This is a genomic window from Hymenobacter glacialis, from assembly GCF_001816165.1.
Taxonomy (GTDB): Bacteria; Bacteroidota; Bacteroidia; order Cytophagales; family Hymenobacteraceae; genus Hymenobacter; species Hymenobacter glacialis.
On sequence record NZ_MDZC01000044.1, the window covers coordinates 1 to 57,671 of the forward strand.

Consider the following 57,671-nt stretch of genomic DNA (forward strand, 5'->3'; position numbering starts at 1 on the left):
CCCCCACCCCCTCCCCCCAAGCTCACCACCATCAAGTTTACCCCCCCGGTGGTAAAAAAGGATGAAGAGGTGAAAAAGGAAGAGGTGCCGGACCAGGAGGAGCTTAAGGAAAAAACCGTAGCGACCGTGACCGTACAAGGCAACACGAACGCTCCGGACCTGAGCGAACTCGCCAGCGGCGACGGTGACAAGGTGGTGGAAGAAGTGGTAGAGAACAAAGTCTACACTTACGTGGAGCAGATGCCGCAGCTACCCGGTGGTGGCGGCAACGGTGCCATCGTTGCAGCCATTCAGAAAGCAGTTAAGTATCCACCCCTGGCGCTCCGCAACCAAGTGGAAGGCCGCATCTTTGTCAGCTTCACGGTGAACGCCGAAGGCGCGGTTTCGGATGTGAAGGTGGTGAAAGGCCTGGGCTCCGGCTTGGATGAGGAAACGATGCGGGCGGTAAAAACCCTGCCTAAGTTTATCCCCGGCAAGCAGAACGGCCGCGCAGTTAGCGTATCGTTCACGGTTCCGATTACCTTTAAGATTCAGTAAAGCCTAGCACCGGCGCAAACCGGTACTGCTCCTTAAAACCCCGAATCAGGCTTCACAGCTTGGTTCGGGGTTTTTCGTTGATACCAGTTGCATCCAAGCGAGGACGATAATAGGCCAGCAGGGGCCAGTCAAGGGCTCATCTGAGTAGTTGCATGCATTGCCTACCCGTATCCGCTAAACGGCCAACGCGCTCTATTATGCATCGCAGAAGGATGCTGCATGAGCCTGACTGTCACGGTAAGGAAAATCTTCGAGCCAGACACTCATCGCGCCGATGGTCACCGGGGCGAGTAGAACGGTTGAAAATACCAGAGCGGTGCTCTTGCCGTTGTGTCCGAAACGTGTCCAGCCAATTTCCTTTTCAGCATGAGTTGCCACAGGTGAAAGCCGGTATTGTGAGTGTGCACAACTACTTTCACCGATATGAAACTTGACCGAAACTATGAAAAGCGGCTAATTTTCGGCTGTTTTGTAGGCTGCTTGTGTTACAGGCTCTGCTAGGTCAGAAACCTTTAATAGCTATTTCGCAGTTTACAACATCTCCATTCTTGCATTTTCAGCTTTATGCTTAACATTCCCACTACCGAGGAACGCCTCGGCAAGTCGCCCCAGCGGCTGGTGCGTTACTTTGTGCTCACCATGGCCCTGGTATACCTGGGGCTGGGGGTGTGGCTTTGGGTAGCGGCCGACCGTCCCACAGTACCGGGCCTCATCGAGCTGGGACCCACGGCCCGCCGCGTGCTGGGTGCCGTATTCATGCTCTACGGCTTGATTCGATTTATTCGCGGCTATCACACCTACTTCCGCAAGAAGGCAACCTTACACGACAATGAATAAGCGCACACACCACATTGCCACCAGTATCCTTGCGGTACTGGCAGGCGCCATTGCTGTGGCTTCCTGTAATGGCCCCGGCACGCCGGGTGCGCAGGATACGCCCACTACCGGCAACGTTGCGATAAGCGTGGACGAAACGTTTGCCCCTATTCTGCAGGCACAGATTGATACTTTTTCGAAGCTGTACCCGAGTGCGCACGTGCAGGCTAGTTTTCAGCCCGAAGAAAAGGTAATGCTGGACCTTATCAACGATAAGGTGAAACTGGTGGTGGTAACTCGTGAGCTTAATGCGGAGGAGAAAAGCGCTTTTAAAAAGCAAACCATTGTCCCGCGCATCACCCACATTGGCATCGATGGGCTGGCAATTGTGCTGCACAAGTCCAATCCCGACTCGCTGCTTACGGTGGCCCAGCTAGCTGACATATTTACCGGTAAGGTGGGCACCTGGAAACAGGTCAGCGGCAAGAAAGGACTCGACGCCATCAACGTGGTATTTGATGCCAACCGAAGCAGCACCGCTCGTTTTGTGCGCGATTCCGTGACGCGGGGCGCGGCCCTGACTCAGCGGGTATTTGCGGCCACATCGAACCCGGCCCTGCTCGATTATGTTGCAACTCACCCGAATGCCATTGGCGTGGTGGGAGTTAACTGGATTTCGGACCGGGACGACCCGGCAGCCGTCAAGTTTTTTAATAAGGTGCGGGTGGCCAGCATTACGGCCCGGCCCAACCCTAAACCCAACGATTACATCCAACCTTACCAGGTTTACCTGGCTGAAAAGACGCCGGCACAGCTGGCAGAATACCCGGACTTGCAAAATTATCCGCTCCGGCGCAACCTTTATATCATCAGTCGGGAAGCGCGCGTAGGGTTAGGCACGGGGTTTGCATCCTTCGTAGCAGGCAAGAATGGACAGCTGATTTTTCAGAAGTCGGGATTGATGCCTGCTCAAATGCAAGCTCGCATTGTAACTACCCCTAAACTGTAAGCGCCATTTGCGCGTACCCATTTTCACTCATGCTTTTTCATCCTTTTTCTTTAACTATGAGTTTCAAGCCCTGGAAACAGCCGCTGCTCGCTGCCATTGCGATGGTAGCCGGCACTACGGCGGCCACCGCCCAAAACGTACAAAGCGCTCAACGCGCCATCGAGTTGGGCCGTTATAACGAAGCCCGTGCCACGCTGCGCCCCGGTTCCACACCCGAAGCGGCGTTTGAGCTGGGTCGTTTGTATCAAATGCGCGAAATGCCGGATTCGGCTGCTTTCTACTTTAACCGTGCCTCGGGTTCTACGCCTTTCGGCCAGGTAGCTGCTGGCCGGGCATTGCTCGTGAAAGGCCAAATTGGCCCTGCCGAAACGCAGTTCGACGCGGCGGTTAAAGCCACTAAGAGCAAGGACGCTGGCGTTCTCACCATGATTGCCCAGGCTTATGGCGAAAGTCCGTCTAAGAACGTGGGCAAGGCCCAGACGTACGTGACGGCTGCCCAGACGGCCAGCAAAGGCAAGGTCGACCCCGCGTTGATGGTAGCCCGTGGTGATATTTTCCTGCACTCTGACCAAGGGGGCGGCGAAGCCATGAGCAGCTATGACCAGGCTACGACTATGAACCCCAGCTACGCGCAGGCCTATTACAAAAAAGGTGTGTTGAACGTGCGTTCGCGCAACTTCAACGCTGCCCGCGAGAGCCTGAGCAAAGCCGTTGAGCTTGACCCAAGCTACGCTCCTGCTTACCGTGAGCTGGCCGACATGTACTACCTCGCCGGTCAATACGACCTTGCGCTGAGCACCTTCCAGAAGTATACAGGCCTGGCCGAGAAATCGTCCACCACCGATGCTCAGTACGCTTCGTTCCTTTACCTGACCAAGAAGTATCCTGAAGCGCTAGTTGAAGTGAATAAAGTACTTCAGGCTGACCCTACCAACCTGACCATGAACCGTCTGCGTCCTTACCTCATGTATGAGACCGGTGATTTTGCAGGGGCAGCCACTGCCATGGAGACGTACATGAAGCTTGTTCCGGCCGACAAGATTATCCCGGAAGACTACTCGTACCAGGGCCGCATCCTGGCCCGTGCTGGCAAGCCCGAGGAAGGCATTGCCGTGCTTAAAAAGGCAATTGCTGCCCAGCCTGACCCTGAGAAGCAGGCCGAACTGCAAGACGCACTGGCTACGGCTTACATTGCTAAGAAGGACTATAAAGGTGCCATCTCGGTATACAAGAAGAAGCTGGCTGGCAGTGGCGACCTGACCGACCAGTTCCGACTGGCCACGGCTTTTAGCAGCGACAAGCAGTATATAGCAGCGGACAGCGTGTATGGCATCATTAACGTGGCCAAGCCCGAATACGCGCCGGCCTACCTTTACCGTGCCAACGTAAATGCCCAGCGCGATTCGGAGGGCAAGCAGGGCTTGGCTCGTCCGCACTACGAAAAGTACATTGAGCTTTCGAAAGCCGAAGGCGCTGAGCCTGCCAAGTTCCGTCAGGGCTTGGTAGAAGCCTACGGTTACCTTGGGGTGTATAACTTCCAGAAAGGTGACAAAGCTGCCGCACTGAGCAACTTTGAGCAAGTTCTGGTACTGGACCCCACCAATAAAGGTGCTCAGAACAATATTGATATTCTGAAAGCCAAGCCACGTACTCCGGCAAGGTCTACTACTGCCAAAAAGAAGTAGTCCTGCTCACATGCAAAAAGCCCCGCCGTATTCACGGCGGGGCTTTTTTGTGTATTGCTTTTTCAGCTATTGCCAGGCATTAATTATTCACTGCCCAGGCGCGCCACTTCTCCAGTACAGCCGCAAAGTCCTTGGGCAGGTCCGCCTCAAAGAACACGTTCTCACCTGAGGTAGGGTGCACAAATCCTAGGGAGCGGGCATGTAGCGCCTGCCGGGGCATCAGGGCAAAGGCATTTTCCACAAACGCGCGGTAGGTACCATTGCTTTGCCCCACGCGGATTCGGTCGCCGCCGTAGGGGGCATCAGAAAAGAGTGGATGGCCGAGGTACTGCATGTGCACCCGAATCTGGTGGGTTCGGCCAGTTTCCAGCACGCAACGCACCAGCGTCACGGGGCCGAAATTCTCCAGCACCTCGTAGTGCGTCACAGCGGGCTTGCCCTGCTCGCCATCGGGGTACACGGACTGCACCCGGCGGTCGCGCACACTACGGCCAACATGCCCCCGAATAGTACCGGTAGGGCCAGGCGGCGTGCCCCAAACCAGCGCCAAGTAGCTGCGCTGAATGGTGTGATGAAAGAACTGATTGGATAAGTGGGTCATCGCAAAATCCGTTTTGCCGATGACCAACAAGCCCGAGGTGTCTTTATCAATCCGATGCACGAGGCCGGGGCGGATGTTGCTGTTGCGGCCAGTGGGTAGGTTGGACAGGTGATGGGCCAACCCGTTCACAAGCGTACCCTGCCAATGGCCGTAGGCAGGGTGTACCACCAGCCCCGCCGGCTTGTTCACAATGAGTAATTCCGCGTCCTCGTAGCGAATATCAAGGTCCATCTCCTCCGGCACCACCCGGTCTTCGCGCGGCGGCTCGGGTAGCGTGATGGTAATGGTGTCCTGCGGCTTGACACGGTAGTTGGGCTTCACGGGCGCGCCGTTTACCTCCACGGCCATGGCCCGGATGGCCTCCTGCACTTTATTACGGGAGGTGTTTCGGAGCCGGCTCAGCACGTACTTATCAATACGTAGCAGCTCCTGTCCTCGGTCTACTACGATGCGGTGGTGTTCGTAGAGCTCGTCGCCCTCTGCCGCGTCCAGTTCGTCACCGGTCAATTCGTCGTCTTCTATCTTGTCGTTGGGTATCATACTAGGGCAGTTCTACATGAAAAAAGCCGGAGCGACTGCTCCGGCTTTTTCACAGTAAAGCAGTGGGGGCTGCTTATTTCTTGGTTTTGGTTTTGGTCTTGCTTGGAGCAGGCGCAGCGGCCGCTGGTGCAGGGGCCGGACCCGACTTGATGGGTGCCGCAGCGCCGGGCGTAATGCCCATTTTCTTCAGCACGAGGTCCGAGATGTCGCCATCTTTGGGAGCATGCAGCAACAGGGGGCTACCGCCACCGTCGGAATTGAAGATGTACGTGTAGCCGCTCTCTTCGGCTACTTCGTCGATGTTCTTCTGCAGTTTGTCGAGGGCAGGCTTCAGCAAGGTTTGCTGCTTTTGCTGCAACGACTGCTCCGCGTTGCGCTGGAACTCTTGGATGGACTGCTGCATGTTCTGCAGCTCTTTCTCCTTGTCGGCCTTCACTACCTCAGTCATAGTGGGGCCACCCTGTTGGTAGGCCTTCACTTTGGTCTCAAACTCGGAGCTTTTGCTTTTCAGCTGAGCAGCCAGTTGGTCGTTGTAAGTCTTGAGCTCCGATTCGATTTGCTTGCTCTCGGGCATCCGGGACAACACATACTGAACGTCGGTGTAACCAATTTTAAGGGGGGCCTGGGCCTGCGCAGAAGTGGCAGCCAGGGTTCCGGCGGTCAGCAGAGCGGCGGCGAGCGTCAGACGAAAGATTTTCACGGGATTCATCAAAAGAAAAAGGGTCAGAAAATTATTGGAACAAAGGTAATTACTTCGAGCGCTTCTTAATCGGACGGCTGGGCTTAACAGCCGGCTTGTCCGCTTTGGGCTTGACGATGGAGTCCGAAGCGCCCGAATCGGATTCAAAGTTGGGGTCAACGGGAGTTTTGGGCGGAGCTACGGTTTTTACCACTCCTTTGGGGCCGGGTTGGTTGCGGTCTTCGGCGCCAAGCCCCAGTTCCTCCAACACAAACTCGGTGTAATCGTGCGCTGGATTGGTGTAAAGCATGGTTACATCGCCCGATTTATCAAATAGCACCGCCAATTGCTTCTTCTTGGCTACTTTCTCAACGGCCTCAAACACCTTGTCCTGAACGGGCTTGTTCAATTCCTGGCGTTTCTTGAAAATCTGGCCTTCATAACCAAATTGCTTGTTTTGGTACGCCTTGATGTCTTGCTCTTTTTTCAGAATTTCATCCTGACGCTTCTTCTTCATGGGTTCGGTAAGCACCACTTCCTCGGCCTGATAATTATGGTAGAGCTTGTCGAGGTCCTTTTTTTGCGCCTCGATTTCCTTCTGCCAGTTATCCGACAACGCATTGAGCTCGGCCTGAGCTTTGGCAAACTCCGGCAGCTTGGCCATGATGTACTCCGAATCTACCCACCCAAATTTCTGGGCGTGAACGTTAGATGATGCGGCAGTCAGCAAGAATGAGGCCAATAGCAGGCCAAGGATTTTCTTCATACCAAAGGAAACGTGAAACCTCGCCGGCTAGTGCCCGGCTAGCGAATTTGCTGGCCGATGATGAAGTGGAAGTGGTTGGGGTCTTGCTTGCCCGCGTTACCAGCGGTGGGAATAACGGCGTCAAATCCGTGGCCGAAGTCAAATCCTAGCAAACCGAATGCCGACATGAAAATGCGAGCTCCCACACCCGCCGAGCGGTACAACTTGTACGGGTTATAGCTGGAGTACGACCCGTAGGAGTTGCCAGCTTCCGCAAACGCCAGCACGTAAACCGTAGCGGCGGGATTGAGGCTGACAGGGTAGCGCATCTCCATCACGTACTTGTTGAAGGCAATGCCGCCTTCCTGGTTCTGCTGGGCCGTGGGGATAGCGAAGGTGCTGTTGGGGTCGTCGTAGCCCCGCAGGCCCACGTAGTCGGTACCCACCAGAAAGTTGCCGCCACCGTTGTTGCCCAGTCCAGCACCACCCATCTTAAAGCGCTCAAATGGACCCAACTGGCGTGCAGAGTTGTAATTGCCGATGAAGCCGAAGTGGGCCCGTGTGTTCAGCACCAGTTTGCCCACGATGGGCGTAAACCACGAGGCGTCAAACATCCACTTATGGAATTCAATAAGCTGTTTGGAATTCGGGTGGTCGGGATTCAGGAGCGAATAAGGCGGCGTGAGGTTCAGGCTCAGGCTCAACGAAGAGCCCCGGCGAGTGTAGGTGGGGTTGTCGATGCTGTTCCGCGACAAGGTGGTGTTCAAGGTAATGTTGGTAGCAAAACCCGACGTGAAACCCGGCAACAGGTTGTAATTCTGCGTTTGATACTGGCTCAACGACAGCGAGTTGCTTAGCGTAAAGTAGTCGTCTGGCACGCGCAACTGGCGGCCCAGGCCCACCGTAGCACTTTTTACCTTGATGAACTGGTCAGACGCAGCGTCCAGGGCCCGGCCGGTACGCTGAACGCTGTAGTTCAGGCTGGCCGAGAACGAGTTGGGACGCCGGCCACCCAACCATGGCTCGGTGAAGGAAAAGGAATATGCTTGGTACTGCACGCCGTTGGCCTGCACGTTGAGCGCCAGCCGCTGGCCATCGCCCGAAGGCACGGGCGTCCAGTTGCGCAAGGTACCGGCTTTGCGCAGCGAGAAGTTGTTGAACACCAGGCCCACCGTTCCAATAAAGCCCGCGAAACCACCCCAGCCGCCCGACAGGGTTACTTGGTCCGAAGGCTTTTCTACCACGGTGTAGTTAATGTCCACCGTGCCATCAACTGGGTTCGGAATGGGGTTGATACCGATTTTTTCGGGGTCGAAGTAGCCCAGCGTGGCAATCTCCCGCTGCGAGCGGATGAGCAACTCCCGGTTAAACTTATCGCCGGGCAGCGTGCGCAGGGTGCGGCGCAGCACGTGGTCGCTCGTCTTGGTATTGCCCGCAATGTTGATGTCCTTGATGTGCGCTTGCACTCCTTCGCTCAGGCGCATCTCAATGTCAATGGAATCGCCTTCAATTTTTGTTTCAACGGGGTCGATGGTAAAAAACAGGTAGCCATCGTTTAGGTACAGCGACGAAATATCCTGGCCCGTGGGGTTGTAATTCAGGCGCTTGTCCAGAATTTCCTTGCTGTAAGGGCTGCCGGGCTTAATGCCGAGCACGCTGGCAAGCGTCTTGTCGTCGTAGAGGTAGTTGCCGTTCCAGGTAATGTGCCGGAAGTAGTACTTGGGCCCTTCGTCCATCACAATGCGCAGAGCCAAGCCCTCTTCATCGCGCACCAGCGTGTCGCTTACAATCGCCGCATCGCGGTAACCTTCGGCATTATAGAACTCCAACAGCTTCTTCTTATCCTCTTCGTATTCAGCCCGCTGAAACTTACCGGCGGTGAGAATTTTATACGGCTTACGCTCCTTGGTTTTCTTCAGCTTGCTCTTCAGCTTATAGTCCGAAAAGGCCTCGTTGCCTTCAAAGGCAATGTCGTGAATCCGGACTTTGGCGCCCTTGTCCACATCAATGCGCAACGCTACACTGTTCGACAGCGACGAATCCGCCACCTGCATGACATTCACCTTGGCATCCAAGTAACCTTTGTTCACAAAGAATTTGCGTACCTGAGTTCGTGTGTTATTAATCAGGGCGTCGGTCACCACCTTACCCCGAATCAGTGTAATCTTCTTCGTCAGGTCTTCGGTTTGGCTTTTGCGAATGCCAGTGAACGTAAACTTCGACAAACGAGGACGCTCCTTTAGGTTATAATCGAGGAAGATTTTATTCCCTTCGATGCGAGCAACGCTCACACTCACATCACCTAGAATGCCCTGGGCCCAGAGCTTGCGAATGGACTTGCCAATTTCCTCACCTGGCACCTGAATAACGTCTCCCACCCGCAGGCCGGTCAGGCCAATGAGGGTATTGGGGTCCAGGTACCGTGCGCCACTTACCGTGATACCGCCCAACTCATACCGCTTGGGTTCCTCCATCTGCTGCGCCATCACCGGACGAGCCAGCAGGCCGCCTAGCACCGCAAGGGTCAGTACACACTTTACAAAAAGATTACGCACAATAATCATTACAAGAAGTTAAGATACAGTGATTTGCTCACTGGTTTTTCCAAAACGCCGCTCCCGGCGCTGATAGGCTCGAATAGCCTCCTGAAAATGCTGCTTCCGGAAATCCGGCCACAACAAATCAGTGATGTATAATTCAGTATAGGCCAACTGCCACAGCAAAAAGTTGCTGATGCGTTGCTCGCCGCTTGTGCGAATGAGCAATTCCGGGTCGGGCATGTTGGCGGTTACCAAGTAGCTGGCCACGGTGTTCTCGGTCACGTCGGCTGGTTTCAGCTTCCCTTCAGCCACGTCAGCCGTCATGCGTCTGGCGGCCTGGGTCAGGTCCCAACGGCCACTATAGCTCAGGGCCAGCACCAACGTCATTCGTGTCCCGGTCTTGGTAAGTTCCTTGGCTTCAGCCAACTCGCGCTGGCAGTTTTTAGGCAGCGTGGCAATGTCGCCAATGGATTCAAGACGAATGCTATTTTTGAGCAGCGTAGACGTTTCCTGCCGAATGGTGTGCACCAGCAGTTGCATCAGGGCCATTACCTCCAGCGCGGGCCTATTCCAGTTTTCGGTGGAAAAAGCATACAGCGTGAGGTACTGCACGCCGAGTTCGGCCGCCTCCTCCACTGTTTCGCGCACCGCGGTAATGGCACTTTGGTGCCCGAACACGCGCAGGCCGCCCCGCTGCTTCGCCCAACGCCCGTTACCATCCATGATAACGGCCACGTGGGCGGGAATATTCTGAGTATCTATTTCGGCCTGGCCGGTCATCCTTGCGGTTTCGATAAAAGAGCCCGCAAGTTACGGAAATGGTTGCATTTAGGTGCTGTTCTTCTCACAGCATCCAAGCCCGCTCCCGGGTAAGCCAAAGGCTTTTATTGAGACAAGGCCCTATTTGAGCAGCTTTGGATTGTCCTTGTACTGGTCGGGACAAAGTATTTTATAGAAGGTGTAGGACAAGCTGATGCCGCTATAGTAATACCAATCCTGGTCGTTTCTATTGACCAGAAGCTGGTCTTGCTCACCCAAATGGTCGAGCTTATCGGTAAAAGCCTTGCGCACCCCGGTCTCTAATCCGAAGTTAAGGTGCTCCGAGAGAGCGTATTTAATGCCTACACCAGCTGGTATTGCAAAGCCAAGCATACCGCCTTTGCCTTGATACTCGCTACTAACCAAGGGGTTGTTGCTCACGGTGCTGGTATTAGCATAAAACGCCGCCAAACCCACAAACACGTACGGGGTAAAATGTATTTTATCGGTGCGTTTGTGATAGTCTCTGAAGTTGTACTCCATCACAGCCGAAGCCTCCAGCAACCCGCCCTTGGTATTAGCCTGCCGATAATTCTGCAAAGGCGGCACGTTGCCGTTTACTCCTTTCACGTTTTCATCAGCCGCCCGGAGAAAGCCGCCCGTCAGGCCCCCGCGTAGGGTAACCGGCACCGACACGTCCTTCCGATAGAAGGCCGTAAATGCCGGCCGATTATTGAGAAACTGATACTTCGGAGAAATCTCACCCCGGTAATTGGTGGCGCCAAGGCCAACACCTACTTCACTAGTAGTCTGCGCATTAGCAGATGGGCAAAAAAACGCACTCCCCGCTTGCACGAAGCAAGCGAGGAGTGCGGTCTTGAAAACAGAATTCGTCATTCAAACTGACTGTAGAGTAAATAATCAGCCAGCAATATTGGCTAGCGGAACTTGGGGTTCTTGATGCGAGGCGTCAAGATATAGTTTAAGGTTACACCGGTAACGATGTACCAGTCTGTTCTATTGCCATTATCGCCCCGGGCGGTCCTATTATTAGCATCTTTAGAAAGGAAATTTGTAAAATCCCCAGTTTGGCTTCTTGTGATATCACGGCCAAAATACTTTTGTGCTCCAGAAGACAGCTCGGAGTCGAGAGCATACTTACCTCCCACATCGTCCAAATAATCGAAGAAGGTCTTGCGCCACCCGATTTCCAGACTGGCATCAAAGTTACGGTTGATACGGTAACGGATACCACCACCGAAAGGAATGGAGAACTGGGTTTTGCTGTAAGCCGACACTTGGTTTTCGGTGCGCAATTCAGCCAGCGATACATACTCACCCTCAGTTAAGGAAGTGGGAGCATCTGGGCCAACTAGGCCTTTGGGGTTGTGGTAGAAGCCGGCAACACCTGCGAATACATACGGCACAAAGTCCGGACGCTTGAGGTAGTTGTTACGGTTTTCAATCAGGTCAAAAATCGCAACAGCAGAAGCTTCTACAATATCGTTACGAAAGGCAAAATTTCGGTTGTAGCGAAATTTTGCATCGCTGTCATTCGGATCGGCAGCGAGTTTGTCGTCGCCTGAGATACGACCGTAAGACAGACCAAAACGGCCTGACAAACGTGGATAGAAGCGACGAGTCAGAGACACGCCAGCACCGACGCGAGTGGCCCCAAGGCGCAAGCTGGTGAAATTAGTAACTGGCGTAACATCGCCGAAGTAGTTCACCGCGTTAACGCTGAAGCCTACCGAGTTGTACTGCTTTCGCTTACTGAATTGCTGGGCATCTGCGTCCGGCGTCGCCACCAAGGCTAATCCGAGCACAACGGCCGTAGAATACGTGAAAATATTTTTCATAAGGCAACTAAAATGTTGAGGCGAATTGCGGGAGCAGATGCCTGCGCGGAAAATGCGCAGTTTCAGACAGTGACAAAAGTAAGGCTAATCGGGAACTAAAAAAACTTTTGGGAATATTTTAAAACAGAAATACCGTATTTACAATTGAATACCAGCAGGATTCCGACGGTCCAAGCCCCAATTCAACTTGCTACGCAACGTGCTGAGAAAATTGACATGGTTGAGCTTGACTAAGCGGGCATTGAAGGTTTCGCGGCGCACGGCAATCTGCACAGAAGCTTCCACGGGCAGGGAGCGAGAATCGAGCGCAAGCATGTAGCTGGTGCTACGGCCTTCAATTTCGAAGGATATAACGCTCTGGTCGGACACTACAAGTGGGCGCACGTTCAGATTGTGGGGGCATACGGGAGCAATGATAAAATTGTTGGTTTGAGGTAGCATAACAGGCCCCCCGCAACTCAGTGAATAGCCCGTTGAACCGGTTGGTGTGGCCACAACCAGGCCATCGGCCCAATAAGAATTGAGGTATTCGCCGTCGATGTACGTGTGAACGACAATCATGGATGACGTGTCGCGCTTTAACACACTGAATTCGTTGAGCCCAAAGTTTAGACTGCCAAATACATCGGGGTCGGTATCAACGCGAATCAGGCTCCGCTCTTCGATGTTGAAGTGCCCTTTATAAAGGGCGTCAATGGCTTGGGCAATGCGGTCGGGGGTGATGGTGGCCAGAAAGCCCAGACGGCCTGTGTGAATGCCCAGAATCGGGATTTGGAGGCTGCCGACGTAGGTGACGGTATCAAGCAGGGTACCGTCGCCGCCGATGCTGAGCACGTACTGCACCCCACGGAGGGAATCGCCGCGCCGGAACTCAGTGGTTCCTTCGGGTAGGCGCAGGCGGTTGTCGAGGAAGGTGCGGAAGGCTTCGCCAATGAGGACTTCGGCCTTGCGAGCGGCCAAGTCGTCGAGCAGCGCCTGAATGGCCGGAGCGGCTTCGTCATCGAATGGCTTGCCGAGGATGGCGATTTTCATGCAAAAACTAAAAAAGGAAACGAACTGGGCAAAAAGCAAAAACAATTTAAGAGCACCGCAGCGTTTATAGGGGAAACGATGCCCGGAAAAAGTATCCGGTTTGGCCCAAACCGTTCAGCGTGTACTCGGCCGTAAAAACCCGGTCGTAGTAGGTAACAAGATGTAGCCCAACGCCTCCGGCGGTTAACAGCCGGTTGGGCAGCCGGTTCTGTAACTGCTGGCCAGGGGCGAATACGTAGCCGGCATCGGCAAAGATATTCAGGTACAGCGCTAAGGGAATGGTATTAATTTTCGGATTGTCCAGGGATTCGAGCTTGATGGGGCTGGGTTTGAGTAGCCGGTAGGAGACGCCTTGCTGCAGCAGACCATAGTGGCTGCCGTCGATGACATATTGGTCGTAGCCCCGCACGAGGTCTTCATAGCCCAGGGCGCGGGAGTCGGCGTAGGCTAGGCGGCGGGCTAGGCGAGCCTGACCGGTAAGGCCGGTGGAATAATAAAACCCACGGCCCAGGGGGAGGTAACGGGCATATTTCACGCGCAACGTGGTGAGGCTGGGCGTAGTGGCGTCGAGGAAGACTCGGTGCGTTAGCCTGAACTGGGCAAACTGTCCGGTCAATGGATAGGCAAAGGTGTTGCGTTGGTTGCGGGTGCTGGTCAGGGTCAGGTCGAAGAACTCGCGCTGGGTGCGGCCCTGGTAGTAATTGGGATTGAAGTAATTGACGGAATCAATGATGCGCTCGCGGTGGTAGGAAGCATCGAAAGCGGTGAGGAACTGCACGGTGTGGCGGAAGCGCACCCCTGCCGTGGCATATAGGCGCTGAATGGGAAACCCTGCATCGGCGCGCAACGCTACCAACTCATCGGCGCGGGTGAGGTAGTCCAGGGTTCGGCTTTGGCTGAAAGAGCCGCCCACGCCCACGCCAATGCGGCGGTAGTGGCCCAGACCAGGCGCTTCGTAAAACAACTCGTACTTGCGGTTGAACCCCAACTGCAGGTTGGCAATAATCTGCTCGTTCCGCCCGCGGAAGTTGCTGCGCGTGAGGTGCAGGCCATAGTCCAGGCGGCGCCAGCGGTCGGGGCGGTCCAGCCAGGAACGGAGGTTGCGGTCGGCCAGAGATAGAATGGGAACCGGAAACGTGTACCACCGCTCCTGCACCCCAAATACAATAATGAGCCCGGTACCCGTACAGCTGGACTGCACCACCACCGCGTGAAACAGCTGCAAGTTGAATAGCCGGCTTCGGTTGGCTTCGAGGCGGGCGGGCAATTCGGCAATAGTCAGGGTATCACCCTCATGGAAATCCAGCTCAACGCGCAGTATTTGTTCTTTGGTAACCGCGTTGCCGCCAAAAATAATGGCGGCAACCGGCGCCCTAACCAACTCCGGGCAAGGCATGACGCGCACCAGCGTATCGGTGGGCGCTACCGCCGGGCGCGGAACGTGGGGCAGGGCCACATCGGGCGGGCCCAGTCCCACGCCGATGCCGGCCAGCAGCACCCGCAGTGATAACAGTAGTATTGCTAACAACACCCGGATTTAGACGCTCAGGTACCGCAGGAGGGCGTCGTAGCGCTCCTGCTCGTCTTCGGTGGCTACGGCCGTGCCGCTAAACTGCGCCGCAACCACGTAGCCAAATCGCTCCAAAGTGGCCGTGATACGAGCCAGATTGTCGGTATTAAGTTTAAGGGTGAGGCGAATACGGAAAGGGTCGACTTCGTCCTGCGCCACGTGGGCGCTGACAATCTTGGCGTTGTTCTCCTCAATGTACCGGCTGATTTGCGTCAGGGAGTAGTCCCGCTCCTCCATGGTGAGGATGAGAATACCGCCACCCTGACCGCCCGTAGGCTGCTGGCCAAACGCGGCAATGGCGTCGGCGATGGTGACTACGCCCGCGTATTCGTGCTGCTCATCGACGACGGGCACCAACTGAATTTTATTTTCAATGGCCAGTTCCATCACCCGATAAAAGTGCTGGTTGGGGCGCACATAGGCATCAGCATAGCCCAGCGTCAATTCCGAAAGCAGGGTTTCGGGGTTGTCAAAATCGGCCAGGTCGGCTTCGGTAACGAGGCCGCGGTAGTGGCGATTGTCTAGCACGGGCAGCTGCGCCACGTGAAACTCATCGAGCCAGCGCGCTGCTTTGCCGGCCGAATCAGTGCCCTTCAAAGGCGGAATCATTTCGTTGAGTAAATCTTCGGCGAGCAGGGCGGGCATAGGTTCTATCAGTTATGAATGCCTTGGGAATAGATAGTTGGCGGACTGAAAGGATAGTCGGAAGGCATAGGTCAGCGCCCCTAAAGGCCGCAGGATAGCAGGTAACAGCTGAGGCAGCGGAATGATATCCGAACTTACGCGGCCACGGCAACTACCGGTTCAGTTGCATGCAAAAACCGGCGCAAATAACTATTAAACCCCACGGGACGCTCCATCATGGGCGCATGGCAGCAATGGTCGAGGAAACGCAGCTCGGCGTGGGGCAACAGCCGGGCAAATTCGTGGGCCACGGGCGGCGGGGTAATGGTGTCGTTCAGGCCCCACACTAATAGGACAGGCACGGTGATTTTGGTAAGCTCCTTGCTCAGGTTGTGCCGCTGCGCCGAGCGGGCAATGGCAATCATGCGCAAACACTTAGCATTTGAATTGGTGACGTTGAAAACCTCGTCTACCAGCTCCTGGGTAGCCAGGGAGGGGTCGTAGAACGTGAAACCAACCCGTTCCTGCACGTAGGCATAGTCGCCCCGCTTTGGGAACGACGCGCCCATGCTGTTCTCAAACAGGCCACTGCTGCCCGTGAGCACGATGCGGTTGACCCGAGCGGGGTTTTTGAGGGCGTATACCAGCGCTACGTGGCCCCCAAGCGAGTTGCCCAAGAGGGTAAAGCTGGCCGGCAGACCAATGGCGGCCACGAAACCCTCGACATAAGCCACCAAACCCGGCACACCGGCCTGGGAAAGGGGCATTTCGTACACGGGCAGCAGCGGAATAATAACGCGGTGGTCGGTGGCGAACTCGCTTACCACGTCCTGCCAATTGCTCAAGGCCCCAAACAAACCGTGCAGCAACAAGAGCACCGGGCCCTGGCCCTCCTCTACAAACTCATACCCGTGCTGATGCTGGCGGCGCAGTTCCATCTCGTTTCTCGTCAATTTGCGGCGTTTTGGCAATGATACAACAACGGAGCCAATTCCCCAAAATAGCGAGTCCGTGCGGCGTCAGCAGGGCCTCGGGGTGAAACTGCACGCCAAAAAGCGGCAATGAACGGTGGCGCAGGGCCATTAATTCCGGATTGGGGCCGGTGGTATGGGCCAGGGGCACTACCTGCAGCGGCAGCGGCCCTCCAACTATAAGGGAATGATAGCGCGTGACTTCCTGAATGGCCGGCAAGCCGGCAAAGAGCGGCTCGGTAGTATCGCACCACATTTCGGCTACTTTGCCGTGCATGGGCCGGGCCGCCCGGACCACGCTGGCTCCAAAAAATTCGCCCAGGGCCTGATGGCCCAGGCACACGCCCAGCATCGGCACGTGTTGATAACAGGCCTGGATGAGGGCTGGCATCACGCCGGCCTGTGCCGGCGTGCCCGGTCCCGGCGACAACACGATGCCATCGACCCCAAGCGCCTGCAACGCTGGCAGTGTCACGTCGTTACGGCGCACCAGCACCTCGGCTCCCAGCTGACGCAGGTAGTCAGCCAGGGTGAAGGTGAAGGAATCGAAATTATCGAGCAGCAGCAGGCGCATGAAACAAGCGTGGCAGTTCGGGTTTTGGATATTGAAACAGGATACGCCCCGGATGCAGCAGCCACTCGTTAGATTTTATACTCTCCTCCGAAGGCCGCCTTTATCTTAACCAGCAGGTCCTGTGCTACAGGCAACACATAGGCGGTAATTTGGAGGGCAACGGGCGTAGCCTGCTGCACAATAGGCAGCACCTGCGAGCCAGCCATCAGCCCCGGAGAAAGCAGGGTGAGGCCGGCCAACCCGGTGCCGTGGAGCAACAGGCTCAGGCCCAGCACCCACTTCAGCACCCCCGCTGCTCCGCCCAGCAGATTGTCAAGCACGCCCAGCGGCGTAAGGTGCACCGCCGTTTTGAGCAGCCCACCCAGCAGGTGTACGCCCCACATAATGGCCACAAACACCAGCGCAAACGCCACCAGCGGCAACATGCCAAAGGCGTCGCCCACGTAGTGCCGCACCAGCGGTACCGCCGCCGACAACAAACTCAGCCCGCCCACCACGCCCAGCACAAACGCCAGCAGCGACACCACTTCCAGCACCAGCCCCCGCCGGAACCCTTTCACGGCCCCAATGCCGAGCGGGAGCAGAAGCAGGATGTCGAGGGCAGTCATGGGTAGGAGTAAAGAATAAAAAGAACGTCATGCTGAGCGCAGCCGAAGCATCTCTACTGAGAGAGTAATTCAATTACTGCTGCGGTAGAGATGCTTCGGCTGCGCTCAGCATGACGTGCTACTTACAAATTGGTGTTATTCAGCAAGTGGCTGATAACGTCGGAAATGCGCTTGCCATCGGCTTGGCCAGACAGTTCGCGGGCGGCTACGCCCATCACCTTGCCTAGGTCGGAGGGACCCTGGGCACCCACGCGCTGGATGATGAGCACGAGGCGCTCCACCAAATCGGCTTCGGAGAGCTGGGCGGGCAGAAATTCTTCGATGATGGCCAGTTCGGCCAGCTCGTTCTCTTCCAGTTCGGAGCGAAACTGCTCCTTGTAGATAGTGGCCGCGTCGCGGCGCTGCTTGGCGGCTTTGTTGAGCAATTTGAGCTCGGCATCGGGAGCGAGAGCCGCGCCGTTGGCACCTTCGGCGGTTTCGGCCAACATAATCTGCGATTTGATGCTGCGCAGGGTGGTGAGGCGCACTTTATCTTTGGCCAACATGGCTTGCTTGATGGCGGCGTCAATGGTGTCTTTGAGCATGGGGAGGGCGAATTGGCGGGTTAGCGCGTGGAAGAATAAGGGAACGGGCCGGCCGCTCCCGGCAACGGGGCGGTGCAAGCCGTAATTTCGCCCCGAAGCTACGGCTTCGGGCCCGCAAGCGGGCCAGTCACCCAGCCAGCCAAAACCACCGCTCGGTTGTTTCTCATTCTTTCGAATCTGATTTTACTGCTCTCCTCGTGACCAAGCTCAGCGTCAACATCAACAAATTGGCCACCCTACGCAACGCCCGGGGCCACAACCGTCCGGACATTCTGCAGGCCGCCCGCAACATTGAGCGGTTTGGGGCCGAAGGTATCACGGTGCACCCGCGGCCCGACGAGCGCCACATCCGCTACCAGGACGTGCGCGACCTAAAAGCCGTGGTGACCACCGAACTAAACGTGGAAGGCAATCCCACGCCCGACTTTCTGGACCTGTGCCGCGAGGTGCGCCCCGAGCAGGTGACGCTGGTGCCGGATGCCCCCGATGCCATCACCTCTAACGCGGGCTGGGATGTCATTAAGCACCAGCACTACCTGCGCGACGTGGTGGCCGAGCTCAAGGAAATGGGCTGCCGCGTGAGCATTTTTCTAGATACCGACCTGCCGCTGGTGGAAGCGGCCGTGAGCACTGGCGCCGACCGTATTGAGCTTTATACCGAAGCGTATGCCCAGCAGTACCTGGCCGACCGGGAACGGGCCGTGGCTCCTTACCGCGCCGCCGCCGCTCGCGCCGGGCAGCTGGGCCTGGGCGTGAACGCCGGCCACGACCTCGACCTCGACAACCTGGCCTGGCTGAACCAGCAACTCCCGGAGTTGGCCGAAGTGAGCATCGGGCACGCACTGGTATGCGATGCGCTTTATCTGGGACTCGAAAACACCGTACAACTATACAAGCGACAGCTGCGGTAATCTGGCAGCTAATAACCCGCTAGATACCGTCAAAGCAATAATGTAGCCGCTGGTGAAACGCCACCGGCAGCTGCCAACTATTCACTGATAACTGCTAACTGACCCTTATGCCCCGCCTTACCCTGCCCGAATTCCAAGCCCTGCCCTACCCGCTGCTCGATGTGCGCGCGCCCATCGAGTTTGCCCAAGGGCACGTGCCGGGGGCATTAAACTTGCCGCTTTTCACCGATGAGGAGCGGGCCCTCATCGGCACTACCTACAAGCAGGTGAGCCAGGACCGTGCGGTGCACCTGGGCCTGGAGTTTTTCGGGCCGAAGATGTCGGCCATGGTGAAGCAGGCGCAACGGCTGGCACAGGGCAAGGAAGTGCGCCTGCACTGCTGGCGCGGCGGCATGCGGAGCGGGGCCGTGATGTGGCTCCTCGAGCTGGGCGGCTTTAAGGTGCACTTGCTCGATAAGGGCTACAAAGATTTCCGGCGGGAGGTACTGGCCTCATTCGCGGCGCCGCGCGAGTGGCGGGTGTTGGGCGGCCTCACCGGCAGCGGCAAAACCGATGTGCTGCATGCCCTGGCGGCTGCGCCCCACGCCCAACCCGTGCTCGACTTAGAAGGCCTGGCCAACCACAAGGGCTCGGCTTTTGGGGCCATTGGCCAGCCCGCTCAGCCCACTCAGGAGCAGTTTGAGAACAACCTGGCTGCTGCCATCGCCGCCCTGCCTCCCAACGTGCCCGTGTGGGTAGAAGACGAAAGCCGGCAGATTGGCCGGCTCACCATTCCGCCCGCGTTGTTTGCCCAGCTGCGCAGCGCTCCGCGATGGGTATTGGAAGTGCCCCGGGCAGCTCGCGTAACCAAATTAGCTGCTGAGTACGGTGCCGAAGACCCCATTGAGCTGGCTGCCTCCATCGAGCGCATTCAGAAGCGTTTGGGGGGCCTGGCCACCCAGCAAGCCCTGGCCGCAGTCGAAGCCGGCGACTTCCCTCTGATGGTGGAACTGGTGCTCGATTACTACGACAAGACCTATACCTACGGCCTGGCCCAGCGGCCCGATGAGCCCGACCGCACGTTTGTGCCCGTGAGCAGTTGCGACCCGGCCGGGAACGCGGCTGCCCTCCTGGAGTCGTTGGCCGGCGTGCCCCGGTAGCTCGCTGCTGCCCAGGAGAAGCTCCTAGCTGATGGGCACCTTGCGCAAAATGGCCTCAATCAGGTCCTGCGTCCGGATGCCGTCGGCCTCGGCTTCGTAGGTGAGCAGGATGCGGTGGTTGAGCACGTCGGCAGCCACCTCTTTAATGTCTTCGGGCAGCACGTAGTCGCGGCCTTCGAGGTAGGCCACGGCCTTGGAGGCGCGGTGCAGCGCGATGCTGGCCCGCGGGCTGGCGCCGAACTGCACCGCCTGCGCAAACTCGGGCAGGTCGTAGTCGGCGGGGCGGCGCGTGGCAAACACCAACTCAATGAGGTACTTCTCCAGCGTTTCGGAAATCTGCACTTGGTTGATTTGGTCCCGGATGCCGGAGATATCGGCCTGCGTGAGCACGGGCTGCACGTCTTCCACGAAGCTGAGGTTGGCCATGCGACGCATTACCTCCAGCTCGTCGGCTTTTTTGAGGTAATCCACGTGCACTTTCAGCATGAAGCGGTCTACCTGGGCTTCAGGCAGCGGGTAGGTACCCTCCTGCTCCACGGGGTTTTGGGTGGCCAGCACCAAAAACGGCAGGTCCAGCGGGTAGGTGGTTTCGCCAATGGTCACCTGCCTCTCCTGCATGGCCTCCAGCAGGGCGCTCTGCACCTTGGCCGGCGAGCGGTTGATTTCGTCGGCCAGCACTAGGTTGGCGAAAATCGGCCCCTTCTTCACCTCAAATACCGACTGATTCTGGTTATAAATCATGGTGCCTACCAAGTCAGAAGGCAGCAGGTCGGGCGTGAACTGCACCCGCTGAAAGTGCAGGTGCAGCACCTTGGCCAGAGTAGAAATGGTGAGGGTTTTGGCCAGGCCCGGCACGCCCTCCAGCAAGATGTGCCCGCCCGTAAACAAGCCAATGAGCAGGCGGGTGAGCAGCGGCTGCTGGCCCACCACCACCTTGCCCATCTCGGCAAATACCTGGTGAATGAGGGGGTGGTAGTCAACGGGGACAGCCGGCGAACCAGGAATATCAGAAGCAAGAGGCATAGCTCAACAGGGGCAAAACAACTACCGCAAGGTAGGCACAAGCTGGCGTGGTAAGGCCCAGTGGCAGGCACCCTGCCTGGTAGTTGCGCCTCCGCGCAGCCGCAGGCCGTGCTCCGGGTTGGAATTACCCGCCCGGCTACCCGCTAGTTTTCCCAAAATTTCCCGCCCGGTAAACGCAAGCAACTCTACCGTTTCGGCTCGTGCCATCTGGCCGCACCGCGGGCTATTTTGGTCTTTGATTCCTACTCTCACAATTCGATAATTACTAACGCAGGGTGCGAAACCGCAATATGTAATTACTTTACAGTGAGCCCGAAACCAAACACACACCAATAGCGTATCTGGGTATCACTGCATTATTGTTGCGCTTGCTTGTGCTGCCAGGGTGTTTATCTGGTAGCGAGGCTAGTCCATCAGTCTGCCGTAGCCACCCGTAACGCCTGCATCTTTTCAACCATCATTAACCACGCTGTATGAAATCATTTCTGCTAAACAACTTCTTGCCAAGCGTATTTATCGTTTTGGTAGCTACTTCGGTAGCAGTAGCTCAAGGCCCAGTTACCGGTGGGCCAACACCCGGCACCACTCCCGACCCCACGGCCGTTCCCATTGACGGAGGCGTTTCCCTGCTGCTAGCCGGCGGGGTAGCGTACGGCCTGAGGCACCTGCGCAGCCGTCGCCGCAATGCGTAGCCAACAGTTGAATAACACCGAGCGGCTCTCCCGGAAGGAAGAGCCGCTTTTTTATACCTAATTTGCTTATTCTATACTTTCGCTTATGTCCGCAACTGCTTCCATCTCCTCTCCTCCTGCCAGCAATCGGGTTTTGTACCGTTTTATCGCGACAGCTGCGGTGATGTTTCTGGTGTGGTTTTTTGGCTACGAGCAGTGGCTAAAGCCCGATGGCCGACTGGATACAGTACTGTGCGAGCAAATCACGCAGGCTGGCGTGGGCTTGCTGCGGGCCGTGGGCTTTGACGCCACCATCAGCGCCACCAACGCGCAACTGGTGGTGATGAACGGCCAGCCTGCCGTCATCATCGGCACGCCCTGCAACGGGCTCGTGCTATATGCTTTGTTTGCTGGGTTTGTGGCTGCTTTTCCGGGGCCATGGCAGCGGAAGCTTTGGTATATTCCCGCCGGCATTGTCCTCATCTGGTGTCTTAACGTGGTGCGCGTGGCTGCGCTGGCCATCAACCACCAGTACTCGCAGGCCTCAGTTGATTTCAACCACCACTACACCTTTACCTTCATCGTCTACGCCTTCATTTTTGGGCTGTGGATGCTATGGGCACGCCGTCTGGCCCTGCCCACCGGCCCGCCAGCGTCGTCCCAAACCCCACTTCAATAAGGGAGCAACGTGGAAGCATTACCCCAGTATTCCTCTCGTGCTGTCCACTGGCTACTGGTGGGCGGGCTGGTTGTGTTGTTATTTCTGATTAGGTTCTATGATGAACCCATCCTGCAGTTCCTCACCAACATGTGGCAAAAAGCTCTGACGGTTCTGGGACTGAAAGAGTACGCTGATTCCCTGCAGCAGGGAATTAATGGCGGCATTGCTAAGCGCTTGCTGCCGGCAGTGGCCACCTATGCAGTGCTCTACCTCAGCACCTGCTTCCTCCTGCTGCGCCTGCTGCTTCCAGATACTGGGCAATGGCGGCTGGCATTGTTATTTTATGCGGGTGCTTTGGCCGTTTACGCTGCTATTGTGGTGCTCAATAAGCTCACGGGCAGCAGCGAGTGGGCCTATCGCCTTAGCCGGCAGCTACTGGATTTTGTCATCAGCCCCTTGCCGGTAGCTGGCTTGGTGGTGCTCTTCAAATCGGGCCTAGGAACCGCGGTTAGAACCCCACCACAGCGCTTGCCCTAAAAAGAAAAAGCCTCCCGTAAAGGAGGCTCTTTCTTTTTAGTACCAGAGACGGGACTTGAACCCGTACTTCCTCACGGAAACGGCATTTTAAGTGCCGCGTGTATACCGATTTCACCACTCTGGCAGAAGCAATTAAGACTTTGCTCTCGCTTGATTTTTGCCCCGATAGTTCTCCGTTAATGCGTGGCAATTGGGGCAAAGCAACTGCAAGTTATGCAGTCTGTGGTCATTATTGATACCATTGACATGATGCAGTTCCAGTGGGATTGGCTCACTTAGCCATTCAGTCAAACCACAGCTTTCACACTGCTTCGCTTTTAGTTCGTGTTCTATCAGCCTGTTACGTAGCCGGGCAGTAGACGTGTATGATGAGTTTTCTATTAAAATCACATCCCAGGAAAAAGGTTGGCCGAGCATTCTAAACCGGCCACCTTGGTTCCAAGCCGCCCCCGTGAAATGACTGATGTCCAACCCAAGTCTGGCAATGCGGCTGTACACCGTCTTGTAATTACCGCCTGCGGGCACCAAGCCGATGCGGCCCAGCACCTGCCGCACCGACAGGCTCGCGGCTACAACCTGCCGGAACTCGTCATCGGTGCTGAGGCACTTGCGGGTAGCCGCCATATTGGAACAGGCTGAAACAAAAAACGCCGTCCGAAGACAGCGTTTTTTTTACTATTTGGAGCGGGAGACGAGGTTCGAACTCGCGACCTCGACCTTGGCAAGGTCGCGCTCTACCAACTGAGCTACTCTCGCGGGAGGTTCATTACTACTTTCGTAGTGCTGAATGGTGCGACAAAGGTAAGGGGCTTTTTTGGCGAAGCAAGGACCAGGGGTGGAAATTTTTACTTGAAAAGGCTTCCACGTTCATTTTCAGGCTGAAAAGTTCATTAAGCACCCAGCGTTAGCTTCAGTTCATTCAATTTCATGAGCGCTTCGATGGGCGTTAAGGTGTTTATATCGAGGTGCTGGAGCAGTTCGCGGATACGTTCCAGGGCTGGGTCTGCCGGTTCGAACATGCTAAGCTGCACCGTGGGGCGCGGCGCGGTGGCAACTGCCGTGGTGGTGCGGGGCTTGGGAACGGCCGCCTGCGGGGCATGCACCACCACCACTTGGTCCGTTCCTCCGTCCAACCCAGCCAGCAACTCGTCGAATTCGGTCGGCTGTCGGTCATCGGAGCCGGCGCTGGTGCGCTCCATTTCGAGGTGGTGCATGATTTCATTGGCCCGCAGCACCACGGAGGTGGGCATGCCCGCCAGCCGCGCCACGTGAATGCCGAAGCTGTGCTCGGAGCCGCCGGCCTGCAGCTTGCGCAGGAACAGGATGCGGCCGTCGGCCTCCTTCACGGCCACATTATAGTTGCGCACCCGGGGGCACTCGTCAGCCAGCTGGTTGAGCTCGTGGTAGTGGGTGGCGAAAAGGGTTTTGGCCTTGGCTTTGGGGTTGTTGTGCAGGTGCTCCACAATGGCCCAGGCAATGCTGATGCCATCATAGGTGCTGGTGCCGCGCCCGATTTCGTCCATGAGCACTAGGCTGCGGTCGGAGAGGTTGTTGAGGATGCTGGCGGTCTCGGTCATCTCCACCATGAAGGTGCTTTCACCCTTGCTCAGGTTGTCGGAGGCACCCACACGGGTGAAAATCTTGTCGATGATGCCCACGGTGGCGGCGTCGGCGGGCACGAAGGAGCCAATCTGGGCCAAGAGTACGATGAGCGCAGTTTGGCGCAACAGGGCCGACTTGCCAGCCATGTTGGGACCGGTTATCACCACAATCTGCTGCTCGTCCTGGTTCAGGCAGATATCGTTTGGAATGTAGCTCTCGCCGGGCGGCAGTTGGCGCTCAATAACCGGGTGGCGGCCGGCGCGGATGTCGAGCACGGTGCCGTCGTTCACCACGGGCTGCACGTAGCGCTGCTGCCGTGCCGTGAGGGCAAAGCTGGCCAGGCAGTCCATCACACCAATGGCGCGGGCATTCTGCTGAATGTGGGGCACGAAATCGAGCGCGGCCAGCACCAAATCGGTATAGATGCGCTGCTCGATGACGAACAGCTGCTCCTCGGCGTTCAGAATTTTCTCCTCGTAGGTCTTGAGCTCCTCGGTTACGTAGCGCTCGGCGTTCACCAGCGTCTGCTTGCGAATCCACTCGGGCGGCACCTTGGTTTTGTGCGCGTTGCTGACTTCGAGATAGTAGCCGAACACTTTGTTGTACGCCACTTTGAGCGACGTGATGCCGGTGTTGCGCTGCTCTCGCACCTGCAGCTGCAGCAGGTAATCTTTGCCCGAGAAGGCCAAAGCCCGCAGCTCGTCCAGCTCGGAGTCGATGCCAGGGTTGAACACCCCGCCTTGGTTAGTGAGCAGCGGGGCGTCGGGCTTTATTTTAGTCAGTATTTCCTGGCGCAGGCTGGCGCAGGGGTTGAGCTGGTCGGCTAGTTTCACGAGGGCCTTCACGCCGGAGCCGGCCAGCCGCTCGCGCATGGGCGCAATGGCCTCCAGGGCGCGGGCCAGCTGCAGGAGCTCGCGCGGGTTCACGCGGCGCACGGCCACCTTGCTGATGAGCCGTTCCAGGTCGTTTATCTGGCGCAGGTGCATGGTAAGGTCGGCCAGCAGTTCTTCATCGGCCACGAGGGCGGCTACGGTGTCGAGGCGGCGCTGAATTTGGCTTACCTCCTTAAGCGGCAGCACTATCCATTTGCGCAGCAGGCGGGCGCCCATGGGTGTGAGCGTCTGGTCGAGCACGTCGATGAGGGGCACGCCGCCGGGGTGCTGGGCGTGCACCAGCTCCAGGTTGCGGACGGTGAAGCGGTCGAGCCAGACGTATTTATCTTCCTCCAGCCGGCCCAGGGCCGCCACGTGGCCCAAGTCAGAGTGCTTGGTTTCGGCGAGGTAGTGCAGGATGCAGCCGGCGGCCACAATGCCTTCCTTGAGGCCATCGACACCAAAGCCTTTGAGCGAAGTGGTTTTGAAGTGGCGGGTGAGGGTGTCGTGGGCGTAATCGTTGCCAAAAACCCACTCATCCAGGGCGTAGGTGCAGAAGTCGGGGCCGAAATGCTGCTCGAATTCAGCACGGCTTTTTTTGCAAAAAAGCACTTCGGCGGGGCTGAAATTCTGCAGCAGCTTACCCAGATAGTCCAGCGTGCCCTGGGCCACCAGAAACTCGCCGGTGCTGATGTCCAAGAAAGAAATACCAGCCTCGCTTTTACCGAAATGAATGGCAGCGAGGTAGTTGTTGGCGCGGCGTTCGAGCACGTTGTCGTGCATGCTCACGCCGGGTGTTACCAGCTCGGTGATGCCGCGCTTGACGAGCCCTTTCGCTAGTTTGGGGTCTTCGAGCTGGTCGCAAATGGCCACGCGCTGACCGGCGCGCACCAGTTTGGGCAGGTAGTTATCGAGGGCGTGGTGCGGGAAGCCGGCCAGCGGAATTTCGTTGGGCGTGCCGCCGCCGCGCTTGGTGAGCGTGATGTCGAGGATGCGGGCGGCCGTCACGGCGTCCTCGCCGAAGGTTTCGTAGAAGTCGCCCACCCGGAAAAGGAGCACCGCGCCGGGGTGCTGCTGCTTGAGCAGGTAGTACTGCTTCATCAGGGGCGTGTCGACGGGTGAGCCGGGCGTGATGTGGTCGGGCCCAACAGACTTGATGATGAATTCTTTCTTGGGTGCAGTCAAAGCAGTAGGAACGCGCTTTGGCGCGTTCTATCGGTAGGATAAAACGGAACAACAGTCCCGCTTTTATTAAAATAAAAACACGCAACCGGCGGCAAACGTCCCCGGCTACCGGTGGAAACGCCGAACGCGCCGTGGCGCGTTCCTACCTTCGCCCCATGCGAAAACTTACAATGGCAGAGCTGAATCGCGCCACGGTGGCCGACTTCAAAAGTACGCCCAAAAGCCCTGTGGTGCTAGTGCTGGACAACGTGCGCAGCATGCACAACGTGGGGGCCATCTTCCGCACCGCCGATGCTTTTGCGTTGGAGAAAATCTGGCTCTGCGGCATCACGCCGCGCCCGCCGCACCGCGAAATCACCAAAACGGCGCTGGGCAGCGAGGAGTCGATGAGCTGGGAATACGCCTCTGAAACCGTGGCGGCCGTGGCGGCCCTGAAAGCCGCCGGCTACCAGGTGGTGGCCGTGGAGCAAACCACTGGCAGCGTGGTGCTGCCCCAATTTCAGCCCGAGCCGGGCCGGCCGCTGGCGCTGGTGCTGGGCAACGAGGTGTTTGGGGTGGAAGATGCCGTACTGGCCCTGTGCGACTTGGCCGTGGAAATCCCGCAGTTCGGCACCAAGCACTCGCTCAACGTGGGCGTGGCGGCCGGCGTGGTGCTCTGGGATGCGCTGGTGAAACTGGGTGTGGTATAGTAGCCGGGCCGGGCAACCATTGGCGCGGCCGGCGGTTGGCTTCTCATGCCCTCATCCCCCACCACCGCCACCCGGCCCGATGCAGCCCTGCTGGCCCTGCGCCCTCTCATCAACGCGGAAGCAACCGATACCGCCGGCACCGTGGGCCTCTTTCTGCACGCCACGCTGCGCCCGGTCCTGAAGCTGCAAAACGACCTGCTGCTGGCCGTGGTCGCCGATTTTGTGCGCGACCACCACATCACCCTGCGCCCCACCGACCAGCACCACCAGCTCAGCGAGTTGCTGGGGCGCAATACCAAGCTGCGCTACACCGTGGTGGGCCTGATAACCGGCGCCTTCACCGACGCCGAATACGCTTACTACCGCCTACATCGCCCCGAGGTGAACCGGCGCCTGTTGGAAATGACCCTGCGCCGCGTACTTGACCAAGCTGACAAAGCAGTGGCCCTGACAACAAAAGCTGACTAGTGCCTTTCTTCGTGGTCGATGAGACTCTACGAAGCGTTAGGATTGACAAATACGGCCTCGGCTGCAGACATCCGCAGTGCCTACCGGCGGCTGGTGCTGCTCACCCACCCCGACCGCACGCCGGACCCGGCTGCCCACGCCCAGTACCTGGATATTAATGCCGCGTATGAGGTGCTGAGCGACCCGGCTCGGCGGGCGGCTTACGACAACCCAGTCAGCTTTACGGCATCCGCTCCGGCCCCTACCGCGCCATCACACAGCACCAGTGATAGACGCAGGCGTTCTGCTTCCACTACTTATCGGGCTTCAGGGGCAAGAGTAGAATCGTATACTTACGAATCCTCTTATTTGCGGTACGCTCCGTTGGGTAAGACTATCTGCAAGGCCCTGCTCATCTTCAGTCTGATGCTTGGCATCGACAGGGCATGGGTGCTCACTTACTCCCAAGAAAAAGTACTGAGCTGCATCCTACACAGCAGTAACAGCAGAAAAGGAAGCTCCTCCTACTGCGTAATCAAAACGCAGAACGCCACTTTCCAAGGGCCTTGCATGAATGAAGGCGAAGGTCTGACAATACGCCGCACGGCTTTATTCGGCCAAGTTCTTTCTTTGGAAAGCACTGACAAAAATCAGTACGGTTTTCCTCCCCGTTACTGGGATGAGAACTTCATCTACGCTGGCGCGGGTCTGCTCTTCGTGGCCGCCATGTTTAGCACTGCGGCAACTGGAGCGTGGCCCGGTTCAGCAGGCCGCAGACAATTGGACTGCGCCGTTATGGGCAGCATTTTGGCAATTGTAATCTTCTGGTTTTTAGCAACCCACTAGTCAAACTGCGAGTCGCGCAGTTGCACCGGCTTGGTTTTCTTGCGCAGGCGCAGGTTGAGCAACTCCACCGTGAGCGAGAAGGCCATTGCGAAGTAGAGGTATCCTTTTTCCACTTCCTTGTGGCCGGCTTCCATCACCAGCATGAAGCCAATCATGATGAGGAAGGACAGCGCCAGCATCTTGATGGTGGGATTGTCGTTCACAAAGCTGGCCACGGCGTTGCTGAAGGCCAGCATCACGCCCATGGCCAGTATCACGGCCACAATCATCACCAGCACGTTGTCCACGAGGCCCACGGCCGTCAGAATGGAGTCGAAGCTGAACACGATGTCGATAATGATGATTTGGACGATGATGTTGCGCATGGTGGCGTGCTTGGGGCCGCTGCCGTCCTCAGATTCCTCTTCGCCCTGCAACTTGTTGTGGATTTCGGTGGTGCTCTTGTAAATCAGGAACAGGCCGCCGGCCAGCAGGATGAGGTCGCGGCCGGTCACGCCGAAGGGTACGTCCTGCCAGGGCAGGTTCACATCAAACAGCGGTGCCCGCAGGCCCACAATCCACGAAATACTAAGCAGCAACCCAATGCGGAACAACAGCGCCAGCAGCAGGCCAATGGTGCGGCCACGCGCCTGCTGCTCGGGCGGCAGGCGGTTCACCACAATGGAAATGAAAATGATGTTGTCGATACCCAACACGATTTCCATAAACGTGAGGGTCAGCAAGCTAACCCAAGTAGCCGCTTCGGCGAAGGCACTGATGTCGTACACGGTAAACTGTCATTCTGAGCGCAGCGAAGAATCTTTTCACGTCCCGCGCCGCAGGGGTTAGTACTTCCGAGCAACGCCGCCGTGATAAGATGCTTCGTTTCTCAGCATGACAACGTTTGCTACGACTTCATGTTCACGAACTGCAGCGGCAGGCCGATATCGGACTGGCGCAGCACGGCAATGGCGGCCTGCAGGTCGTCGATTTTCTTGGCCGTTACGCGCACCTGGTCGTCCTGCATCTGGGCCTCCACCTTCACCTTGGCGTCTTTGATGGCTTTGATGATTTTGCGGCCAAACTCCTTATCGACGCCGGCGCGCACCTTGATGGTTTTCTTAATCAGGTTGCCGCTGGCCTGCTCCTCGGCCGAGAAATCCAGGCTGGTGCCGTCGATGCCCTGCTTCACCACGCGGCCCAGCAGAATATCTTCCAGCGCCTTTACGCGCATGGAATTTTCGGACGACAGCAAAATGGTGTTCTCCTTTTTGTTCAGCTCGATGCCGCCCTTGGTGTCGCGCAGGTCGTAGCGGGTTTGCAGTTCTTTCTGGGCTGTGTTCACCGCGTTTTCCAAGGTTTGCGGGTCTACTTTGCTCACGATGTCGAAGGATGCCATAGCGGGGTGGGGCGTAGTTTTAAAATGAGTAACCGGTCGAAGCCGGCGCGCAAAGGTAACGGCCCAGCTCCACCATGGTTGCGCGGCTGCACCTATACTTGCGCTTATGTTCGCATTCCCCGTTCGCCCGCCCCGCACCTCCGCCGAGTGGGATGCCTATTACCAGTTGCGCTACACAGTGCTCCGCCAGCCCTGGCAACAGCCGCCCGGGTCCGAACGTGTGCCCGCCGACGACGAGCCCGGCACCATCCACGCACTGCTCCTGGCCGATGAAAACAGCACCGCGCCCGAGGCCCTGGCCGTGGGCATGCTGCAGCCCACCAGCGCACACCAGGGCCAGGTGCGTTTCATGGCGGTGGCGCCGCAAGCCGCTGGCACGGGCCTGGGCCGCCAGATTATGGACGCGTTGGAGACCCAAGCCCGGGCAGTGGGCCTAACTGAAATCGTGCTGCATTCCCGCGAAGTCGCGGTAGGCTTCTACGAACGGCTGGGGTACGAAGTGTTAGAACCCTCGCACACGCTCTTTGGCGTGATTCCGCATTTTCTGATGCGCAAGCAACTCTAGCGGCTAGCGTTAAAACTTTTCCCGGCCACGCCATAGGTCGGCGTAGAGGCGGAAATCGCCCAGCAGCGAATACCACGGGTGCTGGAACGTGGCGGGCCGGTTGTGCTCCACGAAGAAGTGGCCCACCCAGGCAAACCCGTAGGCTGCCACGATGCCCGCCGGCAGCCACCCCCAGCGCCCCGTGACGACGAGCATGACCAGGGAAAGCAAAAACAATGAGGTGCCCACAAAGTGCAGGATGCGTGTGCCGCGGCGGCTGTGCTCGCGCAGGTACCTTGGATAAAACTCGGCAAACGTGAGGGGCAGGGCTGTCATGACAGGGTTAAAATGGTGTGAGGGCAAAGCACGGCGCGCCGCCGCGCATCCAAGTTCGGACTTTGGCACCGACTTTTGGCAAACCAGCCGCCCCAAACCGCTTCATTGGAAATTTCGCACTCGTGTCTGACTCTTCAACTCCCGCCCGCCCGCTCCCCCAACTCGCCGCCATGGTAGCGGCCTACAACCAGATAAACCATTACGGCCGCGCCAACGGCATGACCCTGAGCGTGCCCGTACCCGGCCAGGCAGAGTACCGCATGACCATCTGCGACGAACACCTTTCTTCCCCCAACACCTGCCACGGCGGCGTACTGGCAGGCCTGATGGATGCGGCGCTGGGGGCGGCGGCTCTCACGCTGGCTTTTGCACACCAGGAGTTTGTGTCAACGGTGGAGTTCAAGATGAATTTCCTGCACGCGGCGCATCTCCACGACAATCTGGTGGCCAGAGGCGTGGTAGACCACATCGGCAACAAGCTCATGGTGAGCAGCTGCGTGATTTACCGCGTGGCCGAGGGCAAGGAAGACGTGGCCGTGGCCCGCGGCCTGGGCACCTTCAACCGCTACCCGGCCTCCAAACGGGACTTTGCCCAGCTGGTTATGGCTTAGCCACTGTGGGCGGCTGGTGAAGAGAGCACGCTTCACCAGCCACCTGGGCTGCCTTTGGGCCCCGCTTTGCGGGTCGATTCAGAACCAGAAACTGCCGTAGGCGCAGGCTGCGCAAGGCTACCAAGGGATGCCCATAAAGTTGTGTGGCCGCACCTGCCGAAATTGCGGACAGAACCGGTATCTTCAGAGGCCGAACGGTTTACCGCCAGGCTGCTCCACCATTTTTTCTCATTTCCGGCATTATGAAATACCCCTTACTCAGGTGGCAGCTCGCCACGCGTTCCGTTTTCCTATGGCTGGTCTTGTTGCTGCCCGCGACCGAACTGTACGCTCAGAACCACCCGTTTGGTCTCGCCGATTTGGGCAAACTCACCGGCTTGTCAGACCCGCAGTTCGCGCCCGACGGCAAAACCATCGCGCTGGTAAAGTCGACCCCCGACTACGATGAAAACCGCTTTTTCACCAGTCTGGTGCTGGTAACGGTGGCCAACGGGCAGCAACGTGTGCTGGCCGAGCGGCGCATCAGCCTGAGCCAGCCCCGCTGGTCGCCCAACGGCCAGCAGCTGGCGTACCTGGCCCGCACCGGCGCCGGCAAAGACGCCAGTGCGCAGCTGTTCGTGCAAGCCTTGGCAGGCGGCGAGCCGCGCCAGCTGACCACCGCTCGCAAGGGCGTGCAGCACTACGCCTGGCGCCCCGATGGCAGCGCGCTGGCCTTCGTGACCGCCGACGAGCCCGCCAACCTGGCCGGACCGCCCGAGAAAGGCTACGATGCTTTTGAGGTGGGCAACAACGACCTGTTTCTGACCACGGCGCCCACCCCCTCGCACATCTGGCTGGTGCCCGCCGGCGGCGGCGATGCCCGGCGGCTGACCGCTGGCGCGTGGAGCCTGCCTGTCACCATCCCGCCGGGGGCGCCGTCGTCGCCCTTGTCCTGGCGGCCCGACGGGCAGCAGTTGGCTTTTGTGCGGGTGCCCACGCCCTATTCCGGCGACGGCCGCGAGCGGTCCGTCCAGCTGTTGAACGTGGCCGATGGCAGCATCAAGCCCCTCACCGGGCGCACGGCCATGGAAGGCTACCCTGCCTTTTCACCCGATGGAACCCAAGTGGCATACTGGTACCCGCAAAATGGCACCACCGTCAACATCAACGAAGTGTGGGTGGCACCGGCCGCGGGCGGCGAGGGCCGCAACCTCACGCCGGCGCTGGACCGCGACGTGTTCCGGGCCATCTGGATGCCCGACGGAAAATCGCTGCTGCTGGGCGCGCTCGACGGCGACCGCACCTCCTTGTGGCTGCAGCCGCTGAAGGGCGGCAAGGCCCGTAAGCTGGCGTTGGGCGCAGCCAGCCCGGCGTGGTCGTTTTGGGTAGACGCCGGCGTGAGCCGGCAGGGCGCCATTGCTTTCGTCGGTTCCGACCCCGGCCGCCCGGCCGAGCTGTACTACCTGGCCTCGGCCACCGCCGCGCCCAAGCGCCTCACCGACTTTAACCACGACGTGCAGGCGCTGCAGCTGGGCAAAGCCGAAACCCTCTCCTGGCAGTCGGATGGCATGCGCAACGACGGCCAGCTTACCTACCCCGCCAACTACGTGCCTGGCAAACTCTACCCGTTGGTGCTCGTCATTCACGGCGGCCCCACAGCGGCTTCGGTGGCCACTTTTTCTTCGTTGGCACAGCTGTTTGCGGGCCGGGGCTACTTCGTGTTCGAGCCTAACTACCGGGGCAGCGACAACTTGGGCAACGCCTACAAGTCGGCCATTTTCAAAGACGCCGGGGCCGGACCGGGTCGCGACGTGATGGCAGGCCTGGCCCAAATCAAGCGCAGCGGCCTGATTGACAGCACCCGCATCGGGGTGAGCGGCTGGAGCTACGGCGGGTACATGACTACTTGGCTCATTGGCCACTACCCGCAGAGCTGGAAGGCGGCCGTGGCCGGTGCCGCCGTCACGGACTGGTTCGACCAGTACAACTTCGGAGACGCCAACGTGCAGCGGGGCGTATCGATGGGCGGGTCGCCGTGGCTGGGGGCCGAGCAGGCCCAGTCGTACCGCGACCAGTCGCCCATCAGCGCCGCCGGCCAGATTCGGACGCCCACCCTCATTCTGGCCAATACAGGCGACCCGCGCGTGCCCATCACCCAGTCCTACAAGCTGTACCATGCGCTGAAGGACAACGGGGTGACCACTAGGTTTATCGCCTGGCCCGTGCCTGCCCACAATGCCAGCGACCCGGTGCGGCAGCGCGAGCGCAACCGCTACTGGCTGGAATGGATGGACCAGTACCTGCAGCCCACCGGCCAGGCGCCCGCCACCCCGCGCTCCGGCAGCAACTGAGCTGGCCTCGCGCCGCCACTAAGCGCCCCAACGCAAAAGCTGCTACCGTCTGGTAGCAGGGCTTTTGCGTTGGGGCGCTTGGCCCGTAAGGCTACAGCTCGGCCGTGGCAGCGTGGGCAATTACGGGTTCGTACTCGTCCTCCATGTCGTTGAGCTGGGGGGCGGTCACCTTGCGCACGTTGCGGGCGCAGTCTTCGTCGCGGTGGTTGCGGCCCACCGTGAACTCTACCCAGTCGCCTTCGCGCAGGTCGTTGAAGTCGCCTTCGGTCAGGTCGGCGTAGCTAAAGAACAGGTTGTTGGGGGGCATCACCACAAAGCCGAAACCGTTTTTCAGGTTCTTGATGGTGCTCATGCCCAGCGTGCCCACGGGGCCGGCAGCTGTGGGGCCGGTGGGGCGCACCAGCTTGGGCGCCGAGGCCGTGCTGGGCGCAAATGCAGCGGGCTCCGACTGGTTCACGAACAGGGCTTCCACTACTTCGTCCTGGGCCTGCAAGCCGCGGTCGATAACGTCGTGCATGGCCACTGGGTAGGTTACCTGCTCCAGCAACTGCTGCGAAGCGCGCGTAACGCGGGTTTCTCCCTTGAAATCTTCGTACTTAAAATCCCAGTTGAGCAGCATCACGCGGGTGCCCACGGTGTTGAGCTTGCGGATGAGGGGCACGTAGTCCGAGTCGCCGGCGATGAGCACCACCACGTCGAGGGTTTTGTGCAGGGCAAGCTCCAGGGCTTCGAGGCTAAGCCACACGTCGATGCCTTTTTCCTGCAGGCGGCCGTCGCGGGTTTTCAGGGCCATGTAGTGCGTCTGCACGCCCAGGTTCATCAGAATGTCGTCGAGCAGGCGGTCATGGAACAGCCGGTCTTTGTCGCGGGCCTCGGTAGCGGACAGGCGACCCCGGAAAAAGTGAGCATCGGTAATTTGCGCCAGGCGCACATCTACATCTTCTTCCTCAGCCACTTGGTGGCGAATATATTCGTGCAAGCCCTCCAGGCTGATGCGGGCCTTGCGTTCGTGCTGGAAATAATAATAATCGCTGATTTTTAAAAAATAGTTGCCGTCATAGAAGACACCAACCCGAATTAAAGGGCTGTTCATCTGATTCATGGTAAAGCTCTAATTTAAGTTAAAAAGTATTTTTAAGGTGAGGTAGAAAGGTTGAATAATGTGGAATCGTGACCAGACCAGTGCGCAGCCGCACCTACGATGTCTCCATTAAAACCGAAATATGTTTATTTTCGATAGTAACGCAGCCGTTGTAACGTAGTAGCCCCCGAATGGAAGAAGAGGTAATTGCTTAGTTTATGTAGAACGCCGAATGGCTGGGCCGATTGAAGATGCTGGATAGTGACACAAATCAATACGAACACAGCCATGCATAAAATGGCATATCTGCTGCGAAGCTAACATTATTGCCTGACTTTTGCAACAGTATAAGCACGTACGGCAGCGGCACCGCACCGGCACGCAGGCCACACATATCGCGCAGCCTGCGATTAAAAGCCCATTTGCCCGATTACCAGGCCCAGCACCAGCAGCCCATAGCCCGTACAAATACCTACTTCCAGCATGTTGCCGGTGGCAGACCCTGTGCTGATGAGAGGTATTTTAAAGGAATAATCCCATAGAGGCAAAAACCACCTAACCCCGGCTTTGGTCAGGCTATCGGCCACGAGATGAGAAGCGTAGCCGCCGCCCGCGTACAGGGCCACGCCGTGCCAGCCGAGGTGCTGGTTGGCCAGGTGGCCGATGTAGGTCCAGAGGGAGGTGGCCCAGATGGTGTGCGTCCAGGAACGGTGCGACGTGAAGGGCGCCAGCGCTACAAACGTTCCCAGCAGACTAAGCCACAATTGTTCGGTGTAAAGACCGGCCACCACTGTGCCCAGCCCGGTGAAGAGCAGCGCCAGTCGCCGAGCCGAACCGCCCTGCATGCCCACCCCAATGAGCCCGAAGGCCAGCGCCGCCGTGTAGTAGAGCCGCTGCTCGGAACCCGCCGTGAGTTGAAAGTAGGCATAGGCCCCCAGGGCCAGCGCGCCGGCGGCAAAAGCCCAGCGCACGTAGTTTTGGGTGAACCCCAGGCGCTTGCTCAGGCGGCTATCGGGGTGGTCGAGGTCAGGGGCGAGACTGGAAAAGCCGGCCAGGGCAATGCCAGCCACCGAAAATGGGATACCGGGCACCAGGCCCGCAACGGCCACGCCGGTAATGAGGCCGATGGCCAGGTGAGAAGAGCCGCGCATGAATGAGTAGGAACGCGCCTGGGCGCGTTCGGCGTTGTAGCCGTGGGGATGGTGTGACGAAAACGTGTGCAAGTTGCGGCCAGCCGGACGTAATTCCACGGCGGAGCGCATCTGATGCAGCGATTGAGGGCACCAAGGCGCGTTCCTACCCTGCTTTCGGAAACCTTACCTTCGGCTACGCTGTATCCTAAGCCGCTGCCCGACCGGAATCACTCCGGCCGGGCTAATTCATTTGTCGTTCGCAAGCCTTTTCACCTGTGCAAGTAGCTGATTTTCTTCGCCTATACCGCCTTTCACCCGAGCTGCAAACCCTGGCTTCGCGCCTGCGCGCGGCTGCCAAGCCCGAGCCCGGAGGCGTGCGCCTGCACCTGCGCGGCCTGGTGGGCAGCCAGGATGCCGTGGTGGCGGCGGCCGTGGCCCATGCGCAGCATCCGCACGTGTTCATCTTGCACGACAAGGACGAGGCGGCGTACTTCCTGTCGGACCTGCAGCACTTACTACCCGAGGGGCCCGAGGCGCTGCTGTTCCCGAGTTCCTACAAGCGGCCCTACCAGTTTGATGAAACTGAGAACGCCAATGTGCTGATGCGCGCCGAGGCCCTGAACCGGCTGAACACCACGCGGGCCGCTACGACGGGCAACAGCGTGTTCATCGTGACGTACCCGGAGGCGCTGACGGAGAAGGTGATTAACCGGCAGAGCCTGGTGAAGAACACGTTTAACGCCAAGGTGGGCGACAAGCTGGACGTGAATTTCCTGGGCGAGCTGCTGGGCGAATACGACTTCGAGAAGACGGATTTTGTGTACGAGGCGGGGCAGTACGCGGTGCGCGGCGGCATCGTGGACGTGTTTAGCTACGCCAACGAGCTGCCGTTCCGGCTGGAGCTGTTCGGGGATGAGATTGAGAGCATCCGGACGTTCAATCCGGAGACGCAGTTGTCGGTGGAGAGCCGGCCGAGCATCAGCATTATCCCGAACGTGCAAACCAAAATGCTGACCGAGACGCGGGAGGCCTTTTTCGAGTTTTTGCCCCGCACGGCTTGTATTTGGGCTAAGGACGTGCGGCAGACGCTGGATGTGGTGAGCGAATTGTACGAGAAAGCCGAGGCCAACTTCCAGCAGATGCTGGGCGAGGCGGGCGGCATGCAAATCGTGAGTAAGCCCGGCGACCTGTTTGAGTCGGGCAAGAGCTTTAAGAAGCTGCTGGAGGAGTTTGCGGTGGTGGAATTCGGCAAGCGCTTCCACTTCAAAAACGCTGAGACTTTTCAGTTTGCGGCCAAGCCGCAGCCGAGCTTCAACAAGGAGTTTGAGCGCATGGTGAAGAACCTGCAGGAGAACCAGCACCGCAATTTCACCACCATCATCACGGCCGATACGGTGCGGCAGGCCGACCGGCTACGCACGATATTCGACGAGCTGGACAACAACGTGAAGTTCCAGCATTTGCTGCTGGCCTTGCGCGAGGGGTTTGTGGATGAGCAGTTGGAGCTGGCCGTGTATACCGACCACCAACTGTTTGAGCGCTACTACCGGGCGCAGGAAACCAAGAAATTCTCGAAGAAAAAGGCTCTCACCCTGCGCGAGCTGAAAACGCTGCAGCCCGGCGACTACGTGACGCACCAAGACTACGGCATTGCCCGGTTTGCGGGCCTGACGCAGGTGGATATCAACGGGCAAATTCAGGAGGCTATTCGGCTCGTTTATCGCGACGACGACTTGCTGACGGTGAGCATTCACTCGCTGCACAAGATTGCCAAGTACAGCGGCGCCGAGGGCTCGCCGCCCACCATGAGCAAGCTGGGTTCGCCGGAATGGGAAAACAAGAAAAAGGCGGTAAAGAATAAGGTAAAGGACATTGCGGCCGACCTTATTCGGCTGTACGCCAAGCGCAAGACGGCACCGGGCTTTGCGTTTTCGCCCGATGGCTTTATGCAGGCCGAGCTGGAATCGAGCTTTATTTACGAGGACACGCCCGACCAGGCCAAGGCCACCGAGGACGTGAAGCACGACATGCAGCAGCCCCACCCGATGGACCGCCTGATTTGCGGCGACGTGGGCTTTGGCAAGACCGAGATTGCCATTCGGGCGGCTTTTAAGGCCGTGGCCGATGGCAAGCAGGCGGCCGTGCTGGTGCCCACCACCATCCTGGCCATGCAGCACTACAAGACGTTCCGGGACCGGCTGGCCACGCTGCCGGTGACGGTGGAGTACGTGAACCGCTTCAAGTCGACGAAGCAGATAAAGGAGACACTGGCGCGCGTGGCGGAGGGCAAAACCGACATTCTCATTGGCACGCACCGGCTGACCAACAAGGATATCAAGTTCAAGGATTTGGGCATCCTCATTATTGACGAGGAGCAGAAATTCGGCGTCAAGACCAAGGACAAGCTCAAGGAGCTGAAGGTGAACGTGGACACGCTCACGCTATCGGCCACGCCCATTCCGCGCACGCTGCACTTCTCGCTGATGGGTGCCCGCGACCTGAGCGTGATTGCCACGCCGCCGCCCAACCGGCAGCCGGTGAGCACGGAACTGCACGTGTATGACGAGATTTTGATTCGCGACGCGGTGGCGCGGGAGTTGAAGCGCGGCGGGCAGGTGTTTTTTGTGCACAACCGCGTGAAGGACATTGAGGAGATGGCCGCGACCATTCTGCGGCTGGTGCCCGATGCCAAAATCACCTTTGCCCACGGGCAGATGGACGGCGAGATGCTGGAAAAGCGCATGATGAAGTTCGTGGAAGGCGAGTACGACGTGCTGGTTTCGACCAACATCATCGAAAGCGGTCTGGACATTCCCAACGCCAACACCATCATCATCAACCGCGCCCACCTGGCCGGCCTGAGCGACCTGCACCAGATGCGCGGCCGCGTGGGCCGTTCCAACCGCAAGGCCTACTGCTACCTGCTCACGCCGCCGGTGGCCCAGCTGCCGGCCGATGCCCGCAAGCGCCTGAGCACGCTGGAGGAGTTTTCGGACCTGGGCGCGGGCTTCAATGTGGCCATGCGCGACCTGGACATTCGCGGGGCGGGCAATTTGCTGGGCGGCGAACAGTCGGGCTTTATCAACGACCTGGGCTACGAAACCTACCACCAGATTCTGGACGAGGCCGTGACGGAGCTAAAGGAAACCGAGTTCCGCGACCTGTTTTTGGGCGACTCCAACCAGCGCCTGCAGCTGGCCGCCGGCGCGGGCCGCGCCCACGAATGCAACGTGGAAACCGACCAGCAGGTGCTCATTCCTGAGAAGTACGTGAGCAACGTGTCGGAGCGCCTGCAGCTCTACGCCAAGCTCGACCGTGCCCAGAAGCCCGCCGAGCTGCAGAAGCTGCTCACGAGCATGACCGACCGGTTTGGCCCGCTGCCGCCCGAGGTGGAACAGCTGGCCGACATCGTGCGGCTGCGCTGGCAGGCCTGCGCGGTGGGCTTCACCAAAATCACGCTCAAGCGCAACACGCTGAAAGGCTTTTTGCCGGCCGGCGAGGAGCATCAGGCGTACTTTCAGGGCGACCAGTTCGGTACTATTCTCAACTACGTGCAGACGCACGCCCGCACGGCCAGCCTGAAGGAGAAAAAAGAGCAGCTCATCGTGACATTTGAGGAGGTGCGCTCCATTCAGCAGGCCAAGCGCGTGCTGAGCGAGCTGGGCAGCGAGGAAGCGGTGGCGGCGTAGGGCCTCAGGCCGGATTGTTATCTATCATTACCAATTAATGAAACCCTTTCTCGCCGCTTTAATCCTCGCGCTACTGCCGCAGCTCGCTGCTGCCCAAGCCACCATCAACAAGCCGTTGAAGCACGAGCTGGACAGCATCTACGCCGTGGACCAGCGCTGGCGGAGCATGCTTTTTAATCCCCGCATCAACCGCCGGCCCGACTCGCTGGCGCGCGCCCTGGGCGTGACGCGCGAAAGCCTGCCCACCTACATTATGACCCAGATGATGCGCACCGATTCGTCGAATACGGCGCGGATGAAGGTGCTTTTGCAGCAATACGGCTACCCCGGCAAGTCACTGGTAGGCGAGCCAACGAACGAGGCCGCGTGGCACGTTATCCAGCACTCCGATGACATTGAGTACTACATACCGCGTATCAAAAAGGCCGCTCAAAAGGAGGAAATACCTTTTTACCTTTACGCCCAGATGCTGGACCGCCAGCTCATGCGCGATGGCAAGGAACAACGCTACGGCACGCAGGCCTTTGGCTACAATGTACTGAACCCGCAGACCGGCCAGCGCGAGCCCCAGCCGCCCTTTGTGTGGCCCATTCGGGACGCAGCCGGGGTGAACGAACGCCGCCAAAAGGCGGGCTTCCGCACCACTGTTGAGCAAAACGCCGCCTTGCTCGGCATCAAATACCGCGTATTGACGCTGCAGGACGTGGCCCGCATGCCCAAATAACCCCAATTTATGACCCTCGCCTGGACCGCCAAACCCTACAACGAACTTACCCTGACCGAACTCTATGAACTGTTGCGCCTGCGCGTGGAAGTGTTTATAGTGGAGCAAAACTGCGTTTTCCAGGACCTGGACCGCCAGGACGACCAGGCCTACCACTTGCTGGGCTACGCCGAAAACGGGGAGTTGGCCGCCTACGCGCGCCTTTTCGATGCGGGCGTCAGCTACGAGGAAGTGGCCATTGGGCGCGTCATTGTGTCGCCCGCACACCGGCGCCACGGCTTGGGCCAGGAGCTCATGCGCCAGGCCATTACGTACTGCGAGGTGCTGTACGGCGCGCAGCCCATCAAAATTGGCGCGCAGCAGTACCTGGAGCGGTTCTACCAGGGTCTCGGATTTGCGCAGTGCGGCGAGGGGTACCTGGAAGACGGCATTCCACACATACCCATGCGGCGGGAGTAGCTGCGGGGTTCTTATTAAAAAGTATCCAATACCAGAACGTCATGCTGAGCTTGCCGAAGCAACTCCACCGCGAGAGTAATCATTTACTGTTGCGGTAGAGTTGCTTCGGCAAGCTCAGCATGACGTTCTTTTTAACCTTCGGTGCGCTTATATCTCGCAGCCATCCGGGCCGCAGGCGTTGCTATCGGCCACCACGGTTAGGGCGGGCTTGGGCTTGAATTCGTCATATACTTTCTCCAGAACCTCGGCAAACAGCTCGGGCTGCTGGGCGCCCGATACGGCATATTTGTCCTCAAACACAAAGAAGGGCACCCCGCGCACGCCTATCTGCTGGGCGTGGTACTCGTCGAGGCGCACGGCTTCGGCGTAGGTGCCGGCGGTGAGGGCCTGGCGGCTTTCGGCGGCGTCGAGGCCTACTTCGGTGCCCAGCTTCACCAAGTTGTCAATGTCGCCGATGTTCTGAGCTTCGAGGTAGTAGGCCGCCATGAGGCGTTCTTTGGTAGCATCCTGCTTGCCGTGGTGGGCACCAAGGTGTATGAGCTGGTGCGCCAGAAAGGTATTGGCCGGAATGGCATTGTCGAGGTCGTAGTTCAAGCCTACTTCCTTGGCCACGCCGGACATGTGCTCGTTCATGCGGCGGCCTTCTTCGGGCGCTACGCCCTTCTTCTTGGCCAGCGAGTCGTGCAGGCTTTCGCCGGGAATGGGCACGAAGTCGGGCGTGAGCTGGAAGCTGTGCCACACCACTTCTACTTCGTCGCGGTGGGCGAAGCCTTCGAGGGCTTTTTCAAACTTGCGCTTGCCAATGTAGCAGAACGGGCAAACGACGTCGGACCAGATTTCAACTTTCATATCGTTAGGTTTTTTTTGATGCTGTAGAAGAGTCTACAAGAAAATTCAACCGCGAAAGGTTTCTTGCATTTGCCCGTACCCCACGGGGGCGCCCCTGGTAACTTGCGGCCCCTTACGGGCACTTTTCCTTTCAATAGCTTCTCATGGAATACCAAAAACTAGGCTCCTCCGACGTATCCGTTTCGCGCATCACCTTTGGCAGCTGGGCTGCCGGCGGCTGGATGTGGGGCGGCACCGAGCAGAACGACGCCGTGGGCGCCATCCACGCCAGCTACGACATGGGGGTGACCAGCATCGACACGGCGCCCGTGTACGGCATGGGCCTAAGCGAGGAAATTGTGGGCGAGGCCATCAAAAGTCTGCCGCGCGACAAGGTGCAAATCCTGACCAAGTTCGGCTTGCGCTGGGACCTGGCCAAGGGCGAATTTTCCATGAAAACCAAGGACAACCACGGCCACGACCTGGACGTGTACCGGTACGCCGGCCGCGACAGCATCATCCGGGAATGCGAAGACAGCCTGCGCCGCCTCGGCACCGACTACATCGACCTTTACCAGCAGCACTGGCCCGATGTGACCATCCCAATCGACGAAACGATGGAGGCCTTGGGGCGCCTCGTGGAGCAGGGCAAGGTGCGGGCCGCGGGCGTGAGCAACTACTCGGTGGCCCAAATGCAGGAAGCCGAAAAGACCATTAATCTGGTTTCGAACCAGATGCCTTACAGCATGGTACGGCGCGACATTGAGGCCGACGTGGTGCCCTACTGCCAAGCAAACAGCAAAGCCATTCTGGTGTACAGCCCGCTGCAGCTGGGCCTGCTAACGGGGAAAATAAAGCCCGGCCAGGAGTTTGGCGAAGGCGACCTGCGCAACGGCCACCCCCTGTTCACGCCCGCAGCCGTGACCCGCACCAATGCCGTGCTCAACAAAATTCGCCCGCTGGCCGAAACCAAGAACGCCACCCTCGGCCAACTGGTGCTGCGCTGGACGCTGGCGCAGCCCGGCATCGGGGTGGCGCTGGTGGGCGCCCGCAACCCCGAGCAGGCCGTGCAAAACGCCCGCGCCATGAATTTCCAGCTCACGTTTGAGGAGATTGATTTCATCAACAAGCAGCTGGCGGGGCTGCAGGCATAAGAACTCCCTTTAGAGCATTCTTGGCTGCCGGGTAAGTGGTTGTGCAATAGTATTCGTAGCTAAAACGCTGTCATGCTGAGCTTGTCGAAGCTTCGCTACCGCACCAGTTTAGGTACTACTGCGGTAGCGATGCTTCGACAAGCTCAGCATGACGTTTTAAGGACAAGGCTCTTACCTCTGCACAACCAACTAATTAGTCGCGCTTTCCAGACGGTTCTTTTCGCTTTCGATGCCCGTGCGGCGCGTTTTGATGACCTTGATTTTCTGGTTGCCGAAGCGGTAGCTGAAGTTGAGCCGTACGAAGCGGGTTTCGGCTTTATCGAGGCTGTAGGCCTGCACATCGGCCGCCCGCGTATCGTAGCGGTTTTGCTGCAGATTCAGTGGGTCAAGCACGGTGAGCGTGAGGGTGCCCTTTTCCTTGAGCACCGGCTTCGATACGGCCACGCTGCCGTTGTACTGGGCCCCGAAGGAGTAGGCCCCGTAGGTAAGGGGCGAGCGGTAGAACAGGTTGAGCTCGGCCCGCAGGCCTTTGGGCAGGTTCACCGTGGTGTTGCTGCTGGCCATCACCCCCACGCTCGCCTGGTTTAGCCAGGGCATGGTGGGCGAGTAGAACCGGACGTACGTGGCGCCCACAAAATTCGCCATGGTGATGGCGCCGCCCAGCTGCTTGGTCAGGCTCACGGTGCCATCCAGTGTGGTGGCCTGGCTCAGGTTGGTTTCGGACTGGATGAGGACGTTGGAGGCCGGGTCGCGGCGGAACACCGTGGCCAGGGCGTTGGTGTGGCGGCCGTAGCTCACCGATGTAGCCAGGGCGTTGTCGTAGCTGTGCGAGACAGAGAAGTTATGCGAGAACGAAGGCCGGATACCGGGGTTGCCCTGGTAGTACAGATAAGGGCTGATGTAGGTCAGGAAGGGGTTGACGATGTCGAAGCGGAACCGGTCAATCTTGCGCTGGTAGCTGAAATTCCACTGCTGCTTTTCCGACATCCGGTAGTCCAGCGCCACGTTGGGGAACAGGTTGAAGTAGTCGCGCTTGTTTACCTGCCCGAGCGTCAGCGACTCGCCTTCGCTGTGCGTGTACTCGGCCCGCAGACCCAGCTGCAGGCCCACTTTCTTGCCCAGCGGCTGGCGCACCGAGGCGTAGCCCGCGTTGATGTACTCGCGGTACACGAAGTGGTTGGTGCGCTGCGCATCGTTGCGCCAGGTGCCGCCCTCGGCCAGGTTTTCCCAGTGAATGTCGGTATCGGTGATGGTGCGCAGCGACTTGAGGCCCGCCTCCAGCGCCGTGGCTTTGCCAAACGTGCGGGTGTAGTCGGCGGTGAAGGAGGCCACCGTGTTGGTGGCCGGCGAGTAGGTGCGCAGCGCGTTGGCCGTGGCTTCCTGCTTCGGCAGGTCGAAACCGGCATTGCGGTACTGCTCGTCGAAGCGTTTGTGGAAGCTGAGGTAGTCGGCGTTGAGCTTGAGCTCGCTGCCGGCCGAATCCAGCCGCGTGCGGTAGTACAGGCTGATGGTGGGGTTGAGGCCCTGGGCGGTGCCATTGGTTTGCAGCCCGTTGGTAGCGCTGACCGGGCCAGCCAGCGCCCCCACGGCGGAGTTGGTATGGCCATCCGTTTGGCGGGCAGTGCCGATGCCGCGTACCTGCAGGCCCACCGCGCTGCGCTTGGTCAGGTCATAATCCAGGTTGAAGCGCGCCGTCTGGCTGTTGCGCTCGGTTACGCTGTAGCTCGCCTCGTCGATGCGCGTTTCCTGGCTGAGCACGCGGTTGCTGTCGAAGCGGCGGTACTGCCTGGTGCGCTGGTAGTCGAGGCCCCCGAACACGTTCAGCTTGTCGCGGCGGTAGCTCAGGGTGGAGCCGCCGTTGTAGCGGGCAAAGCGGCCGGCCCCTACGCCGGCGCTCACGCTGCCGTTGGTGCCAAAGGCGCTGTTTTTCTTGGTGAGGATGTTGATGACGGCCCCGCCGTTGGCGTCGTAGCGGGCCGAGGGGTTGGCCAGCACCTCCACTTTGTCGAGGGTGTTGCTGGGCAGCGAGGCCAGCAGCTCGGCCAGGTCGCTGCCGCCCAGGTTGGTCAGCTTGCCGTCGAGGAGCACCAGGGCCGTTTTGCCTCGCACCAGGTAGCGGCCGCCCTGCTCCACCACGCCCGGGGCCCGGGCCAGCACTTCGGCCGCGGTGCCGCCCTGGGCAATGGGGCTGGCGGCCACGTTGAGCACCACTTTGTTGGCGTACTGCTCGATGAAGGCCTTGTTACCGGTCACTTTCACCTCCCCCAGCGCCTGCTGCGCAGCGGCCAGCACCAGCGTTACCGAGGGAGTTGCGCCCGCGGCAGCCACCGTCAGGGCCACGGGCTGCGCGTTTTTGTAGCCGAGGTAGTGCGCTTCCAGCAGGTATTCGCCGGCCCCCACTCCGGCGAAGCGGAAAGCGCCCCGCTCATCGGTCATGGTGCTCAGCAGGGCCTGCGGATTGGCGCGGGGCCGCAGCACCACGGTGGCAAAGGCCAGCCCGCGCTGCGAGGTGCTGTCGGCTACGGTGCCGGACAAGGTGCGGGCGCCCACCGTGGTGGCTGCCGGGGTAGCAGCGGAGGTCTGGGCGAGGGCGGGAACGGTGCCGGCCAGGGCGGCGGCGAAAAGCGAAGCAGTGAGGGCGTTTTTCATGGCAGTAAGCGAAGAATGGCGGGAGAGGCAGCCCCGCCACAACCGGCGGGGAATGGGACAAAGCAACGGCGCCTCCCAGCGGATTTTCGCTTTTTTCGACCACCGCAAGGTCACTGTCGACCAAGCCGCGCCGGCCGGTTTTTAGTCGAAAAAACGGCCCGTTTGGTCGAAAATCCGCCACTGTTCTTCTGCCGGCCCACCCAAAAGCCCCACCTTCGCTGCATGCAAAACCCTTCTGCCCGGCCCAGCCGCTTCCCCCTGGTTTTTGAGCTGCTGATTTGGGCGCTGTACGTGGGCCTCTACAAGTACGCTTTTTACCTGGGCGAAGCGGCCCGCCTGCACCGGCCGGCCCGCACCGATTTGTTTCCCTATCCCCAGCTCATTTTGTTTGCGGTGGTGGCCTCTGTGTATGTGCTGCCCTACTACCGCTGGATGCTGCCCGCGCTGCTGCGCCGCCGCCGCTACGGCCTGCTGGTGCTGGTGTCGCTGCCGTACCTGTGGTGGGGCGCCAAGCTGAACATCTTGCTGACCGCGCTGCTGTTTGCACCGCTAGCCGCCCCGCCGGTGCTCACAGATTTCTACCAGCAGTACGTGCAACTGGGGCTGGGCCAGCTGTTCTACCGCTCCACCCTAAACGCGGGGCTGGCGTTCACCGACCTGCTGGCCTTCAGCTGCGTGGGCTTTGTGCGGGTGAGCTTCGAGCAGGAAGCCCGGCGGCGGCAGATTGAGCAGGACCATGCGGCGTTGCAGCTGGAGCAGCTCAAGGCCCAGCTGCAGCCGCATTTTCTGCTCAACACGCTCAACGGCATCTACGGCCTGAGCCTGGCCGGCTCGCCCGACACGCCGCGCTTCATCCTGCTGCTGTCGGAACTGATGCGCTATGTGCTCTACGACAGCGGCAAGTTGTACGTGGCGCTGCGCGAAGAAGTGGCGTTTCTGGAGAGCTACTTCGAGCTGGAGCAGCGCCGCTACCCCGGGGCCAGCATCCGTTTCGTCAGCAACGGCACCGAGTTGGCCGGGCTGCAGGTGCCGCCGCTGCTGCTGCTGCCGCTGGTCGAAAACAGCTTCAAGCACGGCCGCCACCACTTTTCCGACGACACCCAGGTAACGGCCACACTCACGGCCACCCCTGAGAACCTGCATTTCGTCATCGAAAACGACATGCTGCCCGCCCCGCCGCCTAACGCCCCGCGCCGCAGCGGCGGCATTGGCCTGCAGAACATCCGGCATCGCCTGGCGCTGTACTACCCCAACACCCATACCCTGCACCTGGCCGACCAGGCCGGCCGCTACCGCGCTGAGCTGACGGTGCCCCTGCGTAGCAAAGACCGGCCGTAGGGACGCATATTTGCGGCTCGCCGCTGCACCAGGCCGACCGGCGCGGCCCAATTGCCTCGCTTGGCCAGCGCCTTCACCACTCGCTATCCTTTATGCCTCCTACTGCTGCCCAGGTTCGCTGCCTGATTGTGGACGATGAGCCGCTGGCCCACCAGGTACTCACGCGCTTTATCGACCAAACGCCGGGCCTGACGCTCGGCGGCCAGTGCCGCAACGCCATCGAAGCCCACGACTACCTGCGCCAGCACCCCGTCGATTTGCTGTTTCTCGATATTGAAATGCCGCTCGTCACGGGCCTGCACTTCCTCGGCACGCTCCCGAATCCTCCTCCCACCATCCTCACCACCGCCTACCGCGAATACGCTTACGAGGGCTACGAGCTGCAGGTGCTCGACTACCTGCTCAAGCCTTTCAGCTACGAGCGGTTCCTCAAAGCAACGGCCCGCTACCAGCCCCCGGCTCCCGCCCAGCCTACGGATATGACCGCGCCCCCACCCCACCTGCTGCTCAAAGACCAAGGCGGCCTGCTGAAAGTGCCGCTGCCGGCCATCCGTTACGTGGAGGGCTGTAAGGACTACGTGAAAGTGGTGACGGCCGACAAAACCTACCTGCATCATGCCACCATGCAGAGCATGAGTGAGTTGCTGGGCCCGGAGTTCGTGCGGGTGCACCGCTCGTTTATCGTGGGCGCGGCCCACATCAAGCGCCTGCAACCCGAGCAGCTGCTGCTGACCAACAACTCTCTGCTGCCCATCGGCAGCTCCTACAAGGCCGACTTGCTGGCCTACTTTAAGGCGATTTGACTTTGGCCAGCTTCTAATTGCTCACTTTCGCTTTAAGCTGCCTCACCAAACTAATCCTTCGTCGGCGAAGCTATGGTGGCGTTAGTCGGAGAGGATGAGGTGGTCGAGCTGTGAACGCATTAAAGGCATGGGATGGGACAACCAAATTAGCTGGATGATTTCCATGAGGGGTTAATGCAATTACCTAAAAGCTGGTTCTTCTGCCCCCCTTGCAGACTGCCGAATGTGGCCAAGGCCTGCAACTATTAGTATGATTATCACCCTAAAGTGACCATGTTGACTTATTATTAAAAGTCGAACAATTATATTTAACATTCATACAATCTAAATCGACCTTAAAAACCGTATGCTCAATCAATAAAAATTATACCTTTGCAAAGAATCGCCCCGTTATGAGTACCACCACTCCATCTGCATTAAAACGTAGCAACGTTGTTATTTCGGGAACATCGGGTTTGAACACGCAAACCATGGTTTTTCTGGACTGCCTAGGCGGCGAGCAAAGCATGTGGCGGCTGCTGGTCCCCGCCTTTGAGGAACAGTACCGGGTGGTGGTGGTGGAACTGATTGGGATGGGCAACTCTGACCTGACGGCTTATGGCCGTGCCGCGCACAGCACCCTCGAAGGCCACGCCTCTGACCTGCTGAAGGTGATGAGCGAGCTGGCCCTGCACGATGCCGTTTTTGTGGGCCACTCGGCGGGTGCCCTGATTGGGGTGCTGGCTGCGGTACGGGAGCCCCAGCGCTTTGCCAAAATGGTACTGGTGTCGCCTTCACCCCGCTACATCGACGAGCAGGACTGTGCGGGTAACTTCGAGCACAAGGACATCAACGAACTGCTGGCGGCCATGGACGGCGACTACAACGGCTGGTCGCAGGCGTTTGCACCCGTAGTGGCGGGCACAGACGAACACCCCGAGATGGTAATGGAGCTCACCAACAGCTTCGTGCGCACCAACCCCGAAATAGCCCGGCACTTTGCCCGCGTTTCGTTTTTCTCCGATAGCCGCGCTGCGCTGCCTTTCTTTACCATCCCCACCCTGATTGTGCAGTCGGCCAACGACGTGATTGCGCCCCTGGCAGTGGGCCACTACATCAACGAGCAACTGGCCGACAGCCGCATGGTGGTGGTGGAAACCGGGGGACACTGCCCCCACCTGAGCGCTCCCCAAAAGACGCTCTCCGCTATGGACAAATTCCTGCACCACGAGACAGCACGGTAGTCACCGTCTAAAAAGCCCGTCATGCCGAGCGAGCCGAGGCATCTCGCGTGCTTCGTTGAACGGTGCGAGCGAGATGCCTCGGCTGCGCTCGGCATGATGCTTCATGCTGCCCCTTTTTCTTTGTATTCTCTCCAAATCAGAGTCGAATATCAAAGGCCAGCGGTTCGAACACTACCTGGCGGAGCCGGGTGTTGTAGACCACCCGCGCGCCGGCTTCGAAAGGCGTACGCAGACGCAGGACGTTGAATTGCACCAGCAAGTCTAGGCCCACGTTCTGGTAGTTGCGCACGGCGCCGCCTCTGCCATCCACGGCGAGGTTGGTGCCACGGGCCACGTCGGCGAACGCGGTGGCGCGCAGGCGCTGCACGTACAGCCAGCGGCCCAGTTCCCAATGCGTGAACGCCAGCGGCAGGCTGTAGTCCAGGCTGGCTGCCTGAAGTCGGTCGAAGCTCACGTAGCTCTGGCCCCGCGGGAACGACACAGCTGGTGCAAACTGATATTCGGCCTGGTGCTGACGCTGGTAGCTGCCGCGCAGCCGCAGGGCGTGGTGGCGGCCCAGGCCAGGTAAGAACACGCTGCCCTGCGCGCCCCACTGCGTGGCGTCGAGTCCCTGCCCGAAGGGGGTGGTGCGCCACGTTCCCAGGAAGGAGCCACCCCACCGCGGGGCCACGTCCCGCGCGCTGCGCCGAAGCTGCGAGGCGTAGCCAACAATGCTTTGAATGGCATTCAAGGGGGTATTAGGGCCCGTTTCGGTGCGGCGGCGCACCGGCAAATCGTAGTCGTACACCTGCTCGTGCAGGAAAGAGGTGCCCACCGAAAGGCCCTGGAAAAATTTGGAATGCGTGAGGTTCAGGGGTAAGCGTACACCGGCTTTCAGGCGCGTGTAGCGCCACTGGTCGCGGTACACCACGTTTTGGAAAAGTATGGCAGCATCGCGCCCGCCGTAAGTCACGTCCACGTCCAGCACCGGGTACCAGGCCTGGTAGCTGAGCGCGCCAATCACGCTGGCGGTGCGTTCCACCTGGTCGTAGCCGATGCCGGCAAAAACTTGGGTGGTATTGAGCAAGTCCTGCGACCGCAGCCCCAGGCTCACGGTATTGCCCTGCGGGCTTTGCACCAGCCCGTAGCTAAACACGTTGAACGCGTGCCGCAACGGCGAATACTGCCGCACGCCGTAGCGAAGCCCCGCCGAGTCTTGAGCTGCAGGCGGGCGCGACAGCAATTGGCCGGCGGGCTCCTGGGCCGTGAGCGCGGCGGCGTAGGGCCCCGGAATATCGGCCGTGGCAGTTGGGACCGGTACCCAGGCCGTGGAATCCAGGGGCATTTCAACCACCCGCGCCCCGGTGGCGCGGGCGTCGTGGAAGGCCAGCGAGCGGCCGTCGGGCGACACGGCGGCGTGGTAGGCCCCCAGGGGCCGCGAGGTCACGCGGTAAGTCTGGCCGGTGCGGGCGCTCACAGCGTAGAGATTATCCACGCCCGACTGGGAGGAGTTGTAGAGCACAAAGCCGCGCCAGGGCAGTGGGTTGGCCAGGTTCACATTGGCCACGGGCAGCAGCGCGCGGGATGTGGCCGTGCCAGGGCCCGGCCCGGCAGGGTCGATGACGACAATGGTTTTGCCGGCGGCACTCAGCGTCACGGCCACCACGCGGCGGCCATCGGGGTGCCAGCGGGGCTGCTGGTAGAAGTCGTTTGGCGGGTTGGGCAGGGTTTGGATTTCGGCGCCGGTGCGGGCGTCGAGCAGCACCAGCGCGTGACGGTAGCTGGCATCGGTGCGCACGGCTACCAGGCGCTGGCCATCGGGCGAGAGGGCGGCGGCGCTGTACCGGCCGCCCCTGCCCAAGCGGGCCAGCCGGCCGGTGGCCAGGTCCAGCACTTTCAGCTCCGAGGCAACTTGCTGGCCCCAGCGGGCATCCTGCTGGAACTCCGGCCACACGGCTTTGCCACTGTTCACAGACAGCATTTCCGGCATGTTGAGCTGCCCGGGCACAAACACCGTGCGCTCGGCGCCGCGACGGCTCAGGAGCACGAACTGCGGAATGTGGCCCAGCCCGCTCTTCAGGGCCAGCACCGTGCTGTCGGAGACGTACTGCGGGTATTCGTAGCGGGTGAGAACCGCTTCGGTGGCTGCCACGGCCAGCTCCCGGACAGGCGTGGTGGCGGGCAGGGCAGCCTGCTGTGCCCGCCAGTTGGAATCCACCTCCGTCATAGTGCGCTGGTAGAGCTGCTCCACCGTGAGGCCCGTGGTGCGCCGGATGCCGTTGGAGAACGAGAACGGATAGAACGGAAAGCGGTAGTATTTATCCAGGGATTTGGCCCACACATCGGGGCCGTAGTGCGTTTTCAGGTACGACGTCATGAAGTAGCCCAGCACGTACCAGTTCGGCACCTGGTCGCGCAGGGAACCGTTCACGGCTTTCTGGTAGCTGTAGCGGCGGCCGGCCAGCAGGTTGCCCCGCAGCCCCACGTTGAAGCTGGGAATGCGCCCGCGCCCGCTGCGCGTGAGGGCCGTTTCGGCACCCACGGCGTCGCCTTCAAAGAACCACTGCGGCACGCCTACCGCCGCAATGCCCAAGGCACCATCGCCCAGCAGCGGGTTCAGCAGCCGGCCGATGCCCTGGCGCGCTTTATCAAACTGCCCCACGTGCCGGAATTCGTGCACGGCCAACTGGTCGAGCCAGTCCACGGTGCCCAGATCGAGGCCCTGCTGGGGCGTGGTAAAAAACTCGGCGTGCCGGGGCAAAAACGTCACAAAGCCGTTGCTGACCGTGGTTTGATTTTGCAGTACCACCCCAATGCGCTTCGGCACCACGCCCAGCGTGGCCACGCCCGGCCCGTGCAGCTGCTCGAGCCTCGCCGCCGTGCGCCGCGCGGCCGAGTCGAGGGTGCCGGCGTAAATCACCCGGAAATGCGGCGTGTACACTTCCTGCCAGCGCAAGGCAGGCCGGTTCTGGGACAGCACGGGCAGGCTTTGGGCTTGAGCCCGGCTGAGGCTGAATAGGCCCAACAGCCCGCATAGCAACAAACAACGCATGTATTTCTTGGAGAAGGCGAAGGGAAAACTGCCCTTAAAGAACGGCATGCGGAGCTTGCCGAACCGTGGATTGATGAGCACTGCACCACGGCATCAATAGCAGCCCCTCCATCACACCAGGTTCTACCACGTTTTTATGGCTGTTCCGCAACCACCGACGGCAACAAAACATGGTGTGAGCAAGAAAAAATAAATCATGTACAAACATTTAATGTTGGTACATGTATTATATTTGCATTCTAAATTCACTTCAACCTCATCCTCATGTCAGAAACCGCCACCGCCGCCGCTACTAAATGGGTTCTCGACCCTACCCACTCCGAAGTGCTGTTCAAAATCAAGCACTTGGTTATCTCCACCGTTACTGGTTCGTTCAAGTCCTTTCAGGGCACGATGCAGAGCGCCGGAGACGAAGCCTTTGAAAATGCGCAGCTCGAGTTTTCGCTCGACGTGGACAGCATCGACACCAACCAGGAGCAGCGCGACGGCCACCTGAAGAGCGACGAGTTTTTTGACGTTGCCCAGTACCCGACCATCATGTTTGAGTCGACGGCTTTCGTTAAAAAGGGCGATTCCTTCCAGGTAACCGGCAACCTCACCATGAAAGACGTGACCAAGCCCGTGACCCTGGAGGCCGAATACGGCGGCTCGGCCGTCGATTTTTACGGCAACCACAAGGCGGGTTTTGAAGTGACTGGCAAAATCAACCGCAAGGAATTCGGCCTCACCTGGGGCGCCGTCACCGAAGCCGGCTCCATTGTGTTGGGCGACGACGTGAAGCTGATTGCCAACGTACAGTTTACCAAGCAGGCCTAAACGTCCCTATTTGACACACGAAAGGCGGCGGCTCCAGTGGAGCCGCCGCCTTTTTTCTGCTGTTTGACCCGCGTGGTTAGACGCGTGCGCGTCTACATCTTCATTCAACCAGCTTGAGCATAACAATTTACTATCCAGCCACTACACTTGACTAAGCCAAGCCTTTGCGGTTTTAATGTCGTCGAAGGTGGCTACCACGGGGGTGGCAGACGTGAACTGCAGGGTGAGGTCCGTAGAGAGCCGACTGTAGACATTGGGCGAGTACACCCAGGCAAAGTATTCGAGCCCAAGAGCTATCATGGCCGGAAACCATTCGGTACCACCCCACTCAGCGGCTTCGCTCCACATGCTGGTTACCAGCGTGTTGTCATTCAACACCTTGTGGCAGTGGTGTATCGGCAGCAACCGCATCAGCTCTATGGCGCCTTGCTGCACGCTCTTCATGTCCTGATTTCCGCGCCATTCGGCGTATAACCACTCGTTTTGATGGTCGTAAGCAATAGTGACGTAGGAAGTTTCAAATAGCGTTTGTAGTAACATAGCATCATATAAGGCAGTGCGGAACGTTACGATTAATACGTAGACAAGGATACAATGAAGGCCCAGGCGCAAGCCAGACATGTCCTAACCGATGTTTAATCAAGGTTTACACCTAGGAATAAATACGGATTCAATCAGTGCGGATTCAGCGCATAGCGCTTATAGCGGTACCAGCTGGCCGGGCAGATAAGCTGAGCTTCGCCCGCACGCTGCTGCTTGTGATTGTGCGCGAAATGCAGGCTAGCGCCGCGGAATATGGTGCGGCATTGGCCGGCTGCCGGCGCACCGACGCACAGGTGTCGCCGGTAGCGTTCTGTTTTCAGAATGCATTGTTTACGGTGCTATTTCCGCCTTGCATCTTTCATGAAAACCCGATTGAAATTCTTTGCTGGCCTTGGCCTGTTGGCCTTCGTGTTTGCCGGCAGCGGCTTTCGACGGAGGCAGCACCTATTATAAATTTTTGGTCGTTAGAAATTTACCACAAGGGCCACCGCCTGCATCCCAAAAACCCCTACATCAATAACTTGCTGAACATAAAAGCCGAGCATGTGCAGACGGCATTTGCCAGCGAGCTGAAGAGCCCACGCCAACGTTTTTTTGCTCGGCTCCGTGCGGCGCAGGCGAGTACAAGTACTAGAGTATCTTTGGAAACGCTGGCCGCCTGCGGCCGCTCCTCTTGCTGTCTTTGCCCGTATGCTGGTTTCTACCCTGCTCACCCCCGATTTTGAACTGCTCTTTGCGGCCTTGCCCGCGCCTTTTGCGGCCCTGGCATCCGATGGCACCATACTGGCGCTAAACACCGCAATGGCCGCCCTTTTGCCCCCGGCCACCGCGGCCAGCCTGCGGGGCCAGCCCGCAGACGCGCTTCGTGCCGCGCTGGTGGCCTCGGGCGGGGTGCTGCCCGCCGCCACGCCGTGGGCCACGGGCCTGCAGGCGGCCCAAACCGGCGTGCTGCGGGTGCTGCCCCCCGACTGGGCCCTGGCGCCGGCTGCCGGAGCCGCCACCTTCTGGGAAGCCACCATGCAGCCCGTGAGAGCGCCTGCCCCGGCGGGCCACGCCACGGGAGAGCTGCGCTACCTCCTGCTGCGCCTGCTGAACGTGGACGAGCAGCACCGCAACCAGGCCCTGCTGCTGGCCCAGCAGCAGCGCACCCAGCGCATTCTGGACAACCTGCCCCTGACCATTAGCACCATGGAAGGGCCCGATTTGCGGTTTACGTTCCTGTCGGCGCGGGCCCGGGCATCAATGGGACCCCGGGTGGCGCTGGGCCGCAGTGTGGCCGAGACCCTGCCGGAAATAGCCGCCCAGGGCTACCTGCAGACGTTGGAAAACGTGCGCGACAGCGGCCAGCCCGTTTTTGGGCACGAAGAACGGTCCGAAGTGCAGGACCCCGCCACCGGCGAGCTGCGTGAGCAATACAACAGCTTCGGCTACCTGCCCCTGCCCGGCGAGGAAGGCACCGGCGTGCTTGCCTACGGACTCGACGTGACCGAGCAGGTGCAGGCCCGCCTGCGCAACGAGGCCCTGCAGACCGAAGCCCGCGCCGCCGACCAGCGCCTGCGTCACGTCACGGAAAGCCTGCCGTCCATCACCTTCATCGTCGACCAGGAAGGCGAGCTGGTTTACGTCAGCCCGCACTGGTACACGTACACCGGCTCCCAGCCGGCCGACTTACGGAAGGAATGGCCCGAACGCCTGCATCCCGACGACCGTGCCCGGGTGTGGGAGCTCTACCAGGCAGCCCTGCGCCAGGGCACCTCCTGGCGCTACGAGGTGCGCCTGCGCAGCCACGACGGCGCGTACCGCTGGTTTATGAGCCAGGGCGTGCCCGAACCCCTGGAAGAAGCCCAGGCGGCGGGCCGCTCCCGGCAGTGGTTTGGCTCCAACCTCGACGTGCACGAGCTGCGCGAAACCCAGCGCCTGCTGGAGGTCAAGGACCAGCAGCTCAGCCAGATTCTCAGCCATAGCCCGGCCCTGATTGCCACCGTAGCCGGCCCCGACCACCGCTTTACCTTTGTGAATGCGGCCTACAGCGAGCTGATGAGCAACCGGGCGCGGGTGGGCCAGCCAGCCGCCCAGTGCCTGCCCGAAGTAGCCGAGCAGGGTTTTGTGAAGTTGCTCGAAACCGTGTATCAGTCGGGCAAGCCGTTTGTGGGCCGGGCCACGCCCATTGATGTGCAGGACGGCCCCGGCGACCGCCGCCGCCGCCTCTACCTCGACTTTTCGTATGTGCCGATGCACGACGACCAGGGCCAGATTGTGAGCATTCTGGCGTTTGGGGTAGACGTGACCCAGCAAGTGCTGGCCCGCCAGCAAACCGAGGTGCTGCAGGGCCAGGTGCGCGCCGCCGACACCCGCCTGCGCCGCCAGGCCGAAGTGCTGCCCATCATCACCTTCACCACCGACGCCACGGGCCGCACCACCTACATGAGCCCGCAGTGGTACGCCTTTACAGGGCAGCAGCCCGGCGGCCCCTGGGAGGAAGTGGATGCCGAGTGGGCCGACCGCCTGCACCCCGACGACCGCGAGAACGCGCAAGTCCAGATTAAGGACAGCATCGATTTTGCTCGTTTGGGACGCGTGGAAGTGCGGCTGCGCGGCGCCAACGGCCAGTACCGCTGGTTCCTCACCGAGGCCGTGCCGGAGCTGAACGCCGGTGGCCAGCTGCGCCAGCGCTACGGCTTCATGCTGGACGTGCACGAGCTGCGCACCGCCCAGCGCCGCCTCGAAGACAAGGACCGCCAGCTGAGCCAGATTCTGGAGCAGGCACCCGCCTACATTGCCACCCTGGAGGGCCCGGAGCACCGCTACACGTTCTTCAACCCCGGCTACGCCAGGCTCCTGAACTACCGCCCCCGCCTGGGCGAGACCGTGGCGCAGGCGCTGCCCGAAATAGCGGAGCAGGGCTTAATAAAGCGCCTCGACCGCGTGTACCGGACTGGCGAAACCTACGTGGGCCAGGAGCTACCCATTCGCCTGCAAAACACGGCCCGGGAGTTGGGCCCTGAACGGTACTACGACGTAACGTACACCGCCCTGCGCGATAGCCAGAACCAGGTAGCCAGCGTGCTCAGCTTTGTGCTGGATGTGACGGACCGGGTGCACAACCGCCAGCAGGCCGAGGAGCTGGCCGCCGAGATGCGCCGCCGCGACGAGCAGGTGCGCGCCATTACGGCGGCCATGCCGGTGTTCATCTTCAACTTCAGCCCCGACGGCCACATCACCTACACCAATCCGTACTTCTACGAGTACACGGGGCTGAACCCGGCTGGCCCGCTGGAGGAGGCGTGGGACGTGCTCACGCCCGAAGACCGGACGCGGGTGAGCGAGGTGGCCATGGCCGCCATGGCGGCCGGCGAACCCTGGCAAGCCACCTTCCGGTGCCGGCGCCACGACGGCGAGCTGCGCTGGTTCCAGTCCAAATCGCAGCCGTACTACGATGCCGATGGAAAGCTGGCCGGCTTCAGCGCGGCCACCATCAACATCCACGAACTGCTTGAACGCACCGAGGAGCTGGCCCGCAGCCGGGCCGACTTTGCCGCCCTGGCCGATAACATTGCCCAGCTGGCCTGGATGGCCGATGCCACGGGGTATATTTTCTGGTACAACCAGCAGTGGTACGACTACACGGGCACAACGCTGGAGCAGGTGCAGGGCTCGGGGTGGATGCAGACGCACGACCCCGCGCTGGTAGAGGCCGTAAACGCCCGGTATTCCAGGTGCATTGAAACCGGCGAGCCCTGGGAAGACACCTTTCCCATTCGGGGGGCCGACGGCGAGTACCGCTGGTTCCTGAGCCGGGCCCGGCCCATTCGCGACGAGGCCACCGGCAACGTGGTGCGCTGGTTTGGCACCAACACCGACGTGACCGAGCTGCAGCAGCTCCAAACCCGGCTGGAAGCCAGCGAGGAGGAGCTGCGCATTCAGGCCGAAAGCATTCCGCAGCAGGTGTGGACGGCCCAGCCCGACGGTACCGTGGACTTTTTCAACCACCGCACGGCCGCGTACGTGGGCGAGCCGATGGAGAAAAACGGGGCGGCGCACTGGCTCAGCTTTGTGCACCCCGACGACCACCTGCTCATGCAGGAGCGCTGGGAACAGGCCATTGCCAGCCAGCGCTACTACGAGGTCGAGTTCCGCTTCCGGCGCTACGACGGCGAGTACCGCTGGTTTTTGGGGCAGGCCCAGGCCCGCCGCGCGCCCGGCGGCCAGGTAGAGAAATGGTACGGCACCAGCACCGACGTGCACCAGCAGCGCGTGCTGCAGGAGCAGCTGCTCACGAGCCAGGCCCGGTTCCAGCAGCTGCTCGAAACCCTGCCGCAAATGGCCTGGACCTCGCGGCCCGATGGCAGCGTGAGCTACTACAACCAGCGCTGGTACGACTTCACGGGCGGCACCTTCGAGCAGCTGCAGGACTGGGGCTGGGAGCGGTTCATTCACCCCGATGACCTGCCCAACACCCTGCGGCGCTGGCGGCACAGCATCGCCACCGGCGAGTCGTTTGAGGCGGAGCACCGCTGGCGCGACCTGCAGGGCCAGTACCGCTGGTTTCTGGCCCGCGCCGAGGCCTTGCGCGACACCACCGGCGCCGTGGCGGTGTGGGTGGGCGCCAATACCGACGTGCACGAGTTCAAGCAGGTGCAGCAGCAGCTGGAGGCCCAGAATGCCCGGCTGATGCGCACCAACGA

The 57,671-nt window shown here is 59.7% G+C and carries 51 protein-coding genes, 2 tRNA genes and 1 pseudogene (1 of these 54 running past the window's edge); 25 read left to right on the plus strand and 29 right to left on the minus strand.

The window, feature by feature from the left end; genetic code table 11:
• On the plus strand, positions 1-537 hold a 537-nt coding region (locus tag BEN48_RS03855; RefSeq protein ID WP_141764577.1), incomplete at its 5' end, for an energy transducer TonB.
• A 195-nt stretch (positions 538-732) separates the two neighbouring features.
• Here BEN48_RS03855 and BEN48_RS19365 read toward each other — a convergent pair.
• Entirely contained in the window at positions 733-915 is a 183-nt protein-coding gene (locus tag BEN48_RS19365) for a hypothetical protein (protein ID WP_125932459.1), read from the minus strand.
• A 186-nt stretch (positions 916-1,101) separates the two neighbouring features.
• On the opposite strand from BEN48_RS19365, the gene BEN48_RS03860 reads away from it, so the two are divergent.
• The 3 genes from BEN48_RS03860 to BEN48_RS03870 are packed head-to-tail and all read left to right on the plus strand — an operon-like array spanning position 1,102 to position 4,047.
• Entirely contained in the window at positions 1,102-1,374 is a 273-nt protein-coding gene (locus tag BEN48_RS03860; protein ID WP_070733119.1) for a hypothetical protein, read from the plus strand.
• Complete coding sequence (locus tag BEN48_RS03865; protein ID WP_070733120.1) at positions 1,367-2,362, plus strand: PstS family phosphate ABC transporter substrate-binding protein; 996 nt, start codon at positions 1,367-1,369, stop codon at positions 2,360-2,362. The genes BEN48_RS03860 and BEN48_RS03865 overlap by 8 nt, the downstream gene beginning before the upstream one ends.
• 56 nt (positions 2,363-2,418) lie before the next feature.
• A complete protein-coding gene (locus BEN48_RS03870; RefSeq protein ID WP_070733122.1) occupies positions 2,419-4,047 on the plus strand; it encodes a tetratricopeptide repeat protein in 1,629 nt (542 codons plus the stop codon).
• 79 nt (positions 4,048-4,126) lie between these two features.
• Here BEN48_RS03870 and BEN48_RS03875 read toward each other — a convergent pair whose 3' ends face one another.
• The 14 genes from BEN48_RS03875 to BEN48_RS03940 form a co-directional block, all read right to left on the minus strand.
• A complete protein-coding gene (locus BEN48_RS03875) occupies positions 4,127-5,188 on the minus strand; it encodes an RluA family pseudouridine synthase (RefSeq protein WP_070733123.1) in 1,062 nt (353 codons plus the stop codon).
• Positions 5,189-5,261: 73 nt separating this feature from the next.
• The gene (locus BEN48_RS03880; RefSeq protein ID WP_241502164.1) at positions 5,262-5,888 is read right to left on the minus strand and encodes an OmpH family outer membrane protein; all 627 of its coding nucleotides are present in this window, start codon (positions 5,886-5,888) and stop codon (positions 5,262-5,264) included.
• 49 nt (positions 5,889-5,937) lie between these two features.
• Complete coding sequence (locus tag BEN48_RS03885) at positions 5,938-6,633, minus strand: OmpH family outer membrane protein (RefSeq protein ID WP_070733127.1); 696 nt, start codon at positions 6,631-6,633, stop codon at positions 5,938-5,940.
• 38 nt (positions 6,634-6,671) lie between these two features.
• A complete protein-coding gene (gene bamA, locus BEN48_RS03890; protein WP_083320732.1) occupies positions 6,672-9,176 on the minus strand; it encodes an outer membrane protein assembly factor BamA in 2,505 nt (834 codons plus the stop codon).
• 9 nt (positions 9,177-9,185) lie between these two features.
• The gene (locus tag BEN48_RS03895; protein WP_070733129.1) at positions 9,186-9,932 is read right to left on the minus strand and encodes an isoprenyl transferase; all 747 of its coding nucleotides are present in this window, start codon (positions 9,930-9,932) and stop codon (positions 9,186-9,188) included.
• Between the two features lie 120 nt (positions 9,933-10,052).
• Positions 10,053-10,808: a type IX secretion system protein PorG gene (porG, locus tag BEN48_RS03900; protein ID WP_070733130.1), complete on the minus strand. Its 756-nt coding sequence runs from the start codon at positions 10,806-10,808 to the stop codon at positions 10,053-10,055.
• Between the two features lie 41 nt (positions 10,809-10,849).
• Positions 10,850-11,770, minus strand: coding sequence for a DUF6089 family protein (locus BEN48_RS03905; protein ID WP_070733133.1), 921 nt, complete (start codon positions 11,768-11,770; stop codon positions 10,850-10,852).
• 138 nt (positions 11,771-11,908) lie between these two features.
• On the minus strand, positions 11,909-12,802 hold the full coding sequence (locus BEN48_RS03910; RefSeq protein ID WP_070733136.1) for an NAD kinase: 894 nt from the start codon (positions 12,800-12,802) through the stop codon (positions 11,909-11,911).
• Between the two features lie 64 nt (positions 12,803-12,866).
• Positions 12,867-14,330, minus strand: coding sequence for a BamA/TamA family outer membrane protein (locus tag BEN48_RS03915; protein WP_125932460.1), 1,464 nt, complete (start codon positions 14,328-14,330; stop codon positions 12,867-12,869).
• 9 nt (positions 14,331-14,339) lie between these two features.
• Complete coding sequence (locus BEN48_RS03920) at positions 14,340-15,017, minus strand: CBS domain-containing protein (RefSeq protein WP_083320734.1); 678 nt, start codon at positions 15,015-15,017, stop codon at positions 14,340-14,342.
• Positions 15,018-15,151: 134 nt separating this feature from the next.
• Entirely contained in the window at positions 15,152-15,934 is a 783-nt protein-coding gene (locus BEN48_RS03925; RefSeq protein ID WP_070733138.1) for an alpha/beta fold hydrolase, read from the minus strand.
• On the minus strand, positions 15,900-16,541 hold the full coding sequence (locus tag BEN48_RS03930; RefSeq protein ID WP_070733139.1) for an anthranilate synthase component II: 642 nt from the start codon (positions 16,539-16,541) through the stop codon (positions 15,900-15,902). Before BEN48_RS03930 ends, BEN48_RS03925 begins: the two co-directional genes overlap by 35 nt.
• Before the next feature lie 68 nt (positions 16,542-16,609).
• On the minus strand, positions 16,610-17,149 hold the full coding sequence (locus BEN48_RS03935) for a CvpA family protein (protein WP_070733141.1): 540 nt from the start codon (positions 17,147-17,149) through the stop codon (positions 16,610-16,612).
• A gap of 122 nt (positions 17,150-17,271) precedes the next feature.
• On the minus strand, positions 17,272-17,733 hold the full coding sequence (locus BEN48_RS03940) for a GatB/YqeY domain-containing protein (protein ID WP_070733145.1): 462 nt from the start codon (positions 17,731-17,733) through the stop codon (positions 17,272-17,274).
• 197 nt (positions 17,734-17,930) lie between these two features.
• Between BEN48_RS03940 and BEN48_RS03945 the strand changes: the two genes are divergently transcribed.
• Together BEN48_RS03945 and mnmH are read left to right on the plus strand one after the other, a co-directional pair.
• A complete protein-coding gene (locus BEN48_RS03945; RefSeq protein ID WP_070733147.1) occupies positions 17,931-18,644 on the plus strand; it encodes a pyridoxine 5'-phosphate synthase in 714 nt (237 codons plus the stop codon).
• Positions 18,645-18,751: 107 nt separating this feature from the next.
• Positions 18,752-19,783 (plus strand): tRNA 2-selenouridine(34) synthase MnmH, encoded by a 1,032-nt coding sequence (gene mnmH, locus BEN48_RS03950; RefSeq protein ID WP_070733149.1) that lies wholly within the window; start codon positions 18,752-18,754, stop codon positions 19,781-19,783.
• Between the two features lie 24 nt (positions 19,784-19,807).
• Here mnmH and BEN48_RS03955 read toward each other — a convergent pair whose 3' ends face one another.
• Positions 19,808-20,806, minus strand: a complete 999-nt coding sequence (locus BEN48_RS03955; RefSeq protein WP_070733151.1) for an AAA family ATPase — start codon at positions 20,804-20,806, stop codon at positions 19,808-19,810.
• Between the two features lie 473 nt (positions 20,807-21,279).
• Here BEN48_RS03955 and BEN48_RS18000 point away from each other — a divergent pair, with 473 nt between their 5' ends.
• The 3 genes from BEN48_RS18000 (at position 21,280) to BEN48_RS03965 (ending at position 22,675) form a co-directional block, all read left to right on the plus strand.
• Positions 21,280-21,498, plus strand: a complete 219-nt coding sequence (locus BEN48_RS18000) for a PID-CTERM protein-sorting domain-containing protein (protein WP_083320735.1) — start codon at positions 21,280-21,282, stop codon at positions 21,496-21,498.
• Positions 21,499-21,583: 85 nt separating this feature from the next.
• Positions 21,584-22,156, plus strand: a complete 573-nt coding sequence (xrtX, locus tag BEN48_RS03960; RefSeq protein WP_083320736.1) for an exosortase X — start codon at positions 21,584-21,586, stop codon at positions 22,154-22,156.
• Between the two features lie 9 nt (positions 22,157-22,165).
• Entirely contained in the window at positions 22,166-22,675 is a 510-nt protein-coding gene (locus BEN48_RS03965; protein WP_141764578.1) for an XrtX-associated membrane protein, read from the plus strand.
• Positions 22,676-22,715: 40 nt separating this feature from the next.
• On the opposite strand, the gene BEN48_RS03970 is transcribed toward BEN48_RS03965, so the two are convergent.
• The 4 genes from BEN48_RS03970 to mutS all read right to left on the minus strand — a co-directional run bounded on the left by BEN48_RS03970 (position 22,716) and on the right by mutS (position 26,250).
• Positions 22,716-22,799: transfer RNA gene (locus BEN48_RS03970), tRNA-Leu, on the minus strand.
• Between the two features lie 8 nt (positions 22,800-22,807).
• Complete coding sequence (locus BEN48_RS03975) at positions 22,808-23,299, minus strand: HNH endonuclease signature motif containing protein (protein ID WP_070733157.1); 492 nt, start codon at positions 23,297-23,299, stop codon at positions 22,808-22,810.
• Between the two features lie 56 nt (positions 23,300-23,355).
• Positions 23,356-23,431 (minus strand) — tRNA-Gly (locus BEN48_RS03980).
• Positions 23,432-23,565: 134 nt separating this feature from the next.
• Positions 23,566-26,250, minus strand: a complete 2,685-nt coding sequence (gene mutS, locus BEN48_RS03985; protein WP_083320743.1) for a DNA mismatch repair protein MutS — start codon at positions 26,248-26,250, stop codon at positions 23,566-23,568.
• Between the two features lie 239 nt (positions 26,251-26,489).
• On the opposite strand from mutS, the gene BEN48_RS03990 reads away from it, so the two are divergent.
• From BEN48_RS03990 to BEN48_RS18005, 3 genes are read left to right on the plus strand one after another with little or no spacing between them, the layout of a single operon-like run.
• Complete coding sequence (locus tag BEN48_RS03990) at positions 26,490-27,023, plus strand: RNA methyltransferase (RefSeq protein WP_070726013.1); 534 nt, start codon at positions 26,490-26,492, stop codon at positions 27,021-27,023.
• 45 nt (positions 27,024-27,068) lie between these two features.
• Entirely contained in the window at positions 27,069-27,491 is a 423-nt protein-coding gene (locus BEN48_RS03995) for a hypothetical protein (RefSeq protein ID WP_070733159.1), read from the plus strand.
• Positions 27,492-27,509: 18 nt separating this feature from the next.
• A complete protein-coding gene (locus tag BEN48_RS18005) occupies positions 27,510-28,316 on the plus strand; it encodes a J domain-containing protein (protein WP_083320737.1) in 807 nt (268 codons plus the stop codon).
• Here BEN48_RS18005 and BEN48_RS04005 read toward each other — a convergent pair.
• Both BEN48_RS04005 and BEN48_RS04010 read right to left on the minus strand, forming a co-directional pair.
• A complete protein-coding gene (locus BEN48_RS04005; RefSeq protein ID WP_394330922.1) occupies positions 28,313-29,074 on the minus strand; it encodes a TerC family protein in 762 nt (253 codons plus the stop codon). The genes BEN48_RS18005 and BEN48_RS04005 overlap by 4 nt on opposite strands.
• A 128-nt stretch (positions 29,075-29,202) precedes the next feature.
• A complete protein-coding gene (locus BEN48_RS04010; RefSeq protein WP_070733164.1) occupies positions 29,203-29,694 on the minus strand; it encodes a YajQ family cyclic di-GMP-binding protein in 492 nt (163 codons plus the stop codon).
• A 160-nt stretch (positions 29,695-29,854) separates the two neighbouring features.
• Between BEN48_RS04010 and BEN48_RS04015 the strand changes: the two are divergent.
• Positions 29,855-30,259: pseudogene (locus tag BEN48_RS04015) on the plus strand (GNAT family N-acetyltransferase); the annotation flags it as partial.
• Between the two features lie 9 nt (positions 30,260-30,268).
• On the opposite strand, the gene BEN48_RS04020 reads toward BEN48_RS04015, so the two are convergent.
• Positions 30,269-30,574: a DUF962 domain-containing protein gene (locus tag BEN48_RS04020; protein WP_070733168.1), complete on the minus strand. Its 306-nt coding sequence runs from the start codon at positions 30,572-30,574 to the stop codon at positions 30,269-30,271.
• Between the two features lie 122 nt (positions 30,575-30,696).
• Here BEN48_RS04020 and BEN48_RS04025 point away from each other — a divergent pair, with 122 nt between their 5' ends.
• Both BEN48_RS04025 and BEN48_RS04030 read left to right on the plus strand, forming a co-directional pair.
• Positions 30,697-31,185, plus strand: a complete 489-nt coding sequence (locus BEN48_RS04025) for a PaaI family thioesterase (RefSeq protein WP_241502165.1) — start codon at positions 30,697-30,699, stop codon at positions 31,183-31,185.
• A 242-nt stretch (positions 31,186-31,427) separates the two neighbouring features.
• The gene (locus BEN48_RS04030; protein ID WP_083320738.1) at positions 31,428-33,515 is read left to right on the plus strand and encodes a S9 family peptidase; all 2,088 of its coding nucleotides are present in this window, start codon (positions 31,428-31,430) and stop codon (positions 33,513-33,515) included.
• Positions 33,516-33,606: 91 nt separating this feature from the next.
• Here the strand turns inward: BEN48_RS04030 and BEN48_RS04035 are convergent, their stop codons facing one another.
• A complete protein-coding gene (locus BEN48_RS04035; protein ID WP_317043670.1) occupies positions 33,607-34,608 on the minus strand; it encodes an NYN domain-containing protein in 1,002 nt (333 codons plus the stop codon).
• 398 nt (positions 34,609-35,006) lie between these two features.
• On the minus strand, positions 35,007-35,747 hold the full coding sequence (locus BEN48_RS04040; protein ID WP_158010096.1) for a metal-dependent hydrolase: 741 nt from the start codon (positions 35,745-35,747) through the stop codon (positions 35,007-35,009).
• Positions 35,748-36,004: 257 nt separating this feature from the next.
• Between BEN48_RS04040 and mfd the strand changes: the two genes are divergently transcribed.
• The 3 genes from mfd to BEN48_RS04055 are packed head-to-tail and all read left to right on the plus strand — an operon-like array spanning position 36,005 to position 40,601.
• Positions 36,005-39,418: a transcription-repair coupling factor gene (gene mfd / locus BEN48_RS04045; RefSeq protein ID WP_070733177.1), complete on the plus strand. Its 3,414-nt coding sequence runs from the start codon at positions 36,005-36,007 to the stop codon at positions 39,416-39,418.
• Between the two features lie 37 nt (positions 39,419-39,455).
• Positions 39,456-40,142, plus strand: a complete 687-nt coding sequence (locus BEN48_RS04050; RefSeq protein ID WP_070733179.1) for a DUF6624 domain-containing protein — start codon at positions 39,456-39,458, stop codon at positions 40,140-40,142.
• 9 nt (positions 40,143-40,151) lie between these two features.
• Positions 40,152-40,601 carry a GNAT family N-acetyltransferase gene (locus BEN48_RS04055; protein WP_070733181.1) on the plus strand — a complete coding sequence of 150 codons (450 nt, stop codon included), beginning with the start codon at positions 40,152-40,154 and terminating at the stop codon, positions 40,599-40,601.
• A 147-nt stretch (positions 40,602-40,748) separates the two neighbouring features.
• Here the strand turns inward: BEN48_RS04055 and BEN48_RS04060 are convergent, their stop codons facing one another.
• On the minus strand, positions 40,749-41,450 hold the full coding sequence (locus BEN48_RS04060; RefSeq protein WP_070733183.1) for a DsbA family oxidoreductase: 702 nt from the start codon (positions 41,448-41,450) through the stop codon (positions 40,749-40,751).
• A gap of 143 nt (positions 41,451-41,593) precedes the next feature.
• On the opposite strand from BEN48_RS04060, the gene BEN48_RS04065 reads away from it, so the two are divergent.
• The gene (locus tag BEN48_RS04065; protein WP_070733185.1) at positions 41,594-42,583 is read left to right on the plus strand and encodes an aldo/keto reductase; all 990 of its coding nucleotides are present in this window, start codon (positions 41,594-41,596) and stop codon (positions 42,581-42,583) included.
• Positions 42,584-42,772: 189 nt separating this feature from the next.
• On the opposite strand, the gene BEN48_RS04070 is transcribed toward BEN48_RS04065, so the two are convergent.
• On the minus strand, positions 42,773-45,232 hold the full coding sequence (locus BEN48_RS04070) for an outer membrane beta-barrel protein (protein ID WP_070733187.1): 2,460 nt from the start codon (positions 45,230-45,232) through the stop codon (positions 42,773-42,775).
• Between the two features lie 222 nt (positions 45,233-45,454).
• On the opposite strand from BEN48_RS04070, the gene BEN48_RS04075 reads away from it, so the two are divergent.
• From BEN48_RS04075 to BEN48_RS04085, 3 genes are all read left to right on the plus strand, one after another.
• Positions 45,455-46,570, plus strand: coding sequence for a sensor histidine kinase (locus tag BEN48_RS04075; RefSeq protein WP_070733188.1), 1,116 nt, complete (start codon positions 45,455-45,457; stop codon positions 46,568-46,570).
• Between the two features lie 92 nt (positions 46,571-46,662).
• The gene (locus tag BEN48_RS04080; protein WP_070733190.1) at positions 46,663-47,373 is read left to right on the plus strand and encodes a LytR/AlgR family response regulator transcription factor; all 711 of its coding nucleotides are present in this window, start codon (positions 46,663-46,665) and stop codon (positions 47,371-47,373) included.
• Positions 47,374-47,828: 455 nt separating this feature from the next.
• Positions 47,829-48,596, plus strand: a complete 768-nt coding sequence (locus tag BEN48_RS04085) for an alpha/beta fold hydrolase (RefSeq protein ID WP_206599817.1) — start codon at positions 47,829-47,831, stop codon at positions 48,594-48,596.
• A gap of 136 nt (positions 48,597-48,732) precedes the next feature.
• On the opposite strand, the gene BEN48_RS04090 is transcribed toward BEN48_RS04085, so the two are convergent.
• Positions 48,733-51,675 carry a hypothetical protein gene (locus tag BEN48_RS04090; RefSeq protein ID WP_241502166.1) on the minus strand — a complete coding sequence of 981 codons (2,943 nt, stop codon included), beginning with the start codon at positions 51,673-51,675 and terminating at the stop codon, positions 48,733-48,735.
• Positions 51,676-51,891: 216 nt separating this feature from the next.
• Here BEN48_RS04090 and BEN48_RS04095 point away from each other — a divergent pair, with 216 nt between their 5' ends.
• Positions 51,892-52,443 (plus strand): YceI family protein, encoded by a 552-nt coding sequence (locus BEN48_RS04095; RefSeq protein WP_070733192.1) that lies wholly within the window; start codon positions 51,892-51,894, stop codon positions 52,441-52,443.
• Positions 52,444-52,584: 141 nt separating this feature from the next.
• On the opposite strand, the gene BEN48_RS04100 is transcribed toward BEN48_RS04095, so the two are convergent.
• The gene (locus tag BEN48_RS04100; RefSeq protein WP_070733235.1) at positions 52,585-52,983 is read right to left on the minus strand and encodes a hypothetical protein; all 399 of its coding nucleotides are present in this window, start codon (positions 52,981-52,983) and stop codon (positions 52,585-52,587) included.
• Positions 52,984-53,120: 137 nt separating this feature from the next.
• On the opposite strand from BEN48_RS04100, the gene BEN48_RS18600 reads away from it, so the two are divergent.
• Positions 53,121-53,711: a hypothetical protein gene (locus BEN48_RS18600; RefSeq protein WP_206599818.1), complete on the plus strand. Its 591-nt coding sequence runs from the start codon at positions 53,121-53,123 to the stop codon at positions 53,709-53,711.
• Positions 53,677-57,671 carry the 5' portion of a PAS domain-containing protein gene (locus BEN48_RS04105; protein WP_070733195.1) on the plus strand. It continues 670 nt past the right edge of the window, so only the first 3,995 of its 4,665 coding nucleotides appear in the window; it begins with the start codon at positions 53,677-53,679; its stop codon lies beyond the right edge, outside the window. Before BEN48_RS18600 ends, BEN48_RS04105 begins: the two co-directional genes overlap by 35 nt.

Coding starts and splice junctions, on each gene's coding strand:
- BEN48_RS03860 (WP_070733119.1), top strand. CDS start 1,102: ATGCTTAACATTCCCACTACCGAGGAACGCCTCGGCAAGTCGCCCCAG.
- BEN48_RS03865 (WP_070733120.1), top strand. CDS start 1,367: ATGAATAAGCGCACACACCACATTGCCACCAGTATCCTTGCGGTACTG.
- BEN48_RS03870 (WP_070733122.1), top strand. CDS start 2,419: ATGAGTTTCAAGCCCTGGAAACAGCCGCTGCTCGCTGCCATTGCGATG.
- BEN48_RS03875 (WP_070733123.1), bottom strand. CDS start 5,188: ATGATACCCAACGACAAGATAGAAGACGACGAATTGACCGGTGACGAA.
- BEN48_RS03885 (WP_070733127.1), bottom strand. CDS start 6,633: ATGAAGAAAATCCTTGGCCTGCTATTGGCCTCATTCTTGCTGACTGCC.
- bamA (WP_083320732.1), bottom strand. CDS start 9,176: ATGATTATTGTGCGTAATCTTTTTGTAAAGTGTGTACTGACCCTTGCG.
- BEN48_RS03895 (WP_070733129.1), bottom strand. CDS start 9,932: ATGACCGGCCAGGCCGAAATAGATACTCAGAATATTCCCGCCCACGTG.
- porG (WP_070733130.1), bottom strand. CDS start 10,808: ATGACGAATTCTGTTTTCAAGACCGCACTCCTCGCTTGCTTCGTGCAA.
- BEN48_RS03905 (WP_070733133.1), bottom strand. CDS start 11,770: ATGAAAAATATTTTCACGTATTCTACGGCCGTTGTGCTCGGATTAGCC.
- BEN48_RS03910 (WP_070733136.1), bottom strand. CDS start 12,802: ATGAAAATCGCCATCCTCGGCAAGCCATTCGATGACGAAGCCGCTCCG.
- BEN48_RS03920 (WP_083320734.1), bottom strand. CDS start 15,017: ATGCCCGCCCTGCTCGCCGAAGATTTACTCAACGAAATGATTCCGCCT.
- BEN48_RS03925 (WP_070733138.1), bottom strand. CDS start 15,934: ATGGAACTGCGCCGCCAGCATCAGCACGGGTATGAGTTTGTAGAGGAG.
- BEN48_RS03930 (WP_070733139.1), bottom strand. CDS start 16,541: ATGCGCCTGCTGCTGCTCGATAATTTCGATTCCTTCACCTTCACCCTG.
- BEN48_RS03935 (WP_070733141.1), bottom strand. CDS start 17,149: ATGACTGCCCTCGACATCCTGCTTCTGCTCCCGCTCGGCATTGGGGCC.
- BEN48_RS03940 (WP_070733145.1), bottom strand. CDS start 17,733: ATGCTCAAAGACACCATTGACGCCGCCATCAAGCAAGCCATGTTGGCC.
- mnmH (WP_070733149.1), top strand. CDS start 18,752: ATGCCCCGCCTTACCCTGCCCGAATTCCAAGCCCTGCCCTACCCGCTG.
- BEN48_RS03955 (WP_070733151.1), bottom strand. CDS start 20,806: ATGCCTCTTGCTTCTGATATTCCTGGTTCGCCGGCTGTCCCCGTTGAC.
- BEN48_RS18000 (WP_083320735.1), top strand. CDS start 21,280: ATGAAATCATTTCTGCTAAACAACTTCTTGCCAAGCGTATTTATCGTT.
- xrtX (WP_083320736.1), top strand. CDS start 21,584: ATGTCCGCAACTGCTTCCATCTCCTCTCCTCCTGCCAGCAATCGGGTT.
- BEN48_RS03975 (WP_070733157.1), bottom strand. CDS start 23,299: ATGGCGGCTACCCGCAAGTGCCTCAGCACCGATGACGAGTTCCGGCAG.
- mutS (WP_083320743.1), bottom strand. CDS start 26,250: ATGAAGCAGTACTACCTGCTCAAGCAGCAGCACCCCGGCGCGGTGCTC.
- BEN48_RS03990 (WP_070726013.1), top strand. CDS start 26,490: ATGCGAAAACTTACAATGGCAGAGCTGAATCGCGCCACGGTGGCCGAC.
- BEN48_RS03995 (WP_070733159.1), top strand. CDS start 27,069: ATGCCCTCATCCCCCACCACCGCCACCCGGCCCGATGCAGCCCTGCTG.
- BEN48_RS18005 (WP_083320737.1), top strand. CDS start 27,510: ATGAGACTCTACGAAGCGTTAGGATTGACAAATACGGCCTCGGCTGCA.
- BEN48_RS04010 (WP_070733164.1), bottom strand. CDS start 29,694: ATGGCATCCTTCGACATCGTGAGCAAAGTAGACCCGCAAACCTTGGAA.
- BEN48_RS04020 (WP_070733168.1), bottom strand. CDS start 30,574: ATGACAGCCCTGCCCCTCACGTTTGCCGAGTTTTATCCAAGGTACCTG.
- BEN48_RS04030 (WP_083320738.1), top strand. CDS start 31,428: ATGAAATACCCCTTACTCAGGTGGCAGCTCGCCACGCGTTCCGTTTTC.
- BEN48_RS04035 (WP_317043670.1), bottom strand. CDS start 34,608: ATGAACAGCCCTTTAATTCGGGTTGGTGTCTTCTATGACGGCAACTAT.
- BEN48_RS04040 (WP_158010096.1), bottom strand. CDS start 35,747: ATGCGCGGCTCTTCTCACCTGGCCATCGGCCTCATTACCGGCGTGGCC.
- BEN48_RS04050 (WP_070733179.1), top strand. CDS start 39,456: ATGAAACCCTTTCTCGCCGCTTTAATCCTCGCGCTACTGCCGCAGCTC.
- BEN48_RS04055 (WP_070733181.1), top strand. CDS start 40,152: ATGACCCTCGCCTGGACCGCCAAACCCTACAACGAACTTACCCTGACC.
- BEN48_RS04060 (WP_070733183.1), bottom strand. CDS start 41,450: ATGAAAGTTGAAATCTGGTCCGACGTCGTTTGCCCGTTCTGCTACATT.
- BEN48_RS04065 (WP_070733185.1), top strand. CDS start 41,594: ATGGAATACCAAAAACTAGGCTCCTCCGACGTATCCGTTTCGCGCATC.
- BEN48_RS04070 (WP_070733187.1), bottom strand. CDS start 45,232: ATGAAAAACGCCCTCACTGCTTCGCTTTTCGCCGCCGCCCTGGCCGGC.
- BEN48_RS04075 (WP_070733188.1), top strand. CDS start 45,455: ATGCAAAACCCTTCTGCCCGGCCCAGCCGCTTCCCCCTGGTTTTTGAG.
- BEN48_RS04080 (WP_070733190.1), top strand. CDS start 46,663: ATGCCTCCTACTGCTGCCCAGGTTCGCTGCCTGATTGTGGACGATGAG.
- BEN48_RS04090 (WP_241502166.1), bottom strand. CDS start 51,675: ATGCCGTTCTTTAAGGGCAGTTTTCCCTTCGCCTTCTCCAAGAAATAC.
- BEN48_RS04095 (WP_070733192.1), top strand. CDS start 51,892: ATGTCAGAAACCGCCACCGCCGCCGCTACTAAATGGGTTCTCGACCCT.
- BEN48_RS04100 (WP_070733235.1), bottom strand. CDS start 52,983: ATGTTACTACAAACGCTATTTGAAACTTCCTACGTCACTATTGCTTAC.